Genomic DNA, 57,671 nt, shown 5'->3' with positions numbered 1-57,671 from the left:
GGTACGCATAACTTCCACTGCTGCACCATCAGCTGCATTTTTGTCGCCTCGACCAAGCCATTTGTAACCAGCTAATGCTGCCCCTTCGGTAACTCGAGAAAATGCCATTGCTAAATCGCGTTTCATGATGACTCCAAAATTCAAGGAAAGAGAAAAATAAAAACGGCAGAATTTTAGCATATCAAGAAGGAAACGTTTGCTTTTTTAATTGAACGACCATTGAACTGCATCAATCTAGTGGGTTAAATTGGTCATTGAGATTAACCAGCTCCCTGGATGTAAGGTGACTGTCAATTTACGCTGTTTTTTTGACCGAATGGTGCAAAATATCAAATATAGGGAGTGTTTATCAGCTCTCGGCTGAGTAGAATGGAACAAAATAGGTTTTGGTACATTAGTGACCAAAACCCTTATCCGAATAAATATAGGTAGGCTAAGATGTCTTTTGAAGTACTAGAACAACTAGAAACTAAAATCCAAACTGCAGTAGATACTATTGCTCTTCTACAGATGGAAGTTGAAGAGCTTAAAGAAGAAAAAGAAAAGCTAGCAACTGAAGCGAACGAGCTACGTGCAAACCGTGAAGAGCTTGAGCAGAAAGCTCAGCAGATGCAACAAGAGCACTCAGCGTGGCAAGAGCGCATCCGTAACCTGCTAGGTAAAATGGATGAAGTAGAGTAAATCATACTTTACTCGAACAGATCAAAAAGGCCGAACATCGTGTTCGGCCTTTTTATTTTGAGCGGGGTTTTCTAAGCTAGGGTTAGCCTTGCGGACGGACACCAAGAGTATGGCATAGTGCGTACGTCATCTCGGCACGGTTAAGAGTGTAGAAGTGGAAGTCCTTCACTCCTTCACGGCTAAGGATGCGTACCATATCGATTGCTTGGCTAGCACCAACTAGCTGACGTGTTGTTGGATCGTCATCTAGCCCTTCAAACTGTTGCGCCATCCAGCCAGGTACTTTTACATTATTCATTGCAGCAAAACGTGACGCTTGCTTAAAGTTCGATACAGGAAGGATACCCGGTACGATTTCAACATCGATACCAGCAGCAACACTACGGTCACGGAAGCGTAAGTAGCTTTCAACATCGAAGAAGAACTGAGTGATAGCACGGTTAGCACCAGCGTCTACTTTACGCTTTAGGTTTAACAGGTCGGCTTGAGCACTCTTCGCTTCTGGGTGTACTTCTGGGAAAGCGGCAACGGAAATATCAAAGTTATGACGTTCTTTTAGTAGCGTCACTAGATCGGATGCATACATTTCAGGAGCGCCGCCACCCGGCGGAATATCACCACGCAGAGCAACAATGCTTTGGATACCATTTGACCAGTAATCATCGGCAATCTGGATAAGTTCATCGCGTGAAGCATCAATACAGGTTAGGTGCGGTGCTGCTACGAGACCAGTTTGATCTTTGATTTCTTTGATGATTGAATGAGTTCTGTCGCGCTCACCTGAGTTGGCACCGTAAGTAACAGAAACAAATTTAGGTTTGAGAGTTTTTAAGCGGTGCACTGAATTCCACAGAGTCTCTTCCATTTTTTCACTGCTTGGCGGAAAAAACTCAAATGACACATTGATATTGTCAGACAGCTCAGCAATATTCTGATTTAAAGCGTCAATATGACTAGCGTGTGTGTATCCCATCTTACTCTCCATGTGGCCATCAGTGCCAAAACTCAAAAACTTGAATCGACGTTTAGACGTCTATATGTCTACAGAATGTATTGAATACGATTTAATGTCAACCGTACGATTATGAATTTTTCTCAAGTTAATTATGAAGGGAGTTTAAGTTGAGTTTAAATCGATTGATGATGATTGAGTAAGAGTATTAGGCGCAGTGATGACTGCGCCTATTTTGCTTAAAGTAAGCTAGAAAGAAGATTGAGATCTGATTGAATGGCGCCCGCAGTCACTTCTCTACCTGCACCAGGACCACGGATAACCAGTGGGTTATCTTTGTACCATTTACTTTCAATCGCGAAGATGTTGTCACATGGTAAGAGGTTGGCTAACGCATGCTCTTTATTTAGTGCTTCTACACCTACAGTAGCCGTTCCATTTTTTTCTAAGCGTGCGACATACCTTAAGACCTTATCGTCGCGCTGAGCTTTTTCTAGGCGCTCTGCGAGTAGCTCGCTTAGTCGTTGGCTTTTATCGAAGAACTCATCTAAAGAGATGTCGGCAAGCTCTGCTGGAACTAGGCTTTCAACTTTGACTGATTCTGGCTCTAACGAAAGCCCAGATTCACGAGCGAGGATGACCAGCTTGCGCATTACGTCAGAACCATCGAGGTCACTGCGTGGATCTGGTTCAGTAAGGCCTTGTTGCCAAGCTAAGTCGACAAGTTCTGCAAATGGAATCGTGCCATCATACTGCTGGAATAGCCATGAAAGTGTTCCTGAGAAGATGCCTGAAAGTGCAGTAATGTCATCACCACTTTCGCGCAGGTCACGCACGGTATGGTTAATTGGTAGACCTGCACCAACAGTCGCATTGTATAACCAGTGACGATTAATTTTCGCAAATGCATCTTGTACTTGGTGGTAGTACTCACTTGATGCTGAGCCTGCGACTTTATTGGCCGAGATTAAGTGCATGCCTTGCTCGGCAATTTCAAGATAGCGACTCGCTAGAGTTTGGCTTGCAGTTACATCAAGTACAACGACGTCATCGTAACCTTGTAGAGCACCTAGTTGTTCAATCCAGTTGTTACCTTCGTGGCTGACTGACTCTTCATCAAAATGCGCTGCCACTTTACTTGCATCAATACCGTTTGAATCGAGCCAATAGGTCTGACTATCGACAACCGCGACAAGTTCGAAATTCATGCCGTGGCGCTTGTCTAGTTCATTTTTCTGCTCAGTAAACAGCTCAATCCAACTTGAACCGATATTGCCTTTGCCACACAGCGCGATCGCAACACGCTTTTGCGCTTGGAATAGTTGGCTATGAATTGATTTAACCAGGGGATTGGTGTCTGTAGTACGTATTACCGCGACTAAGCTTAAGCGAGACAATGATTCAGAGATGAATTCAATTGGTGCGTTCTTTAGCTGCTGGTAGAAACCGTAGCAATGATTGGCATTGGTTGTTACACCTGCACCAACTGCAGCCACCATTGAGTAGCCTTCTTTAAGCTTAATTTCGGCTTCAATAGCAGCATCTTGCAAGTACTCTAGTGCTCCGCCAGCGATCTCTGCGGTGTAGGCTAAACGCAGACATTGCTGATCAGGCTGTGACTCGTAAGTGAGCGGCTCTAGCTGGGCACGTTTAAGGCTAGTTAGTACCTCATTTTCGACACGTTGGAAGTCGTGACCAGAAGCAAAGTTAAGTTCAATTAGAAGTACTTCATCAAGTGACGAAATAATTTTGGCTCCGCGGCCTGATGCCAGTACACGTTCAATACGGGTTGAGCCAGACTCTGGCTGGTAGCTGCAACGTAGGTGCAGATCCATAGTGCTTTGCGCGACAGGCTGCAATGTACGGCTGTGTAAAACCGGAGCTGCTAGACGTGCCAACTCACTGGCTTCATCTAAACGTAATAAAGGTAATAGACAGGCATCAGAGACTAAGCGAGGATCTGCGCTGTAAACACCGGCTACATCGCTCCAAATTGTCACTCGGCTTGCTTCGGCTAATGCACCGATTACTGTCGCTGAGTAATCGGAACCATTACGGCCAAGCAATACAGTATGGCCTTGGCTATCTTGAGCCATAAAGCCAGTAATGACGATACGATGGTGGGAATGTTGTGCTAAGACTTCTTTAATCAATGGATAAGACGTACCAAATTCAACCTCCGGCTGAGTGCCTGCTTCTGCGCGAAGAAATGCGCGCGCATCTTGAGCTACAGCAGGTAATTGGTTTTGATTTAGCAAAGCAGACAGTAAGCGTGATGACCACATTTCACCGTGACCAAGAACTGCTGCTTTTTCAGCTTCTGTGAGCGGATAGGTGAGTTCACCAAGGGTGCTAAATTCATCACGTAGGGGTGCTAGAAGTTGCTCGCGCTCTTCACCACTTAGCAGCGCTTCGACCAGTTCAATCTGAAATTGACGTAGGCTTTGAAGCTCTTCATGGGCAAGGCGGCCATCTTTACTCAACGCTTCTAAAAAGGCGATGAGGCGGTTAGTTGTTTTACCGGCCGCGGAGACCACAATTAGGTCATCAGGCTTTGAGTATTCTTTAAGTATTCCCACTACGCGGCGGTAGCACTCAGGGTCTGCTAAGCTGCTGCCACCAAATTTATGTAGCTGACGCTCGATAGACATTAGAATGCCTCCTTAGCTTTAGCAAATGCCTGTTGAAGGTCTTCAATTAAGTCATCTGCATCTTCTAAACCGACTGATAAGCGAAGCAGTTGTTGAGATACTCCTGCTTCGGCAAGTGCTTCTTCACCCATTGCACGGTGAGTCATAGAGGCAGGGTGGCAAATTAGGCTTTCTACACCACCAAGTGACTCGGCGAGTGAGAACAAAGCCAGTTCACCAACAAAGTATTTCAATTGTTCAAAGCTACCGGCGAACTCAAAACTGAGCATAGAACCAAAGCCTGACTGCTGCTTTTTAGCAATCTCGTGACCAGGGTGTTCCGGTAGGCTTGGGTGATAGATGCTACCAACTAACTCTTGAGTTTGTAGATAGCTTAAGATCTTACTTGAGCTTTCCTCGTGCACTTTCATACGCGCGCCTAAAGTGCGAATACCACGTAGCGTCATGTAGCTATCAAACGGTGTGCCCGTTGCGCCGATGCAGTTGCCCCACCAAGCTAGCTCTTCAGCATGCTCTTCAGTTTTAGTGATTACCACGCCACCAATCACATCAGAGTGGCCGTTGATGTATTTCGTTGTTGAGTGGATAACAAAGTCAGCGCCAAGCTCTAAAGGCTTTTGGAACACAGGTGTCAAAAAGGTGTTGTCGACAGCAACCAAAGCACCGACTTGTTTGGCTTGTTCACACACCTTCGCAATATCAACCACTCGTACGAGTGGGTTAGAAGGAGTCTCTAACAGAATTAATTTAGGCTTTTTCGCGATAGCGGCGGCGAAGGCTTGCTGATCGGATTGATCAACAAACTTGACTTTGAAATCACCTTTATTGGCACGGGTGTTAAATAGACGGTAAGTACCGCCGTAACAGTCATGCGGTGCCACGATAAGGTCATCTGGGCCTAAGAAAGCGGATACCCAAAGGTTAAGTGCTGAGGTGCCACAGTTGGTGACGACAGCGCCTTTACCAGACTCTAACTCGAACAGAGCGGTTTCAAGTAAACCACGGTTTGGGTTGCCTGAGCGGGTATAGTCGTATTTTGGTACTTCGCCAAATGCCGGGAAGCCATAGTTGGTCGATAGGTAGATTGGTGGAACCACTGCGTGATGCTGAGTGTCAGACTCGATACCAGTACGTACCGCGATTGTGGCTGGTTTGCGGGTGCTCATAAGTGTTTCCTTTCGAACTTTAGTGACTTCTAGTAGGGAATACGCTATACCTGTTGGTTGTTAGATATATGTTATTCCAATCGATATCTGTCCACTTTACTTGTCATTTTTGTGGCCGTCAACACTTCTAGACGTCTATATGTCTTTGCTTATGGCCATAAATCCCGCTAAAATTGCGTTTTCTAATTTCAAACATAAATATTTACAAAAGGTGCGCAATGGCAGATTGGAATGGCGAATACATAAGCCCATATGCTGAACATGGAAAGAAAAGCGAACAAGTAAAGAAGATTACCGTTTCTATTCCATTGAAAGTATTGAAGGTATTGACTGATGAGCGTACGCGTCGTCAGATTAATAACCTCCGCCACGCAACCAATAGCGAGCTATTGTGTGAAGCATTTCTTCATGCTTACACAGGCCAACCATTGCCGACGGATGAAGATTTACGTAAAGATCGCCCAGACGATATTCCTGCTGAAGTGAAAAAACTGATGACAGAGATGGGTATTGAATTCGAAGCGTTTGACGAAGAATAATAAAAACCACAAGCACCTTAGTTTTTCGCTGTGAGCCAATACTGAATAGATACAAAAAAACCGCTCTCCATTGGAGAGCGGTTTTTTATTGTCCATGATTAAAGCGGATTAGCTTGCCATGTAGTTTTCTGGCATCTCGATACGAGCAACACCTGAATCAACCGCTGCTTGAGCTACCGCTTTCGCTACGCGAGGCAGTAAACGCGAGTCCATTGGTTTTGGAATAATGTAACCAGGGCCGAACGAAAGCGCGTCAACACCTGCTGCTGCCAGTACTTCTGTTGGCACTTCTTCTTTAGCTAGTTGACGAATTGCATCCACCGCTGCCAGTTTCATTTCATCGTTAATTTCACTTGCGCGTACGTCAAGAGCGCCACGGAAGATGAATGGGAAACAAAGTACGTTGTTAACTTGGTTCGGGTAATCGCTGCGACCCGTACCCATGATTAGATCGTCACGCACTTCGTGAGCGAGTTCTGGCTTGATCTCTGGATCTGGGTTCGAACATGCGAATACAACAGGCTTGTCAGCCATTAGCTTAAGCGCTTCTGGTGACAGTAGGTTAGGACCCGATACACCCAAGAACAGATCTGCCCCTTCAATCACGTCTTCTAGCGTGCGCTTATCTGTGTTGTTAGCGAACAGTTGTTTATATTCGTTCAGGTCGTCACGACGAGTGTGAATGACACCCTTACGGTCAAGCATGTAGATTTTTTCGCGCATTGCGCCACATTTGATCAGTAGCTCCATACATGCAACAGCAGCAGCGCCAGCACCCAGACACACAATTGTTGCTTCTTCTAATTTTTTGCCTTGTAACTCAATCGCATTAAGCATACCGGCAGCCGTTACAATCGCCGTACCGTGTTGGTCATCGTGGAATACAGGTACATCACAACGCTCGATAAGCTGCTTTTCAATTTCAAAACAATCAGGTGCTTTGATGTCTTCTAGGTTAATACCACCAAAGGTGTCAGCGATGTTTGCCACAGTATCAACAAACTCTTCGATAGTGCGGTGTTTTACTTCAATATCAATTGAGTCTAAACCTGCAAAACGTTTGAATAGAAGTGATTTACCTTCCATTACTGGTTTTGATGCTAGAGGACCTAAGTTACCTAGACCAAGAATGGCAGTGCCGTTTGAGATAACTGCAACCATATTTCCTTTCGAAGTGTACTTGTAAACGTTATCGGCGTTTTGCGCGATTTCACGTACAGGTTCTGCCACGCCAGGGCTGTATGCTAGTGCGAGATCCTTAGCTGTTTCAGCTGGAGTCGTTAATGCGACAGCGATTTTTCCTGGTGTAGGGTAAGCATGGTAGTCCAGTGCTTGTTGGCGGAATTGTTCTTCTGGGGATAATTCTTGGAGATTGTCGTCTGACATGGGTGTAGGTACTCGTTATTAATTATAAATAATGGGGAAATCCATTTTAGAGTAACTAAGTCAAGCTGCAAAGGTCATAATGCGAGCTAAAGCAATAAAATGCGGTAAATAACTGGAGATAAGACCAGATGAATAGAGATATGGCTAGCGAATCTAAAATTTAGCAATAGATTACTCTGAAAAATAGCAATTTGGTCGGTAGCAGATAACAAAAAAGGACGCCTGAGCGTCCTTTTTTCCAATCAAGTCGAAGAAATTACTTCTTGCTTGAAAGAGCACCGAAACGCTTGTTGAAGCGATCAACACGGCCGCCTGTATCTACGATACGTTGCTTACCAGTGTAGAATGGGTGACATTTGTCACATACGTCTAGGTGGATAGAATCTTTAGCTAGAGTTGAGTTGAACTCGAAAGAGTTACCGCAAGAACAAGTAGCTTTGATTGCTTTGTATTCTGGGTGGATACCAGTTTTCATGGGAGAACCTCTAAATAGGCCGTGTCGCTATCCGAATCTGAGCCGGACACCACACGTAGTTAATAAAAAATTATCTTGGATACCGCTGCCATAAAGCGAGCCATATCCTAAGGCGCGATATAGTAATGAATACGTGCGTTAGGATCAACCGATTTGGAAACAAACTTGCTACTTTTTTAGCCGCTATTGTTTTTGGCAGACTTTTGCGCCTCTCTTTCCACTGCAAGGCTTTTCCCTTAGACTAATTATCGATTCCTTCCAGCGAGCTTTTTTGCCAAACAATGCGACCTTTGATAGCCCGAGTAGCGTTACCAGTGCCACTCGATAAACAGTTTGATTACCAGATTCCAAGCCACCTATTTCCCGTAATAGGTGGGCGAGTGTCGGTGCCTTTTGGTCGTCAGACGTTAGTGGGCGTGGTGACCGCGTTTGCCAATGAGTCTGAGTTTAGTCTTGATAAGCTCAAGCCGATTAAGCAAGTTCTCGATAGCCAACCAGTATGGCCTGAAAAGCTTTATTCGTTGTTGCTATGGTGTAGTCAGTTTTATCAGTACCCATTGGGAGACACTTTACTCAATGCGATGCCAAGTGCACTGCGTAAAGGCAAGCCTGCTGACTTTGCTACGCTGGTGGAGTGGCAACTGACCTCAGCAGGGCGCGATCAGTTAATGCAAGGCTTTGGTCGAGCGATTAAGCAAGCTAAGGTGATGCACATGCTTGAAGCAGGCGCGCTACCACATCAACGCTTTATTGATGAGGAAGTCTCCTCTTCGGTACTGAAATCACTCAGTGAAAAAGGTTGGATTGAGTCGCTTGAAACTAAACCAGTTATTCGGGATTGGCGTCAGAACGTTGAAGCCCATGTTGACAAGCCTAAACTCAACTCGGAACAAGCCATTGCAATTGCCACAGTAAATAGTGGTGAAGGGTTTGGCTGTTACCTGTTAGAAGGGGTGACGGGATCGGGTAAAACCGAGGTCTACTTAAACCTGATTAAACCCGTTTTGGAAAAAGGTCAGCAAGCCTTAGTTCTCGTGCCTGAAATAGGCCTAACCCCACAAACGATTAACCGTTTTAGAAAACGTTTTGAGGTTCCCGTCGAGGTGATCCACTCGGGGCTGAATGATACCGAACGTCTTAATGCTTGGCTTAGTGCCCGTGATAATGCCAGCGGTATCGTGATTGGTACCCGCTCTGCGTTGCTGACTCCTTTTGCTAACCTCGGCATCATTATTGTCGATGAAGAACATGACGCCTCGTATAAGCAGCAAGACAGCTTACGTTACCATGCGCGCGATGTAGCGGTGATGCGGGCTAATAAAGAGCAGATTCCAATTGTATTAGGTTCAGCAACACCGGCGTTAGAAACGCTACATAATGCCTTAGCCGGTAAGTACCATCATTTGGTGCTTTCATCTCGTGCTGGTAATGCGACACCGACCACCAATAAAGTCCTCGATGTGAAAGGCCTTTACCTTGAAAGTGGTCTATCAGCCCCTTTGATTGCCGAAATGCGTAAGCACCTTAAAGCGGGCAATCAAGTGATGCTGTTTCTCAATCGACGTGGTTTCTCACCTGCTTTGATGTGCCATGAGTGTGGTTGGATTGCAGAGTGTAAACGCTGCGATGCCTATTACACCTATCACCAATACAGCAATGAAATTCGCTGCCATCACTGTGGCTCTCAACAGCCGATCATTCACCAGTGCCAAGGTTGTGGTTCGACGCATCTAGTGACGGTAGGCGTAGGTACGGAGCAACTCGAAACCCAGTTGGCAGAGCTGTTCCCTGAATATAGAACCATTCGTATTGATCGCGACAGTACTCGACGCAAAGGCAGTTTAGAGAGTGCGCTCGGTGCGATCCGAAATGGGGAATATCAGATTCTAATTGGTACTCAGATGCTGGCTAAAGGTCACCACTTTCCAGACGTTACCCTAGTGGCACTTCTTGATGTTGATGGTTCGCTCTACAGTAGTGATTTTCGCGCCTCTGAACGTTTAGCCCAATTATTTATTCAGGTTGCAGGTCGAGCGGGGCGTGCGAGTAAGCCGGGTGAAGTGGTATTACAAACGCACCATCCAGAACACAGTTTATTGCAGGCTTTATTGACTAAGAGCTATCGCCATTTTGCCGACACGGCCTTGCAAGAAAGAAAATTAGCGCAACTACCACCGTACAGTTTCTTGACTCTGTTTCGAGCGGAAGCCAACCAGTCAGAAATGGTAGAAGAGTTTTTGCGTCAAGTTCGCCATACCTTGGAAGCTCATCCGTTGTTTGATGACTTTTGTCAGGTGTTGGGCCCAACACCTGCACCGCTAGCGAAAAGGGCAGGTAAGTACCGCTGGCAGCTCCTACTCCAGACTCAAAGTCGTCCAACGATGCAAAAGTTACTTGCAAGCGCTAAGCCTGTGATTCAAATGCTGCCACATGCAAAAAAAGTGCGTTGGACCCTTGATATTGAGCCACAAGATCTAAGTTGATTAAGTCAGTGAGAGCCAAAGTGAGAGTTGCACCAAACAGCTCTCTTTTGGCTTTTAATAAATGTATATGCAGATTTTTTTCATTTATTTGTGATTGAGATCTCTCACTGACTGCCTATTTTGTTAAATCTCCCGTAACTTTACTCTTTGAAATGAATACACTAGGTCATGTGCAAATAGTTTATTTTCAACGACAGTTGGCGAGTGAAACGTTTGCGTTGTGATGAAATACAGAAGATAGGTGTTTTAGCCTACGTCACGTCAAGTCGTTTATTGGACGATTAGATGCAATTCACTAGGTTTAGGTGGCTACTAGGCTGCTAATTTAGGAAATGAAGAGGGTTAAGAAAATATGGCGACAATGAAGGATGTTGCCCAGCTTGCGGGAGTTTCAACAGCGACAGTTTCACGTGCGCTAATGAATCCAGAAAAGGTATCTTCAGCAACACGGAAAAGAGTCGAAGACGCTGTTTTAGAAGCTGGTTATTCACCAAACTCACTGGCGCGTAACTTACGCCGCAATGAGTCCAAAACAATTATCGCAATCATTCCAGATATCTGTGACCCATACTATACCGAGATTATTCGTGGTATCGAAGACGCCGCGATGGAACATGGCTACATTGTTCTACTGGGTGATAGTGGGCAACAAAAGAAACGAGAAAGCTCATTTGTGAACTTAGTCTTTACTAAGCAAGCTGATGGCATGCTACTGCTAGGCACTGACCTTCCTTTTGATGTTAGTAAGCCCGAGCAGAAGAACCTGCCGCCTATGGTGATGGCTTGTGAGTTTGCACCCGAGCTAGAACTGCCAACGGTACACATTGATAACCTCACATCTGCATTTGAAGCGGTTAACTACCTAACCCAGATGGGGCACAAGCGTGTGGCGCAGATCTCGGGCCCTGAATCAGCAACGTTGTGTCAGTTCCGTCACCAAGGTTATCAGCAAGCGCTGCGCCGCGCTGGTATCACTATGACGACCAGTTACTGCACTTATGGTGACTTTACCTTTGAAGCTGGGGCAAAAGCGATTCGTCAATTGCTTGCGCTGCCTGAGCCTCCAACTGCGGTATTCTGTCATAACGATGCGATGGCGATTGGTGCAATCCAAGAAGCGAAGAAACTTGGTTTACGCGTGCCTCAAGATCTTTCTATTGTTGGCTTCGATGATATTCACTTTGCTCAATACTGTGATCCACCGTTGACAACGATCTCACAACCGCGTTATGAGATTGGTCGCCAAGCCATGTTGATGATGCTTGAGCTACTGCGTGGTCATGATGTACGTGCGGGTTCGCGTCTACTTGAGACTAAGTTAGTGGTCAGAGAGAGTGCAGCTCCACCGAGAGTTCTGTAATCTTCGATGTTTTAAAGTGGCGCATTTTTGATGCGCCGCTTCCATATCTACACTGTCATCCAGAGACAATCTGGATTAACATATCGGCAAGTAGTAACCAACTTTATTGATGTTTAGTCGTGGCAAATAGAGATTACGTAAAAAGAGGCCGTGGTGGTAATAGCCGCAAGCCAACAAAAAAGAAGAGTGCTCCTCGCCGTAAGCCTTGGCGTAGTGGTTTGCTTGCTCTACTCCTTGTGAGTGTTTTTGGCTATGGTTTATATCTTCTCAGTACGGATCCTGAGCCACCGGCTCCAGTAGCACAACCGGTCAAACCTAAGCCGAAACCAAAGCCACAAGCGAAATTGCCGCCGCCTCCTGAAGAGAAGTGGGATTACGTTGATAGCTTGCCGAGCCGTGAAGTTAAAGTGAAGGCGAAAGAGCAAGTTGTGTCGGATATTCCATATATCATGCAGTGTGGCGCGTACAAAAATGCCCAGCAAGCTGAAGCACGTAAACTGGATATTGCCTTCCAAGGGCTCAAGAGCCAGGTTCGGAAAAAAGAAGGTAGCAGCTGGTATCGGGTGGTTCTTGGCCCATATAAGTTCAAGCGTGATGCTGTACGAGATCAGCACAAATTACAACGTGCGAAAATAGAGCCTTGTGCAATTTGGAAAGAGACGCAGTAATTAGAGAAAAGCGAGCTATGTAGCTCGCTTTTTTGATCGTGCCGTATCCCATTTCCCCTTGAATTCCCTTATTTCTAACCTCATATAGTTTTTAATATTGAGATTAAAATAACTATGAGGCCCTACTCGTGACTACCATTGTATCTGTACGTCGTAATAACAAAGTCGTCATCGCTGGTGATGGACAAGTATCTTTGGGTAACACAGTAATGAAGGGCAATGCGCGCAAAGTGCGTCGCCTCTACAACAACAAAGTTCTAGCGGGTTTTGCTGGTGGTACAGCTGATGCCTTCACTCTGTTTGAGAAGTTTGAAAGCAAGCTACAAATGCACCAAGGCCACCTAACCAAAGCGGCGGTGGAGCTGGCGAAAGATTGGCGCAGTGACCGTGCTCTGCGCAAACTGGAAGCACTACTGGCTGTTGCTGATGAAACCGCATCTTTGATCATTACCGGTAACGGTGACGTGGTTCAGCCTGAAAATGATCTTATTGCGATCGGTTCAGGTGGAAACTTCGCTCAAGCGGCAGCGACTGCTCTACTTGAAAATACAGAATTAGATGCGCGTGAAATTGCTGAGAAATCACTGACTATTGCAGGTGATATCTGTGTATTCACCAACCATCACCACACTATCGAAGAACTAGAAATCCCGGCTACTCAAGCAGAGTAAGTAACGGCCTAAAAGCAAAGATAGTGCTAACAGAATTTAAGGAAATTGATTATGTCTGAAATGACTCCTCGCGAAATTGTTCATGAGCTTAACCGCCATATCATCGGCCAAGAAAATGCAAAGCGTTCTGTCGCGATCGCGCTACGTAACCGCTGGCGCCGTATGCAGCTTGAAGAGAGCTTGCGCGTTGAAGTAACGCCAAAGAACATCCTAATGATTGGCCCTACGGGTGTGGGTAAAACTGAAATTGCTCGTCGTTTAGCTAAGCTTGCGAATGCACCTTTTATTAAGGTTGAAGCGACTAAATTTACCGAGGTAGGTTACGTTGGTAAGGAAGTAGAAACCATCATCCGTGACTTGACAGATGTCGCGATTAAGATGACGCACCAGCAAGCGATGGAAAAAGTGAAATTCCGCGCGGAAGAGCAAGCAGAAGAGCGCATTCTTGATGCTCTATTGCCGCCAGCACGCGATGCTTGGGGTCAGAATGAACAGCAAGATGAAAGCTCATCAAACACGCGTCAGGTTTTCCGCAAGAAGCTACGAGAAGGCAAGCTAGACGACAAAGAGATTGAAATCGATGTTGCTGCGCCGCAAATGGGTGTGGAAATCATGGCTCCTCCAGGCATGGAAGAGATGACTAACCAGCTACAAGGTATGTTCCAAAACCTAGCAGGCGACACGAAGAAAAAGCGTAAGCTAAAAATCAAAGATGCGTTTAAAGGGTTAACTGAAGAAGAAGCCGCTAAGCTAGTTAACCAAGAAGAGCTCAAAGAGCAGGCGATTTTCAACGTTGAAAACAACGGCATCGTATTTATTGACGAGATTGACAAGATTTGTAAGCGCGGTGAAAGCTCAGGCCCTGACGTATCACGTGAAGGTGTTCAGCGTGACTTGCTGCCTCTGATTGAAGGTAGCACAGTGTCAACGAAGCACGGCATGGTAAAAACGGACCACATTCTATTTGTAGCATCAGGTGCATTCCAAGTGGCAAAACCATCTGACTTGATCCCTGAACTGCAAGGTCGTCTACCCATTCGTGTTGAGCTAGAAGCTTTATCAAGCAATGACTTCAAACGCATTCTGACTGAGCCGAAAGCCTCTCTGACTGAGCAGTACGTTGCGCTAATGAAGACGGAAGAAGTAGATATCGAGTTTACTGAAGAAGGCATCACTCAGATCGCGGAAGCTGCATGGACGGTAAACGAAACCACTGAAAATATCGGTGCTCGTCGTCTGCATACCGTTATGGAGCGCTTAATGGATGAGATCTCATTCGAAGCGACGGATAAAGCTGGTTCTAAACTGACAATTGATGCTGAGTACGTGAGAGCGAAACTTGGTGATACAATTGAAGATGAAGATTTAAGCCGCTTTATTCTTTAGTACTCAATGTAATTTACTAGCCCGCTCAATTGAGCGGGCTTTTTTGTTGTTGTGATATAAGGTACTGTTTTTTTAAATTTTTATTTTGTTCTTCTGCATATTTGGTGAATGGTGTTTTGTTTTGCATCAGAGCTATCTGTATATAAAAACATCGAGAATGTGGTGTGCAATTAGCTTTTTTCTCTGTATGATGGCGCGCTTTTATGATCGTCCTCACATTATTTTGTAATGAGAGGGAAACACGCCTAACCCGAAATATCGGGCCAGCAAAAGCGAGACTCTAATGTCTAGAGCCAGTTTGGCGGCAGGTGACCCCTGCATTTCTGATGTCGATAACTCGACCACTTCACTTCATCTACCTAACAAAGTAAACATACGCTCTCAGCTAGAGCTGTCTAACCCAGTACTGTGGATCAGCGGAAGCTTCCTAACCATCTTTGTGCTGCTGGCACTGTTTGATACCCAGCTATTGACGAATCTCGTCAATCTTGGCTTTGGTTACGCAACACAACTTTTCGGTGGCTATTGGCAGCTGTTAATTCTTACTAACTTCGTGATTGGCCTGTTCTTAACAGTAGGCCAGACCGGTTATGTGCGCTTAGGTGGCTTAGAGCAACCGGAAGTGGGCACATTCAAATGGCTTTCAATCTTGCTATGTACTTTGCTCGCTGGTGGTGGTGTATTTTGGGCTGCGGCAGAGCCTATCGCACACTTTGTCTCGCCGCCGCCATTTTATGGTCAAGCTGAAGCTCGCGACATGGCCATCAATGCACTTTCTCAATCGTTTATGCATTGGGGATTTCTAGCTTGGGCGATCTTAGGCTCATTGTCGTCAATTGTATTGATGTATCTTCACTACGAGAAAGGTTTACCTCTTAAGCCTCGTACTTTGCTTTATCCGCTATTTGGTGAACGTGCACTGCATGGCTGGTTTGGTAATACCGTCGATGCGCTAAGTATTATCGCTGTGGCTGCGGGTACGATTGGGCCGATCGGGTTTCTCGGTTTGCAAATTAGCTATGCGGTTAATGCGCTATTTGGCATTCCGGATGGGTTGATGACCCAGACACTGGTTGTGCTAATGGCGATGGCTGCTTATACCTTGTCGGCACTAAGTGGTCTGAGCAAAGGTATGCAACTTATTAGCCGCTATAACATCATTCTATCGCTGGTGTTGGTGGTGTTTATTTTGATCGCCGGCCCAACAAGCTTCATTGTCGATGGTTACATCCAAGGTATGGGCCAAATGATCGATAATTTTGTGCCGATGGCTTTATATCGTGGTGATACCAACTGGCTTAGCTGGTGGACGGTATTCTTCTGGGGGTGGTTTATCGGCTATGCCCCGATGATGGCAATCTTTATCGCTCGAATTTCGCGAGGAAGAACCATTCGCCAACTTATCTTAGCTATCAGCATCGTGGCTCCGCTTATTACCTGTTTCTGGTTTAGTATTGTTGGTGGTAGTGGCTTAGCATTTGAACTGGCTAATCCAGGCAGTATCAAGGCAGGTTTTGAAGGCTTTAATCTGCCGGGCGTATTATTAGCGATTACCCAACAGCTGCCGTTCTCGACGTTACTGGCGGTACTGTTTTTGATTTTGACCACCACCTTTATCGTCACGACAGGTGACTCGATGACTTACACCATTAGTATGGTGATGACAGGTGATAGCCAACCAAACGCGCTGATTCGTACCTTCTGGGGCATCGTGATGGGGGCAATTGCGATTGTGTTAATCTCAATGGGAGAGGGCGGCATTTCTGCTCTGCAATCTTTCATCGTCATCACTGCCGTTCCCGCCTCATTCATTATTTTGCCTTCATTGTGGGCGGCGCCAAAGTTTGCGCATCAAATGGCGAAACAACAGCGTTTGCTCAAATAAAAAAATCCCTCGCCATGGCGAGGGATTTTTATATCAAGCGGTAGCTTAAATCATGAAGATGAAAATAACAGCTAATGCAGAAATTAAGCCTGCAAACGCGTAACACGCTACTTTGCCAACAACACCAGTATGGAACTTAAGGTCGTGCATACCATGATGGACGCGGTGCATTGCATGCCACATTGGTAGTGCAAGTGTGCCAATGATAAACAGCGCACCAATGATGCTAGTTGCGAACTCAGATACACGCTCGTAGCTAAGTGCTTCTGCGTTAATCACGCCCAGTGGTGCTAGTACGCCAAGCACTAAGATAGTGATTGGTGTGATCATCGCAAACCAAGTGCCGCCAGCGCCAAATAGGCCCCACCAGATTGGCTCATCAGAACGTTTAGGAGCTCTATCTACAGAGTAATTAAGTTTCATTGTTTATGCTCCTTACACCACGACTAAGACGATTAGTGAAATAAATGCCACTGCAGCCCATTGAGTGAGCACAATGATCTTCTTATCCACGGGCTTACCTTTTAGGCGAATTGGCATGACTTGAGGCATCATGCTAAAGAAAGTTTGAGCATGAAGCAGGCTACCAAGCAGGGCAACGATGTTGATCGCTACAACTACCGGGTTTGCCATAAACTCGAGCCAACCTTGCCATGCTTCAGGACCTTTCACTAAGGAACCCAAACCGAAAGTTAGGAAAATAGTAAAAAGAATCAATGGCAGTACAGTTGCTTCACGTAGCATATAGAAGCGGTAAAACGGATGGTTCTTCCACCAAGTTCGCTTTACTTCACGAACGTAAGGTTTACGGTTGCTCATCTTACGCCTCCTCTGCTGTTTTCGTTGGTGTGCCGTCAGGCTTGAACATTGAGATAACGAAGTCCATTGAAGACTCAACTTTACCTTGGTTAACCGCTGCCGCTGGATCAACGTTCTTCGGACAAACGTCAGAACAGTAACCGACGAACGTACAACCCCAAGCGCCGTTTTCACCGTTGATCAGTGACATACGCTCAGCTTTACCATTATCGCGGCTGTCTAGGTTGTAGCGGTGAGCAAGCGTTAGTGCTGCAGGACCGATAAACTCAGGGTTTAAACCAAACTGAGGACATGCCGCGTAGCACAGACCACAGTTGATACAGCCAGCGAACTGTTTGTATTTTGCCATCTGCTCAGGCGTTTGAAGGTTCGTGCCATCTTCAGGCTTACGGTCGTTACCAATGATGTAAGGTTTGATCGCTTCTAGACGCTCGATAAACGGCGTCATATCAACGATTAAGTCTTTCTCAATTGGGAAGTTAGCTAGTGGCTCGATCTTCACGCCATTCGGGTAATCACGTAGGAAGCTCTTACAAGCAAGCTTAGGTACACCGTTAACCATGATGCCGCAAGAACCACAGATCGCCATACGACAAGACCAACGGTAAGAGAGATCTTTGTCTAGGTTGTCTTTGATGTAGCCAAGCGCATCAAGCGTTGACATAGTTTCATCAAACGGCACTTCAAAAGTTTGAAAGTGCGGTTCTGCGTCTTGCTCTGGATCGTAACGCAGAATCTCTACTTTTTGGATGCGATTCGCTGACATTATGCTTGCTCCTCTGTGCTCTTCGCTTCTGCTTCAGCGGCTTTTTCAGCTGCTGCAGCTTTCTCTGCCGCTTCACCGTATAGGCGCGCTTTAGGCTGAGATTTAGTGATCTTCACGTTGCTGTAGTCGATGCTTGGTGCTGCATCTTCTTTGAAGAAAGCAAGCGAGTGTTTCAGGAAGTTCACGTCGTCACGCTCTGTACAACCGTCGTCTAGACGTTGGTGCGCACCACGAGATTCTTTACGTAGGATTGCAGAGTGAACCATCGCTTCTGCGACTTCTAGGCCGTAACCCACTTCGATAGCGTATAGAAGGTCAGTGTTGAACACTTTGCCTTTGTCTTTGATGCTGATTTTCTTGTAACGCTCTTTCAGCTCAGTGATTTTCTCGATGGTTGCTTGCATCAAGTCTTCTTGGCGGTAGATACCACAACCTGCTTCCATGGTGTGACCCATTTCAGTACGGATATCTGCCCAGTTTTCATCACCTTCTTGGTTCATTAGAGCGGCAATGCGGTCTTCAACTGCTTTCACCTGAGTCGCGATAGACTCTTCGTTCCAGCCTTTGAATTCTGCAGCACGTTTCACTGCTTGTTCACCCGCAACGCGACCAAATACCACGAACTCAGCCAGCGAGTTAGAACCTAGACGGTTTGCACCGTGAAGACCAACAGACGCACATTCGCCAACCGCGAATAGACCTTTAATGCGAGTTTCACATTCGCCGTTGGTTTCAATACCACCCATGGTGTAGTGAACCGTTGGACGAATTGGAATTGGCTCTTTTGCTGGGTCAACATTCACGTAAGCTTTCGCTAGCTCACAGATGAACGGTAGACGCTCTTGTAGGTACTCTTCACCTAGGTGGCGAAGGTCTAGATGCACCACATCACCAAGAGGGTGTTTGATGGTGTTGCCTTTCTGTTGTTCGTGCCAGAAAGCTTGAGAAACTTTGTCACGTGGACCCAGTTCCATGTATTTGTTCTTAGGTTGACCCACTGGAGTCTCAGGGCCCATGCCGTAGTCTTGTAGGTAACGGTAGCCGTCTTTATTGACGATGATACCGCCTTCACCACGACAGCCTTCAGTCATCAGGATACCCGTGCCAGGAAGACCTGTTGGGTGGTACTGAACGAATTCCATATCACGTAGAGGAACGCCGTGACGGTAAGCCATCGCCATGCCGTCGCCCGTTACGATACCGCCGTTGGTGTTACAGTGGTAAACGCGACCTGCGCCACCTGTTGCTAGTACGACAGACTTCGCTTTAATCGTAACTAGTTCACCTTCAGACATGTGGATTGCAATCAGACCTTGTACTTCACCTTCATCAACAAGCAAGTCGACAACAAAGTACTCATCAAAGCGCTTGATGTTGTCGTACTTCATCGACGTCTGGAATAGCGTGTGAAGCATGTGGAAGCCAGTTTTATCTGCAGCGAACCAAGTGCGCTCAACTTTCATACCACCAAAGCGGCGTACGTTGACTTCACCGTTCTCTTTACGACTCCATGGGCAACCCCATTGCTCCATTTGGATCATTTCGCGAGTCGCGTTTTCTACAAAGTATTCAACAACGTCCTGTTCACATAGCCAGTCGCCACCGCCAACAGTGTCGTTGAAGTGGTTGTCTAGGCTATCTTCATCCTTGATAACTGCTGCTGAGCCACCTTCCGCAGCGACTGTATGAGAACGCATAGGGTAAACTTTAGAAATCAGTGCTACTTCTAAGTCAGGGTTTGCTTCAGCTGCTGCAATAGCAGTACGAAGACCAGCGCCACCAGCGCCGATGACTGCGATATCTGTGGTGATAATTTGCACAGTTATCCTCCAGTGTGAAATTGCGGAATCTTCCGCTTGTTATAATTAAATGGGGTAACACCCCAAAAGTGGTAGGGTTAGTGTAGAAGAGCTAATTTACAGAAAAATTGATTTATTTAGCTTTTTGCTCCGGTAGTGCATCAAAGGGCATAAAAAATATAGGTTATGTGACTGTAATCACGGCAAGAATAGTTTCAGGCCGTTGTTGGATAGAGCGCTTGTTAAGCCTCTGTTACGTAACATTGCTACTATTGATGGTGGCGTTAATAAAGAATGTTTTTTGTACTGTACTACGTAAATTTCTTGCTTCAATTCTGAACAATGCCTTATGCCTTTGCTTGGCAGTATTAAGCTAGGAAAATATCAATAAACTTGCTATTTTCCTCGTCAGATAGAGAGATGAGATCTTTTAAGATGAACAACCAGTGGCAACCAACTGCGTCGGTTAAGCAACTTCGCCAACGCGCCGATATTATGGCGAAAATCCGCCAGTTCTTTGCACAGCGTGATGTGTTGGAGGTCGACACTCCAGCGATGAGTCATGCTACGGTGACAGACATTCACCTGCATACTTTTCAAACTGAATTTGTTGGTCCTGGCTATGCGGATGGTCGCAAGCTCTACTTTATGACTAGCCCGGAATTTCATATGAAGCGTCTACTCGCTGCGGGGAGTGGCTGCATCTATCAAATCAATAAAGCCTTTCGTAACGAAGAGAGCGGTCGTTACCACAACCCAGAGTTCACCATGCTGGAATGGTATCGAGTGGGGTTTGATCATCATAAGCTAATGAATGAAATGGATTCGTTGCTGCAGTTAGTGCTTGAATGTGGCGAGGCTGAGCGCATGAGCTATCAGCAGGCCTTTATGAATACTCTTGGAGTGTGCCCGCTGGAAGGTTCGATGGCTGAGCTAAAAGCAGTGGCGGCGATACTGGGCTTAAGTGATATCGCAGAGCCGGAGCAAGACCGAGATACCTTACTGCAGTTACTGTTCAGCATTGGCGTTGAAAATCAAATCGGTCAGTGCGTGCCTGCATTTGTCTACGACTTTCCGGCATCACAAGCAGCGTTGGCGAAGATTAATCTGCAAGATTCTCGCGTTGCCGATCGCTTTGAAGTCTACTTCAAGGGGATAGAACTGGCGAACGGCTTCCACGAGTTGGATAACCCACAAGAACAATTGAATCGCTTTGAGTTTGATAACGCAAAACGCCTAGAGATGGGGCTGTCTCCTCAACCGATCGATCATCACCTTATTGCCGCGTTAGAATCAGGACTACCAGAATGTGCAGGGGTAGCATTGGGCATTGATCGATTGATTATGTTAGCGATCGGCTGTGATCATATCGATCAAGTGACCGCATTTCCGTTCCCACGAGCGTAGAGAAATGTGTAATAGATTTCTATTCTGCGTGTAATTGACTCGCTTAGGCATCTTATCCTCGCTATACTTCAGAACTGAATTTTTAGCCTAGAGCCGCAATCCTCTTCATATTTGAAGCGACAGCGTTGTTGGCGGCGTCAATTCACCGGATCGCCGGACTGCCCTAATCACATAGAAGATCTATGCTAGTAGGGCAGAGTTGACTCGTCGTTTAGCTGTAGCTCCAACTATTTTGGGCATTCAACCTTTTATTTGAAGTTGCGGTTCTATCATCAAAGAGCACAGGACATGCAAGAGTACATCGCATTTTTTCAAGAGAACATGATTCTATCTGTAGTTTGGGTAGGTCTTGTTATCGCCTTGATCATGAACATCGTTAAGTCATCAACAGCGGCTTACAAAGAGATCACTGCAGCACAAACAACGCAACTAATGAACCGTGAAAGTGGTGTTGTGGTTGATCTCCGCAGCAAAGATGAGTTCCGTAAAGGCCATATTACGGATGCAGTTCACATTTTACCGTCAGACATTAAAGCGGGTAACTTCGGTAGCCTTGAAAAGCACAAATCTGACCCAATCATTGTGGTATGTAAGACAGGTCAAACTGCGCAAGAGAGTGCGAACCTTCTTACAAAAGCAGGGTTTGAAAACGTGAACCTGCTGAAAAACGGTTTGATCGCTTGGAGTGAAGCAAACATGCCTTTGGTTAAAGGCAAGAAGTAATTCCAACGCCCAATATCGACACGCTGATTGAAAAATCAGCGTTTGTTTTAGAGAGATGTGAAGAGTGCCACGAATTTTATCGCAAACCTAGTCATAGCAACGTCTCTCGGTTAGTCTCCAGTAAGACTATTTAATGCAGGATTAAAGGATTTTTAAAATGGCTGAAGCAGCACCACAACAAGAAGCACAGAACTTCGCAATTCAACGTATTTTTCTAAAAGACGTATCTTTTGAAGCGCCTAACTCTCCTGACATGTTCCAAAAAGAGTGGAACCCAGATGTAAAACTGGACCTAGACACTCAAAGCCGCGAACTAGGTGAAGGTGTTTACGAAGTGGTTCTGCGTCTAACAGTGACGGTTAAGAACGCTGAAGAAAACGCATTCCTATGTGAAGTTCAGCAAGGTGGTATCTTTACTGCTGATAAGATGGAAGCTGGTCAACTTGCACACTGCCTAGGTGCGTTCTGCCCGAACATCCTATTCCCATACGCTCGTGAAACTATCTCAAGCCTAGTGGTTAAAGGTACGTTCCCTCAACTAAACCTAGCACCAGTTAACTTTGATGCTCTGTTTATGAACTACCTACAGCAGCAAGCTCAGCAAGAAGACCAAGCTGAAGCATAATTAATTGCCCTCTGTTAAACAGAGAAGCTGTAAAAAATGCACAGAGTGTCTATTATCGACGCGATGTGCATTTTTTGTTTAGAGGCACCGATAGCCAACTATACTGGGCGCTTAGTGTTAATTTTTAACCTTATGTAGAACTTAACGATAAGATTCTAGTTACCCGAATGACAATCAGGCGGAACAATGAAAGATAAGACCAATAATGCCTACGGTAAAGATATTGCAATGACAGTACTGGGTGCTGGTTCATACGGTACTTCACTGGCAATCTCTTTGGCACGCAATGGTGCAAATGTAGTAATTTGGGGTCATGATCCAGAGCATATGGCTCAACTAGAAGCGGATCGTGCCAACCATGAGTTTTTACCAGGTATTGATTTTCCTGAGTCGCTAATCGTTGAATCCGATTTAGAAAAAGCGGTGCAATCTAGCCGAGACTTGCTGGTGGTTGTTCCTAGCCACGTGTTTGGCATCGTGCTGAATAACGTCAAACCTTTCCTACGTGAAGATACCCGTATTTGTTGGGCGACGAAGGGTCTTGAGCCTGAAACTGGTCGTCTACTAAAAGAAGTGGCTTTTGATGCCATTGGTGAAGGCTACTCATTAGCGGTTTTGTCTGGACCAACATTTGCTAAAGAGCTTGCGGTGGGGATGCCAACGGCGATTTCTGTAGCGTCACCAGATGCAGAATTTGTTGCTGATCTGCAAGAGAAGATCCATTGCAGTAAAACATTCCGTGTTTACGCTAACAGTGATTTCATCGGTATGCAGCTTGGCGGCGCGGTGAAGAACGTGATTGCGATTGGCGCAGGTATGTCTGATGGTATTGGTTTTGGTGCTAACGCACGTACGGCACTTATCACCCGTGGTCTTGCTGAGATGACGCGTCTCGGTGCGGCATTAGGGGCGCAACCAGAGACCTTTATGGGCATGGCGGGCTTAGGCGATCTTGTGCTTACGTGTACCGACAACCAGTCGCGCAACCGTCGCTTTGGTCTTGCTTTAGGTCAGGGTAAAGATGTCGATACTGCCCAACAAGAAATTGGTCAGGTTGTGGAAGGTTACCGCAACACTAAAGAGGTTTATTTATTGGCTGAACGCATGGGTGTAGAGATGCCAATTGTTGACCAAATTTATCAAGTATTGTATCAAGGGAAGGATGCACACTTAGCAGCAAAAGATTTGTTAGCGCGCGATAAGAAAGCAGAGGCTTAATTTGAGCGTTAACGCCGTACTAGAGGCTAGGGAATCGGTACTAGGTATTTAAATGAAACATTGTGAGAAACAGAAAGTTTGGCAAACCATTGTTAAGGAAGCTCGCGAGCTTTCCGAGCAAGAGCCAATGTTAGCCAGCTTCTATCATGCAACGATCATTAAGCATGATAGCCTGAGTGCAGCGCTAAGCTATATTCTAGCTAATAAGCTGAACACTGCATCTATGCCAGCAATGGCAGTCAGGGAAGTCGTTGAAGAAGCGTTGAACGCCGATCTGGGCATCAGTGCAGCGGCTGCATGCGATATCTGTGCAACAGTGAATCGTGACCCGGCGGTTGCAATGTATTCAATGCCATTACTGTATTTAAAAGGCTACCACGCACTGCAAGGCTACCGTGTAGCGAACTGGCTGTGGAAACAAGGCCGAATCGCACTGGCAACCTACTTACAAAATCAAATTTCTGTTGCTTGTCAGGTCGATATTCACCCAGCGGCAAAAATTGGTCGTGGTATCATGCTCGATCATGCGACGGGTATTGTGATTGGTGAAACGGCCATTGTCGAAAATGACGTTTCGATTCTGCAGGATGTAACCCTAGGTGGTACTGGTAAAGAGTGCGGTGATCGTCACCCGAAAATCCGCGAAGGCGTGATGATAGGTGCTGGTGCTAAGATTTTAGGTAATATCGAAGTGGGTGAAGGGGCTAAGATCGGTTCATGCTCTGTGGTTCTTCAGCCTGTTCCTGCCCATACTACGGTTGCTGGGGTTCCGGCTAAGATTGTTGGCCGACCTAAGACAGACAAACCCTCGTTGGATATGGACCAGCAGTTTAACGGTCGTTCTCAAAGTTTTATTGGTGGTGACGGGATTTAATTCCTACGCTTTAAAAACAAAAAGGTTGGCTTTCGCCAACCTTTTTTCGTTTTGATGGTTAGTTATGCCAGTTCTTCTAGCTCAACTAACACCTCTTCTGCCCACGTGATCCAAGCTTGGCGGATCAGTAGGTTTCTACGCAGTGTCAGACGCTCAAGGCGCTGTTGTTTATCTAATGTTGTCGTTGCTGGGTAGTATGCGTTTTCAATTTCTTGGTAGCGCGCGACTAACTTACGAGACTCTTCAATTAGCTCAGAAAGCTGAACTCGGTATGGTGCTGAAGGTTGTACGGCACAAGCCATTAATTTTGCAGAGAACTCGTCGCGAACGGTTGGGTGTGCTGTTGGTTGATCAAACCACTCACCTAGGGCTACTCGGCCTGAATCAGTAATTGAGTAAACCTTACGGTCAGGTTTGCCTTCTTGAGGCTCTAGTACACAAGTCACTAAGTGATTTTGAGCCATTTTGTTCAGCTCGCGATAAACTTGTTGGTGGCTCGCTTTCCAGAAATAGCCGATAGTGGCAGAAAATTCTTTAGTGATGTCGTATCCGGTTGCATCGCGTGTGCTTAGAACGGTTAAGATAACGTGTGGTAATGACATGTCTTCAATCCAAAAGGTAAATAAACTACTAAATACAACTGCTTAATTACTTTCGTGCTTCTTGAGGCACTCTTTATCGTATAAGAAAGCAGCACCAACCAATGTTGGTCATGTCACCTTGAAAAGCCGGTTTATCACCTAGAATCGATAAGTGAATTATCGAGGACTACAGCCTGTAAATATTATATGTATCACTGTAGAGGTTGAGTAGTATATCTAAATAATAAGCATAAAGTAGAATAGAAGGACAAAATAGCCCTAAAAACTGATAAAAATCTCAATAATAATAACTGAGCAGTGTTTTGTGCTGTGTTAGTTGTCGTTTTGTCGCTTTAGTTGGGGCTTGAATCTAGCGTTTTGTTTGATTGCCATATAAAAAGGTTGATGCTTTTACACATCAACCTTTTTGTATCGACACTGGCGGCATTAACCTGTGTTACGCATACCAGCGGCAATACCTGCTATGGTCACCATTAATGCTTCTTCAAGCTCCGGTGCTGACTCTTCATTCTGACGAGTGCGGTACAGCAGTTCTGCTTGCAGCATGTTCAATGGCTCTACGTAGATGTTGCGTAGACGAATTGATTCTAAGCCCCAAGGGTCGCTTTGCATCAAGTTCTCGTTGTTTTCTACGTTTAGTACCGCTTTGATATCTTGCTGTAGTTGATCACGTAAGCGGTCACCCAGTGGTAGCAGCTCGCTGTCGACGAGTCGCTCATCATAGTAGCGAGAAATCTCTAGATTACACTTGGTGTAAACCATTTCTAGCATACCTAGGCGAGTCGAGAAGAATGGCCACTCACGACACATCTCTTCTAGTAGTGCTTGGTGACCTTTGTCGACTGAGTATTGAATCGCTTCACCAGCACCTAACCATGCAGGTAGAACCAGACGGTTTTGGCTCCAAGAGAAGATCCATGGAATCGCACGTAGGCTTTCTACTCCACCTTTAGGATTACGCTTAGCTGGGCGGGAACCTAGAGGTAGTTTACCCAGCTCTAGCTCAGGCGTTGCTTGGCGGAAGTAAGGGACGAAGTCAGGTTCGCCGCGTACAACCTTACGGTAAGCTTCGCAGCTCACTTCAGACAGTACGTCCATTAGGTCGCGCCATTCTTGCTTAGGCTCTGGTGGTGGTAGTAGGTTCGCTTCTAAAATTGCACTCGCGTACAGATTAAAGCTATTTACTGCAACATCCGGTAGACCTAGCTTGAAGCGGATCATCTCGCCTTGCTCTGTCACACGTAGACCGCCTTTAAGACTCTTCGGTGGCTGAGAAAGTAGCGCCGCATGCGCAGGTGCACCACCACGACCGATAGTACCGCCGCGGCCGTGGAATAGCGTTAGTTCTACGCCTTCTTCTTCAGCCACTTTTACCAGTGAATCCATCGCATGGTATTGCGCCCAACCTGCGGACATTACACCCGCATCTTTCGCTGAGTCAGAGTAACCGATCATAACCATTTGATGGTTTTGGATGAAGCCGCGGTATAAGTCGATCCCCATCAGCTGTTTAATCACAGCTTCAGCATTGTTCAAGTCATCTAGTGTTTCGAACAGCGGACATACGTCCATGCGGTAAGGACAACCTGATTCTTGTAGCAGTAGGTGAACCGCTAATACGTCAGACGCAGTACGCGCCATTGAGATAACGTACGCGCCAAAGGCTTCACGAGGCTGCGCTGCAACAATCTTACAGGTATCAAGTACTTCTTTAACAGCTTCTGAAGGTTCCCAGTCACGTGGTAAAAGAGGGCGTTTAGAAGCAAGTTCATTCGTCAAGAAGGCAACTTTATCTTGCTCGCTCCACTGATCGTAATCACCAATACCCAGGTAACGAGTTAGCTCAGACAGTACATCTGAGTGGCGCGTGCTCTCTTGGCGAATATCAAGGCGAACTAGGTGTACACCAAACGCTTTAATGCGGCGCAGTGTATCTAGCAGTGAGCCATCAGCGATGATGCCCATGCCACACTCGTGCAGTGACTGGTAACACGCGTATAGCGGTTCCCACAGTTGTTCAATGCGTTGTAGTGGCGCTTTCACTGCCAGTTTTTGGCCGTGAATCTTAGCGTCTAAGATTTCTTTAGTTTCGTTCAGTAATGCACGAAGCTCTTTAAGAACCGCACGGTATGGTTCGTGCTCACCTTCGCCAGCTAGGGCGCGAACAGCATCATTACACTGGGTCATCGACAGCTCGCTAACCAGCTCGTTAATGTCGCCTAGGTAAAGGTCAGCCGCTTTCCAGCGAGAAAGCAGTAACACTTCACGGGTAATGGTATGAGTAACAAATGGGTTACCGTCGCGGTCGCCACCCATCCAAGAAGAGAAGTGTACTGGACGCGCATCGATTGGTAGGCCTTCACCAAGATAACCTTCTAGACGCTGATCGAGCTCGCGCAAAAAGTCTGGTACCGCTTCCCATAGCGAGTTTTCAACAACGGCAAAGCCCCATTTCGCTTCATCAAGCGGCGTTGGTCGTTGTTGACGAATGGTGTCTGAGTGCCAGCTTTGGGCGATAAGTTGCTCTAGGCGGCGTTCTGTTTTCGCGCGCTCTTTCACTGATAGCTCGCCAAGCTCAAGCTTAGATAAACACTCATTGATTTTGACCAACTTGTTGATCATGGTGCGACGAGTGATTTCAGTTGGGTGAGCGGTCAGTACCAGCTCAATGTTGAGATCACGAACGGCTTGCGCAGTATCTAGCTTGCTGATGTCATTTTGTGCCAGCTTAGAGAAAAGCGAGTTGATCGCATCAGGTTCACAAACGTGAGCATCACAATGGCGAGAGATCGTATGGTACTGCTCTGCCATGTTGGTAAGGTTTAGAAATTGGTTGAATGCATGAGCAACTGGGGTGAGTTGTTCATTTGGCAGGCTTTTAATCTCTTCGATTAAGCTGTCACGATCTTTTTGGTTGCCTGCGAGGGCGGACTTAGAAAGTTTACGAATGGTTTCTACTTTCTCTAGAAGTACGTCACCATGTGCGTCCTTGATGGTGTTGCCGAGCAAGTGTCCTAGCATGCTCACATTGCTTCTGAGAGCAGAGTATTTCTCGTTCATTGTCATCCTGCCTTGTAAAAAAATTACATCCAATGTTCCTTGTTAGGTAAACAATCTAGCGAAAAATGTCGCCTGGAGTCAATTACTGTAGGTTAAGTTTGCAAATATTGTGCAAGTGAATGTAACGCATGGCGAGCTATGTGATTGACTAATTATGTTGAAACTTTATTACAGAATTGGGCAGGGGGTGTGCTACACGAATGGACTTCGTCCTATGAAAAGCGGGATCGAGCTTTGCTCTTTGCTCTGTGGAGAAATTGCCATTCCATAGAGTGACGAAGGAGCGAGTAGGGAATCTCTTCAAACTTTCGACTCACTTCAAGATATCTCCGATTCACCCGCCCCTTATTCTTGACGATGACCAATTAAAAAAGGGTTGGTGTACGGCACCAACCCTTTTCTTAGCTATTCAGAAGCTAAAAACAATACTTATGCATCGCTTTTGACAGAACATCGATGGTTGGGTCGATAAAGTCAAAAGCTAAGAACTCATCAGGTTGGTGGGCTTGGTCAATTGAACCTGGGCCGAGTACCAGTGTTGGGCAGAGCTGTTGTAAGAATGGCGCTTCAGTACAGTAGTTGACTGTTTCAGAGTCGACGCCACAAATCTCTTCTACACCACCAATAAATGGATGGTCATGTTGACACTCATAACCAGGAATCGGTTCGTGCAGTGGGGCAATAGCAATACGCCCCGGCCATTTTGCTTCTACTTCTTTTAGCGCACCACGCAGCATGTTATCGAGACCGTCTAGGCTGATCCCCGGTAGTGGTCGCACATCATAATGCAGCTCACAACAGCCACAAATGCGGTTGGCACTATCACCACCATGAATATGACCAAGGTTAAGAGTAGGGCTTGGGATCGCAAACCCTGGGTGGTGATACTCTTTGATCAGCTTGTCGCGCAGCTGCATCAGAGCAAACAACACTTCATGCATAATCTCAATCGCGTTAACGCCTAAGGCTGGGTCAGAAGAGTGGCCTGATTTACCCGTTACACGCACGGCATTGGCTACATGACCTTTGTGGCCGCGAATGGGTACGAGACTGGTTGGCTCACCAATAATGCAGTAGTCAGGCTTAAATGGGGCACTTTCGGTGAAATGACGAGCGCCAAGCATAGTGGTTTCTTCATCACAGGTCGCAAGTATATAAAGCGGCTTGGTCTGTTTACTCCAGTCTACTTTTTTAACCGCTTCAATAACAAAGGCAAAGAAACCTTTCATATCCGCCGTGCCTAGACCGTAAAAGCGGTTATTCGCTTCAGTGAGTGCATGAGGTTCATAGTTCCAACGCCCTTCATCAAATGGCACGGTATCGCTGTGTCCAGCAAGTAGCAGGCCGCCTTCACCAGAACCTTTTTTAGCGATGAGGTTGAATTTACCTGGTTCCACTTCCGTCAGATTTACTTCAAAACCGATGTCTTTGAGCCAAGTAGCGAGTTTTTCAATCACTTGCGCATTGCCTTCATCCCAACTTGGATCTGTCGAGCTGATCGATGAGGTGGAGATTAGGCCGCTGTAGACCTCTAGAAAACTTGGTAATTGCATATTTAGTTTACTTTCCCTGTTGACAGATTTGGGCTAAGAAGGTAAAACACATATTAAATCACTTTTATTGAATAAAAAACCAATAAAGAGCGAATAATTTAAATTTATAGTCACAACTAGAGTGGCAATTTTAAGTCAAAAATGGATGTAAGAGATGCTTAAAACCACAATCATAGGCGCAAGCGGTTACACAGGAGCAGAACTCGCTCTGATGGTGCACAAACACCCTGAACTTAAGCTATCAGGTTTGTATGTTTCCGCCAATAGTCTAGATGCAGGTAAGAGCATTGCTGAGCTGCACGGTAAGCTCGCGGGCATGATTAGTCATTCGGTAGAGCCGCTAAAAGATCCGGCTCAAGTCGCGAAGCAGAGTGATGTAGTGTTTTTAGCTACTGCTCATGAAGTGAGTCATGACTTAGCGCCAATCTTCTTAGCAGAGGGCTGCCAAGTGTTTGACCTGTCTGGTGCTTTTCGCGTTAAGAAAGATGGCTTTTACGATCAATTCTATGGCTTTGAGCATCAACATGAAGCTTGGCTAGATAATTCGGTATACGGGCTTGCTGAGTGGAATACGGAAGGGATCAAACAGAGTCAGCTGATTGCTGTTCCGGGTTGTTACCCAACCGCTTCTCAGCTAGCAATCAAACCGTTACTCGACGAAGCTTTGCTCGATACCAATCAGTGGCCAGTGATTAATGCCACGAGCGGTGTGTCAGGAGCTGGCAGAAAAGCCTCAATGACCAACAGCTTTTGCGAAGTGAGCTTACAAGCTTACGGTGTGTTTAATCACCGTCATCAGCCAGAGATTGCTTCTCATCTGGGCACTGATGTGATTTTTACTCCCCATCTTGGCAACTTTAAGCGTGGCATTTTAGCCACTATCACGATGAAACTTAAAGCAGGCGTGACACAGGCTCAGATCGCTGAAGCATTTACGTCGGCTTACCAAAACAAACCGGCAGTGAGACTGACTGAGTCAACATTGCCAACACTACAGAATGTAGAGAATACGCCTTTCTGCGATATCGGTTGGAAGGTTCAAGGTGAGCATATCATTGTTGTTTCAGCGATTGATAACTTACTTAAAGGCGCATCAAGTCAAGCGATGCAATGTGTAAACATCCACTACGGATTTCCAGAGCTGACTGCTCTTGTGTAATTGGGCAGGGAAGGAATAAGTGATGACAGATAACAAACAAACTCCATTAGTGATCAAATTAGGCGGTGCTGCACTGTCGTGTACTGAGACGTTAAGCCAGGTATTTGGTGCGATTGCCAACTACCAACAACAAGCTCAGCGACGAATTGTGATCGTCCATGGTGGAGGTTATCTAGTGGACGATCTTATGGCGAATCTACAACTGGAAACCGTTAAGAAAAATGGTTTACGTGTCACGCCTTACGAGCAGATCTCTGTGATTGCAGGTGCTTTGGCTGGTACCGCCAATAAGATGCTGCAAGGACAAGCGATTAAAGATGGCCTTAATGCTGTTGGTTTAAGCCTAGCGGATGGTGGCCTATGTCATATCGAAGAGCTTGATCCAGAGCTAGGTGCGGTTGGTAAAGCGACCCCAGGTGATTCATCAGTGCTTCAAGCGGTATTGGCGGCGGGTGCACTACCAATCATTAGTTCGATTGGTTTGACTGAACAAGGCCAGATGATGAACGTCAACGCAGACCAAGCTGCAGTAGCGGTTGCGGGCAGTCTGGATGCGGAGCTAGTGCTGCTTTCAGATGTGAGTGGTGTATTGGATGGCAAAGGTCATTTGATAAAAAGCCTCGATGAGAAACAAGCGCAAAGCTTGATTGATGGCCACGTTATCACTGACGGCATGATCGTTAAGGTCCAAGCGGCACTTGAAGCGGCCAATGACCTTGGTCGACCAATTGAAGTCGCAACCTGGCGTTACCCAGATAAGCTTACAGACCTATTTGCTGGTCAAAGCATTGGTACCCAGTTTCTACCTCAGTAAAGATGGAATAAACAATTTCGTTTCAATGCACTAGCGTTGAACTAAATAAGAATTAACAGGAAGTAACCCGAAGCACTGACCGCCAAGCGCAGCGCCGGGAATTTGGAGAAGTAAAATGAGCAAAGTTCAAGTAAATAAAGTAGTTGTCGCATACTCTGGCGGTCTGGATACATCAGTGATCATTCCATGGCTAAAAGAAAATTATGACTGTGAAGTGGTTGCGTTTGTCGCCGATGTTGGCCAAGGCGAAGAAGAGCTAGCAGGTATCGAAGAAAAGGCGAAAGCGTCAGGAGCGTCTGAGTGCTACATCGCTGACCTAAAAGAAGAGATGGTTGCTGATTACATCTACCCAACGCTAAAAACCGGTGCTTACTACGAAGGTAAATACCTACTAGGTACTTCAATGGCGCGTCCAATCATTGCTAAGGCTCAAGTTGAAGTTGCACGTAAAGTCGGCGCAGACGCTCTATGTCACGGTTGTACAGGTAAAGGTAACGACCAAGTACGTTTTGAAGGCGCATTCGCAGCGCTAGCTCCGGACCTACATGTTATCGCACCATGGCGTGAATGGGATCTAGTGAGCCGTGAAGAGTGTCTAGATTACCTAGCAGAACGTAACATCCCATGTAGCGCATCATTAACTAAGATTTACTCGCGTGATGCTAACGCGTGGCATATCTCAACAGAAGGTGGCGTACTAGAAGATACTTGGAATGCGCCAAACGATGATTGCTGGGCGTGGACGGTTGACCCTGAACAAGCACCAAACGAAGCGGAATACGTAACGTTAAAAGTTGAAAAAGGTGCAGTCGTTGCAGTAGATGGTGAGACAATGACGCCATACAACGCACTAGTCTACCTAAATGACAAAGGTGTGAAACACGGTGTTGGTCGTATCGATATCGTTGAGAACCGTCTAGTCGGCATGAAGTCTCGTGGTTGTTACGAAACTCCAGGGGGCACCATCATGATGGAAGCACTACGTGCAGTAGAGCAGCTGGTTCTGGATAAAACAGCATTTGAGTTCCGTGAAGAGTTAGGCGTGAAAGCATCGCACCTAGTCTACGATGGTCGTTGGTTCACTCCGCTATGTAAATCTATCCTAGCGGCGTCAGAAGAGCTGGCTCAAGATGTCAACGGTGAAGTGGTTGTTAAGCTATACAAAGGCCACGCAACAGTGACTCAGAAGCGCTCAGATAACAGCTTGTACTGTGAAGAGTTTGCAACCTTTGGTGAGGACGAAGTGTATGACCAAAGTCATGCAGAAGGCTTTATCCGTCTTTACTCGCTATCAAGCCGTATTCGTGCACTGAACAGCTTGAAAAAATAATCACAGCTAGACTGAGATAGTAAAAGCCCGTTTGTGAAAGCAAACGGGCTTTTTTGATTCTCATTGGGTAGGAACTGGAAAATTGTTCGTGAATAAATATGTTAAAAAAGTGAATTAATACTTTCTTTTTGTTTTGATTTGCCGTAACTTTGAACCATCATAAAATACTGAATACGATTCAGAGTCAATCTAAGCAATAACAGCAATTCACTCTTTACAGTGAGCATAGGTAATCAGGAGATACGCGATGGCATTATGGGGCGGAAGATTTACCCAAGCGGCAGATACGAGATTCAAAGATTTTAACGACTCATTGCGTTTCGATTACCGACTAGCTGAACAAGATATCGTAGGTTCGATTGCTTGGTCAAAAGCCTTGCTTTCTGTCGACGTATTAACCGAAGAAGAGCAACAAAAGCTCGAGCTGGCACTGAATGAACTTAAACTTGAAGTGATGGAAGACCCGCATCAGATTTTACGCTCTGATGCTGAGGATATTCACTCTTGGGTTGAGCAGCAACTGATCAGCAAAGTCGGCGATCTAGGTAAAAAGCTTCATACTGGCCGCTCACGTAATGATCAGGTGGCGACAGACCTTAAACTTTGGTGTCGTCAGCAAGGTCAGCAGCTATTAATGGCACTTGATCGCCTGCAAGCTCAAATGGTCTCTGTCGCTAAAGTTCATCAAGATACGGTACTACCGGGCTACACACACCTGCAACGTGCCCAGCCAGTCACTTTTGCTCATTGGTGTTTAGCTTACGTTGAAATGTTTGAGCGTGACTATTCTCGTCTGCATGATTCGATTCATCGTTTAGATACTTGTCCGCTAGGCTCTGGCGCATTGGCAGGTACTGCGTATCCGATTGACCGTGAACAAGTGGCGCACAACCTAGGTTTTCGTCGTGCTACGCGCAACTCTTTAGACTCTGTATCAGACCGTGATCATGTGATGGAGCTAATGTCTGTCGCTTCAATCTCTATGCTGCACCTATCGCGTCTTGCTGAAGATATGATTTTCTACAACTCTGGTGAATCTAACTTTATCGAGTTGGCCGATACCGTGACATCAGGTTCTTCGCTGATGCCACAGAAGAAAAACCCGGATGCGTTAGAGCTTATCCGTGGTAAGACCGGTCGTGTTTATGGTTCATTGGCTGGCATGATGATGACAGTCAAGGCGCTGCCTCTTGCCTACAATAAAGATATGCAGGAAGACAAAGAAGGTCTGTTCGATGCGTTAGATACGTGGAACGACTGTATGGAAATGGCTGCGCTCTGTTTTGATGGCATCAAGGTCAATGGTGAGCGTACTCTAGAAGCGGCTAAGCAAGGTTATGCTAACGCCACTGAGCTAGCCGACTACCTAGTAGCAAAAGGCATTCCGTTCCGTGAAGCGCACCATATTGTCGGTGTCGCGGTTGTCGGTGCGATTGCTAAAGGCTGCGCACTAGAAGAGCTATCGATTGCTGAATTGAAAGAGTTTTCTGAAGTGATTGAAGCAGATGTGTACGACATCTTGACCATTGAATCGTGTCTTGAGAAGCGTAGTGCCTTAGGCGGCGTGTCACCTAAGCAAGTCGCACATGCGGTTGAGCAAGCAGAAGGGCGTCTAATTAAGCGTGATACCTCTGCGGTCAACGTGCGTCCTGCACGACTAACTGATATTGAGTCTCTTGAAGGCATGGTCACCTACTGGGCCAATATGGGTGAGAACCTTCCACGCTCGCGTAGTGAGCTAGTGCGTGATATTGGCTCGTTTGCCGTTGCTGAGCACCATGGTGAAGTGACTGGCTGTGCATCGCTGTACGTTTATGACTCTGGTCTCGCTGAAATTCGTTCGTTAGGTATAGAAGCCGGTTGGCAGGGCCAAGGGCAAGGCAGTGCCATCGTGCAATACTTGGTCGACAAGGCGCGTCAAATGGCGATTAAGAAAGTGTTCGTGCTGACACGCACGCCAGAGTTCTTTATGAAGCAATCCTTCTTGCCAACATCGAAGTCATTACTGCCTGAGAAAGTGCTAAAAGATTGCGACCAGTGTCCACGTCAACATGCTTGTGATGAGGTCGCCTTGGAAGTGAATTTAGTTGAGCAATCAATTGCTCGAGTAAACGTCGCGTAACCAATTGAATTTCAAGGTGCTAAAAAAGATCAAAAAAGATCGAGCAACTTTTGGAACTAATTAGAAAAGGCAGAGTCTATTAAAGTACCACTGCTTTTTCTTAGAAGAATCTAAGAAGGCCCCAAACCATAATTGGTTTTGGGGCTTTTTTCTTTTTTGCTCTGCGTATTTGAGTAAAGGATCTTTATTCTTTTCGGCCGCTGCGTTTTCGCCATGGCAAGACGACAAAGCGCATCCATAAATGCAGAGCCAGCAAACCATTAAACGCAAACCCTGCGATGATCAAAGTAATAGATTCAATGCTCTTCGGGTCGTCTTTGAACAGAAACCACCACACTATCCAGCACAACACCGATAACATAGTGAGCTGATCCATACAGCGCTTACAGCGGCCAATTTTTTTCCAAAACCAGCCATTATTTTTACAGTGAGGGCATGTCATAATGGTACGAATTCGGTAACATAACTTGCTATAGAATATCGCAATCTAATTTGAAAGTGGAAAAATGATCGAACGCCAACATACCAAACAGCGCATGAGCCGCATTGTGAAGCACAATGGTACGATTTACCTATGTGGACAAGTTTGTGCCGATGCTACCAAAGACATCACTGAACAAACTCAGACGATGCTTGATAAGGTTGAACAACTACTGCTTGAAGCAGGCAGTGATAAAGAGCATATGCTATCTGCAACTATCTACTTGAAAGATATGAAAGACTTCCAAGAGATGAATGCGGTATGGGATGCATGGGTACCTGAAGGCCACGCGCCTGCACGCGCTTGTGTCACTGGCGATATGGCTCGTGAAGCGCTGCTGGTGGAAATCTCAGTGATTGCAGCTGAGAAGAATAGCCGCTGTTGCTAATTCTCTGATTGAACGTAAAAAGGAAAGCACAGTGCTTTCCTTTTTTGTTTGGGCTGATTGAGCTTGCTTAGCGAATTAGCCTAAGTAAGTTTCGAGCTCTTCGCTACCACCGATGTGCTTACCACCGATAAATACTTGCGGAACTGTTGTACGGCCAGTAATTGCACGTAGGCTGACTGTTGTTGCATCCTTACCTAGAATGATCTCTTCATACTGAAGGTTGTGGTCAATTAGATTCTGTTTTGCTTTAACACAGAATGGGCAACCTGGTTTAGAAAATACTGTGATTGATTCTTGAGTTCTGAAGTCCGGTGCAATGTGTTTTAGCATAGTATCTGCGTCTGACACTTTGAACGGGTCGCCAGGCTCGTTTGGTTCGATGAACATCTTCTCAACCACGCCATTTTTTACCAGCATGCTGTAGCGCCATGAACGTTTACCAAAACCTAGATCATTCTTTTCAACTAACATCCCCATACCATCAGTAAACTCACCGTTACCATCAGGAATAAAGGTGATGTTTTCTGCTTCTTGGTCATTTTTCCAAGCATTCATAACGAAAGTATCATTGACTGATACACATAGGATCTCATCCACGCCGTGCTCTTTGAATACTGGGAACAGCTCGTTGTAACGAGGTAGGTGGCTAGATGAACACGTTGGTGTAAACGCGCCAGGAAGGCTGAATACGATAACGGTTTTATCTTTAAATAGATCATCACTCGTAACGTTTACCCATGCGTCGCCTTGACGGATAGGGAAAGTGACTTGAGGGACATTTTGACCTTCTTTAGATGCAAACATAATGATTTCCTTTTTGATTTTATTTAATTATTTTTTGAGACTTAGCAGTATTGTCACTGTGCTTTGTTTCGATGAAGTTATTATTAAAGAAATCCTTTGATAGCTCTAATCGTTTGATGCTATGGTTTTGATAGATATTTTCTATCTAGTAAGTAGAGGAACACCAATAATGAACATCCGAGATTTTGAATACTTGGTTTCGCTCGCTGAGCATAAACATTTTCGCAAAGCGGCCGAAGCGTGTTTTGTCAGTCAGCCGACCTTGAGTGGGCAAATTCGCAAACTAGAAGATGAGCTAGGGACAGCATTATTGGAGCGAAGTAGTCGCCGAGTCCTCTTTACCGATGCAGGGTTGCAGTTGGTTGATCAGGCTAAACGTATCTTGACCGAAGTAAAAACTTTTAAAGATATGGCCAGCGGTCAAGCAGGGGAGATGGTTGGCCCAATGCATATTGGCTTTATTCCAACGGTTGGACCGTATCTGTTGCCGAAGATTGTTCCTATGCTCAAAGAGTCTTTTCCTGATTTGGAGCTCTATCTACATGAAGCACAAACTCATCAGCTGGTGCGTCAGTTAGAAGACGGTAAGTTAGATTGTTTGGTATTGGCATCGGTACCTGAAACTGCGGCATTCAAAGAAATTGAAGTCTATAACGAACCAATGAGTGTCGCAGTACCTTGTGACCATGAGTGGGCAGGACTTGATGAAGTCGATATGCTCGATCTGAATGGTAAAACTGTATTGGCGCTGGGTGATGGTCACTGCTTAAGAGATCAAGCATTGGGCTTCTGTTTCGCCGCTGGTGCAAAAGATGATGAACGTTTCAAAGCAACCAGTCTAGAGACACTGCGTAACATGGTTGCAGCAGGAGCGGGTATTACCTTATTACCGGAGCTCTCTTTGCCAAAAGAAAAGCAAAAAGATGGTGTCTGCTATGTGCGCGCAATTAACCCTGTCCCATCGCGTAGTATCGTTTTAGCTTATCGTCCAGGCTCACCACTTCGTACTCGATTTGAGCAGCTTGCACAAGCGATTACTCAGCAGCTTCAAGTTTAAAATTCGCCACTGAAAAGAAAAAAGGGTTGATATCTTAGTATCAACCCTTTTCACATTTATTGCTTGAGCAAGTTAGAACAGGTCTTCACCATCTTCAGAAGTGTAGATGCTGTCGGTAAGCTCGCGTGTCACGTACTCAGTTGGTTCAGTGCCCGCACGGAAGTACTCAAACATTGAGCTTGAATCAAACTTGTTAGTTAATAAGCCAGAGTCACGGTCGATACGAACTCGAACAATGTCCTTAGGGATTACTTTCTCGTGCTGAGGAGTCCCTGCCAGCGCATCACGCATAAAATCAACCCATGCTGGCTGAGCGGTTTTCGCTCCAGCTTCCGCACCGGAAATTTGATCCTTACCTAAATTACTGTTTGGCTTAGTTTTACCTAGATTTCGATTATGCTCATCGAAACCAACCCAAGCGATCGCAACCATTCCAGGTCCGTAGCCATTATACCAAGCATCTTTCGAGTCATTAGTCGTACCGGTTTTACCACCAATATCGCGACGTTCCAGTTTTTGAGCTCGCCAGCCTGTACCGTTCCAGCCAGTGCCTTTACTCCAGTCACCGCCACCCCATACGTTGCTGTACATCATTTCACGGACCAAAAAGGCGGTCTGTTCAGAAATCACCTGCGGTGCATAGTGTGGTGCGCTGTCATCTGCCGCAATGTCGAGATCTTGTTCAGCGAACTCGTTGCTCGCAGTATCAGTCGCTGGCTGCTTTGTACAGTTTTTATGACAAATGATGCTTGGATTCGCTTGGTACTCAAGTTCACCAAATGGCGTTTCTACTTTGCTAATGTAGAACGGCTCAACATAGTAACCGCCATTGGCAAAAACAGAGTAACCTTGAGCCATTTTGATTGGCGTTAAGCTACCGGCACCAAGAGCAATTGTTTCTGAGCGTGGTAATTGGTCAATATTGAAACCAAAGCGAGTTAGGTATTCACGCGTTTCATCTAGACCCACTTCACGTAATACACGAACTGCCATTACGTTCTTCGACTGAGCTAGACCGATACGTAGGCGCGTAGGGCCAGTATAAGTCGGTGGTGAGTTCTTAGGACGCCACGCTGTACCTTGGCTCTTATCCCACTGATTGATTGGTGCATCGTTAACTAGAGTAGCTAACGTCATGCCCTTATCAATAGCAGCCGAATAGATAAAAGGCTTAATGCTCGAGCCAACCTGACGCACTGATTGCGTTGCACGGTTGAACTTATTATGGATAAAGTTAAAGCCACCAACCAGTGATAGTACAGCACCGTTTTCTGGGTTCATCGCGACAAACGCAGTGTTGGCATTAGGCACCTGGCTTAAGTGCCACGCAACTGTGCTTTTTTCACCATCCGTTTTTATTTCTACTGGGCGGACCCAAATTTGTTCGCCGACAGCCAATACATCAGAGGCTCTATTTGGTACAGAGCCTTGGCGATCATCGGTTAGGAATTTACGCGCCCACTTGATGCCGTCCCACTCAAGAGTTTGTTCGCCATTATTCTTAACGAAGACTGTTGCCTGTTTTCCGTCCACTTTGGTTACAACAGCAGGAATCAGTGGTCGGTAGCTTGGAACATTGTCGAGAGTTTTATCGATTTTTTGCTCGTCAAAAGCCGTTTCACCTTTCTTCCACAACACTTTTTCAGCACCGCGGTAGCCATGACGCTCGTCATAAGAAATCAGGTTGTTGATTGCTGAGTTGTTGGCCGCTGCTTGAAGCTTAGAGTCAACAGTTGTGTAGATCTTCATACCTGAGGTGTACGCAGCTTCTTCACCATAGCGGCTCACCATCCAAGCACGGGCTAGCTCTGCTACGTATGGGGCGCTTAGCTCAATGTCAGCACCGTGGTAGCGTGAAACGAGCTCTTCTGCACGAGCTTGGTCATACTCATCTTGAGTGATGTACTTCTCATCTAGCATACGAAGTAGAACCACATTACGACGTTGGGTTGCACGTTCTAGCGAGTAAATCGGGTTCAAGGTTGATGGTGCTTTTGGCATACCTGCCAGCGTCGCGATTTCGCTTAGGGAGAGATCTTTCAGATCTTTACCAAAATAGGTTTGAGCAGCAGCGCCGAAACCGTAAGAACGGTAGCCTAAGAAGATCTTATTGACGTAAAGCTCCATGATTTCTTCTTTGCTTAGCAGCTGTTCAATATGGAGCGCAATAAAGATCTCTTTCACTTTACGCATGATCTTCTTCTCATTGGAAAGGAAGAAATTACGCGCTAGCTGCTGAGTAATAGTACTTGCGCCTTGCTTTGCGGAACCTGATAGGGCAACCACAACAGCAGCACGAGTAATACCGATAGGGTCTATACCAGGATGCTCATAAAAGCGGCTATCTTCGGTTGCGATCAATGCTTCCACTAGGTGACGAGGAATATCATCATAAGCCACTGGGATACGGCGTATCTCACCAAACTGAGCAATCAATTTGCCGTCTTGGCTGTACACCTGCATAGGTGTTTGTAGCTCGACATCTTTTAATGTTGCTACATCTGGTAGCTCTGGTTTGACATAAAGGTAGAAGCCGAAAATGGTACCGACCCCAAGAATTATGCAAATCAATGTGAATATAAACAGTCGCTTTATGAACTTCACCGGATATTCCCTGATTAATAGGATTCACGATATGCAAACCCTTGTACTTTAAGCTAAAAATTTTAGCTCTCTTTTCTATGTGTTTATCTAACCATCAATTTAAACATATGAGCGAAGCAAAAAGGACGGAGCCAAGCTGCATGGGTAAATCATTAGTTACAGGCATTGATATTGGTCACCACAGTATTAAAGCGGTGGTTCTCAAGCCCTACAAAGGCACATTTGTGCTTGTAGATTATCAAGAACTGCCAATCGAGTCGGGCATTTTCTCTGATAACCACATGTTAAATTATCAGAAAATTGTAAAGAAACTCAAAGAACTAAGGAAGTCTTTGCCGCGATTTAGCCACAAAGTTGCTTTATCTGTCCCTGATAGCACTGTAATAAGTAAACAATTACAAATAGATAGAGCTCTAGAGGGGCAAGAAATAGGGGGCGCAATCTTCGAGGGATTTTCTCACCAATCTCCCTTCGCAATTGAGGAGCTGAGCCTTGATTTTGTGTCTTTAGATACTTCATCTGCATTGGAGAGTGCTTGCAGTTATCAAGTTTATGCGACTCGCAAAGAGTTAATCGAGAGTCGTATACAAGCGATGACCAAAGCGGGTTATACGCCGGTGTTGATTGATTTACAAGCTCACGGCTTAGCCCAGCTATGGCAGCAAGCGGCATACAAGTATCAGCAGCAACAATGGATAGTGCTGGATGTAGGGTTTAGCCAATCTTCACTGTGTATCGACTTTGATAATAAACCACCGCTGTACAAGGAGCTTCCTATTGGTACGCAGATGATAGAAGCGTTAACCCGTAGTGAAGGTTTACGCCATCAAAGTACTGGGCAATTTATCTATACCTTGATTGATAAGCTCAAGCGTCAGATACAGCTCATTACTTCCATGCATGACACGGTAATTAAAGGTGTGTGGTTGTGTGGCGGTGGAGCGATGACCCCTCTGTTAGCTGAAGAGATTAGCCGTAGCCTGACTCTACCTTGTGAGCTATTGAACCCGCTGACTGTATTGGACGGCAGTATTCAACAGTCACAAGAGTCGCTGTTGCGTGGTTATTCGTATGCCACTGCGGCTGGCTTAGCAATGAGAGGTATAGAATGGTTGGAGAGCAAGCATGCTGTATAGCATTAACTTGTTGCCGTGGCGTGAGCAGCTAAGAAGGCGTCATAAACAACGATTTTTGGGGTTATTTATTACCGCTCTCAGTATCGGGTTGTTAATCCAGTGGCTTGCTGGTCACTACTTATTAAGCCAAGCGCAGTCGCAGCAATCTCGTCTAACTTATCTCAATCACTATATTTCTCAGCTCGATGAGCGCATCAACCAACTTAAGGGGTTAGAGCAGAACCACAAAGCACTGTTTACTCGACTTCAAATGGTTGAGCGGTTACAACAGCTAAGAAATAAAACCACCGATTTTATGAATGCGCTGCCGAGTTTTATCCCTCAAGGTGTCTACGTCGATAAAATCAATATGAGCGGTCAACAAATACAAATCTCTGGGATCAGCGAGAGCACTTCTCGTCTGGCGAGCATGTTGGATAGTTTAGAAAACTCCCCCCTACTGAGCAATATTGAAATGCACTCCATCGTCCACGGTCAGATGCGTTTTGGTAAAAAGTTTCAAACCTTCAATGTCTCATTCGCTTTTCAATCACCATCACAAGCGGTAGGTGTGCAGTAATGAGGGAGTATGTCGATTTAGATATTGAAGAGATTGCAGAGTGGCCGTTGCAGGCTCAATTTGTCGCGCTGACAGTGTTAGTTATGCTGCTACAAGGTGTTGGTTACTGGTTCTACTTATGGCCTCAAACTGAGCGTATTGAAGAGCTTAAGGCTCAAGAAAAAAACCTGAAATCGACGGCGTTGATAAAAGCTAATCAAGCGGCGGCGATACCTAAATTGCAGATTCAGTTAGCAGAGTTGTCGCAACGATATGACTACCTATCGCAGCAGTTACCTGCTCAAAAGGAGTTGGCTAGCATGCTGGCCGCGGTCAACGAAGTTGGACTTAAGAACTCACTGACGTTTACTCGTATTGATTGGGGACAGAAACAAAATCAACTATTTCTTTATCGATTGCCACTCAACATCGAATTGACCGGGAGCTACCACAATATCGGTGATTTTAGTCAAGCGATTGCTCAGCTACCGCGCATTATTCATTTTGACGATGTTAATTGGCAGCGGGTGAGCCAAGAGAGCAGCGCGCTGCATTTTCGAGTGCAAGCCTACACCTATCAGCTCAAGCCAGAGGTGAGAGATGAACCTTAATTCCTTAGTCATAGTCGTGCTCGCGCTAAGCATGATCGCTTGCAAAGCTAACCAAGGGTCACTTGATGATTATATTGCTGATATTGAACGTGAGGCGGATAGGGATGTGGTTGCTCTGATGCCAAGCGTCTCATTGAATGTTCGTAGTTATAAGTCTCATCAGATGCGTGAGCCCTTTTCTTTACCGCAAGAGGCAATCGTATCGACTCAATCTCAGCACAACAAAGATTGCTGGCAGCCGACTAAGAGCACCAAAACGGGGGAGTTAGAGCGTTATTCGTTAACCAAGTTGCGCCTGAAAGGAGTGATGAGCCGTAATGACAAAGTATCGGCGCTGGTACAAACACCAAACGGTCAGCTGATAAAAGTTAACGCGGGCCAATTTATCGGCGTGAATAGCGGTAGGGTCACTAAGGTCACCGCAGACTATGTGCAGATAAACGAACCCCTTCCCGATGGCCTAGGGTGCTGGAATCAGCGCAGCGTTAAGTTAGCACTCAAGTAGATATCAGAGGTTTGAAACGAACATGATACAGGGATTCATTCGTCGATATTCTCGCTATATAAGCGTGACGCTATTGATATTCAACAGCATTTTTTCTGTTGTGATTATGGCCAAGCAAGAGACGCAGAACGTATTGCAAGGGATTGATTTTCGAGTCGGCAGTGAGCAGCAGGCAACGATCATTATTCATTTGCAACATCCACAAGTCGTGGTGGATGTACGCAAAACATCACAGGGCTTGCAGATTGAGTTACTCAATACTCAGGTACCAGACGAGCAACTCTACCTTGTCGATGTTAAAGATTTTTCGACCAAGGTTGGCGTCATTGAAGTGTTTCGCAATCAATCTAATGCGCGTTTGGTTGCCTCGATTGATGGTCAATACAGTTATGACTACAAAATCGATGGCAATGACTTACATGTTGAGGTGATGGCGCGCACTGATGAGCCATCACTATCAAAACAAGCTCGTGAGCTAGAGCGAGAAGGCAAAAAAATGTCAATTAACTTCCAAGATATTCCGGTGCGACATGTCCTTCAGCTGATTGCTGACTATAACGACTTTAACCTTGTGGTCTCTGACTCCGTCAGTGGTAATTTAACCTTGCGTTTAGATGGGGTGTCTTGGCAGCAGGTGCTCGATATTATGTTGCAGGTGAAAGGATTGGATAAGCGCACGACTGGCAACGTGGTTTTGATTGCGCCTAAAGCAGAGTTAGATGCACGCCAACGAGAGAGGCTAGAGAAGGCTCGTCTTGAAGAAGAGTTAGGTGAACTACGTTCTGAGATCGTCAAAGTAAAGTTCGCAAAGGCATCGGACATTGCTGAGATGATAGGTGGAGAAGGGGCGATAAGTATGCTCTCTTCACGCGGGTCGTTAAGTGTTGATGAACGAACCAATGCGTTACTTATTCGCGATTTACAACCCAACATTGATGTTATTCGAACCATTATTGATGAACTGGATATTCCGGTTAAACAGGTGCAGATAGAGGCGCGAATCGTCACCGTTAATGAAGGCAATTTAGATGAGCTCGGTGTGCGTTGGGGCTATCACAACAGCAATGGTAGTGCCACGCTTGGCGCTAGCATCGAAGATAACGTATTTGGAACGGGAACGATTGATGACATGTTGAATGTGAACTTGGCTGCCACCTCTGTCAATGCATCGAGTATCGCTTTTCAAGTCGCTAAATTGGGCTCAGACATGTTATTGGACCTAGAGCTTTCGGCATTACAGCGTGAGTCCAAGGCTGAAGTAATTTCGAGCCCGCGCCTTATTACCACCAATAAAAAACCCGCCTACATTGAACAAGGCAGCGAGATTCCCTACTTAGAATCCTCGTCTAGTGGGGCAACCAGTGTGGCGTTTAAAAAAGCGGTATTAAGTTTGAAGGTGATACCTCAAATCACCCCTGACAACCGATTAGTGCTCGATCTCAGTGTTACTCAAGATAGGCCCGGAGATATCGTCAAAACAGGTACCGGTGAAGCGGTGGTGATTAATACTCAGCGGATCGGTACTCAAGTGTTGGTGGAAAACGGCGAGACTGTGGTTTTAGGTGGGATCTTTCAGCACAGTGTGACTGACGCGGTAGAGAAAGTGCCGATGCTCGGTGACCTGCCGCTACTTGGTGCACTTTTTCGTCGAACCTATCAACAAATGGGTAAAAGCGAACTGCTGATTTTTGTTACCCCAAAAGTTGTAATTGAGTAAGAATTACCGTACTTGGAAAAATAAATTTGCATTAAGGGCACCTTATCTAGATAATTTCGGGTCTTATCACGAATTATCTGTGAGGAATCGGTGCCACAAGCATTTCTACTGCTAGTTGTAAACTGGCTTTTCTTGTGGCGATGTCATTGAATTAACGTTGTAAATTACTGCTAAACATGGCTGAGAAACGCAATATTTTCCTTGTAGGCCCAATGGGTGCCGGCAAGAGCACAATCGGTAGACACCTAGCTCAACAACTTCATATGGAGTTTGTTGATTCTGATACCGTTATTGAAGAACGCACTGGCGCAGATATCGCTTGGGTATTTGATGTTGAAGGTGAAGATGGTTTCCGCAAACGCGAAGAATCTGTAATTAATGATCTAACTGATGAGCAAGGTATCGTACTTGCAACAGGCGGTGGTTCAATTAAGAGCAAAGAAAACCGTAACCGTCTTTCTGCGCGCGGTATTGTTGTTTATCTAGAGACAACAATTGAAAAGCAACTTGCTCGCACTAACCGCGACAAGAAGCGCCCATTATTACAAACTGATGATCCACGTGAAGTGCTAGAGTCTCTAGCTGGAGAACGCAACCCACTTTACGAAGAAATTGCGGATTACACAGTACGTACAGACGATCAAAGTGCAAAAGTGGTAGCCAACCAGATCGTAAAAATGCTAGAAGAACGTTAAGACTTTTTTAGCAACTGGAGAATACCCATGGAACGGATTACGGTCAGCTTAGGCGAACGTAGCTATCCAATCTCAATTGGTGCCGGATTATTTAATGATCCGGCCCACCTTTCTTTCTTATCGAGCAAGCAAAAAGTAGTGGTGATTTCTAACGTCACTGTTGCCCCTCTTTATGCCGATAAAATCTTCTCTCTCTTAAATCAATTAGGCTGTGACGCATCGTTATTGGAACTGCCTGATGGTGAGCAATACAAATCATTAGAGACATTCAATTCCGTCATGAGCTACCTACTTGAAGGTAACTTTGCCCGTGATGTAGTTGTGATAGCCCTTGGTGGTGGTGTGATTGGTGATTTAGTTGGTTTCTCCGCTGCGTGTTATCAGCGTGGTGTCGACTTCATTCAAATTCCGACCACATTGTTGTCTCAAGTAGACTCATCTGTTGGTGGTAAAACAGCGGTTAACCATCCATTGGGTAAGAATATGATCGGGGCTTTTTACCAACCTAAAGCGGTGGTAATTGATACTGATTGTCTAAAGACGCTGCCAGAGCGTGAGTTTGCCGCTGGTATTGCGGAAGTGATCAAATACGGCATTATTTACGATCAGGCGTTTTTTGTTTGGTTAGAAGAGAACCTTGATAAGCTTTACGCTCTCGATGAGCAAGCACTGACTTATGCCATCGCTCGTTGCTGTGAAATCAAAGCTGAAGTGGTCGCGAAAGATGAAAAAGAGTCCGGTATTCGCGCTTTACTGAACCTAGGTCATACATTTGGTCATGCGATCGAAGCAGAGTTGGGTTATGGTAAGTGGCTACATGGCGAAGCGGTTTCTTCTGGCACGGTAATGGCCGCAAAAACTGCGCAGCTTCAAGGGCTTATCAGCGAAGAGCAAGTTGAGCGAATTCTCTCTATACTGAAGAGAGCAAAACTGCCGGTACATACACCTGAGCAAATGTCTTTTGCTGATTTTATGAAGCATATGATGCGCGATAAGAAGGTGTTGGCTGGTGAGCTTCGCTTAGTCTTACCTACCAGTATAGGTACAGCTGACGTAGTGAAAGGTGTGCCAGAGTCGATTATTGAACAAGCCATCGACTTCGCTCGCACTGTTTAAGTCTTCTTGTTTGCAGTATCAATTTACGCTTAGCTGTGATTGATACTGCTTAATTGATCATTAGGATTTTGTGAAATGAGCTTAGCGCGTGATCCACGTGTGTTGGAGTTAGACTCGCAGGTTGAACTGCTAGAGCGATTGCAACTACTGACCAATTTTGGTTCCAACCTCGTCACCATTGGTGGTGACAAAGGGGCGGGGAAAACGTGGTTAGCGCAGTATTACCTTGAAGCTTGGGCGCAAGACAAAAACCAATCTTTGTTGATGTGTTACCCCAATCAAGATGATCAACAGCGCCGTTCTACCATTCTGACTCAACTTCTTTCAGAACCGTTATTCGATCCTGCGGACTCCATAGCGGAGTCTTTTTCGCGTTTAATGGAAGGCGAAAGCTGCGATGTGGTGATCGCGGTTGATGATGCTCACCTGCTGAGTGAGTCTTTCATTTCAGAATTGTGGATGCTAGTGCTGGAAGCGCAGATTCATCCACGCTGGACGATCAATGTGTTACTGTTTGCTCAACCAAGCAGTTTAGATGCCTTACTAACTCGCCTGAGTTACGGTCAAGAACATAAGCCGATTGATCTGGAAATTGAAGCATTTAGCCAACAAGAAGCGGACCGTTTTTTTGAACATTTGGTGATTCGTTTTGTCGAAGACGATATGGAAAAACGGGTTCGCAACGCATATCGAACTGTGGCGCGCCGCCCTGGCGAAATCATGGCATTAGGGGAACAAAAAGTGGAAAAAAGGATTATTATCCGCTCGATCGTAGGCTCGCCTACCAATATCGCTATGTTGGTAGTGATTCTACTGATGGTTATTGGTGGCGGATATTGGTGGATGATGTCTCTGCCATCACCTGATGATAAGGCTCAGCAAATTACAGAGACGTTGGAACAAACCGTGATTCCAACGTTACCTGAAGTTTCTTCCGCGGATGCGACCTCGCAAGTGGTTGAACCGGAGGCGATCCTTGACCCGACTTTAGCTGGGGCTGAAGATGACTCTAGTGCTTTACCGCCAAATGTTACCGAGCAGGTATCGAGTGTCGGTAGTGCTGACGATGACTATCAACGAGTGGTCATTACATCTGATGTGGTTGATGCTCTATTAGAAGACAAACCGGAAACGGTTGATACCAGTGAGATTAAAGCGGTCGTTGAGCAGTCAAGCGTGAATGAGCCACTGGCTGAACCTGAAACGACTAGCGAGCCGGTAACTCAAGAGCAGCCCGCTGAAACCGTTATTAAATTCTCATTTACTAAAGATGAACTTAAGAGCTTTTCTCCGCGCAGTTACACCTTACAGCTTGCAGCGGCGCAATCGCTGGAAGAAGTGCAGAAGTTCATTGACCAATATCAGTTGAGCAACCAAGTTTTTATTTACCCAACCGTTCGTAATGGTGTGGATTGGTACATCGTAACTTACAGTAATTACCCAACCATTCAGGTCGCGCGTGACGCGGTGCAGGGGCTCTCTAGCGAGCTGCAAAACCTAGAACCTTGGGCGAAATCTCTGAACCAAGTTCAGCGTGAAATTGAGCGTAGTAACTAAGATGGCTGGATTCTGCCTTTGAGCCAGAAAATAGTCTGAGATTAATTACAAAATATGTTACATTCCGCAGCCTTAATTTGTGGTTGATAGATAGAGCAGTAGATGAAGAAGCAGCGTGCCTTCCTGAAATGGGCAGGTGGAAAATACGGACTTGTCGAAGATATCCAGCGTCACTTGCCTGAAGCACGTAAGCTGGTGGAGCCGTTCGTAGGTGCTGGTTCTGTTTTTCTCAATACTGACTATGAGCAGTACTTACTGGCTGATATCAACCCAGACCTGATTAACCTCTACAACTTGCTTAAAGAGAACCCGCAAGAATACATTTCTGAAGCTAAGCGTTGGTTCTGCCCAGAGAACAACCGCAAAGAAGCATATCTCGATGTTCGTGAGCAATTTAATGCTACCGATGATGTAATGTATCGCTCTTTGGCATTCCTTTACATGAACCGCTTTGGTTTTAATGGCCTATGTCGTTACAACAAAAAAGGCGGCTTCAATGTGCCATTTGGCTCGTACAAGAAACCATATTTCCCTGAAGCAGAATTAGAATTCTTTGCCGAAAAAGCTAAGAAGGCGACGTTTGTCTGCGAAGGTTACCACGAGACATTTAAGCGCGCGCGTAAGGGTAGTGTGGTCTACTGTGATCCTCCGTATGCGCCACTGTCTTCAACGGCGAACTTTACCTCTTATGCGGGCAATGGTTTTAGTTTGGATGACCAAGCTGCCTTAGCCGATGTCGCCGAGAAAGCGGCGACAGAGCGTGGTATTCCAGTGTTGATCTCAAACCACGACACCACTTTGACGCGTCGTTTGTACCATGGTGCTGAACTTAACGTGGTTAAGGTGAAGCGAACCATCAGCCGCAATGGTGCTGGTCGCAACAAAGTTGATGAACTTCTCGCGCTGTTTAAGCCTGTTGAAGGCAAATAATCACATTTCATCACACTTCTCTATCTTCTGATCTCTAGCTTAGGTAGAATTGCGCGCAAAGTTTCTTCAGTGTGCAATGATGCCCAATTTAACCTAGAGGTCAGGTATGAAAGATTTCCTTATCGCTCCATCGATTCTGTCTGCAGATATGGCTCGCTTAGGCGAAGACGTAGAAAAAGTACTCGCAGCTGGCGCTGATGTGGTTCATTTCGACGTAATGGACAACCACTACGTACCAAATCTGACCTTCGGTGCGCCAATCTGTCAGGCGCTACGTGACTACGGCATTACGGCACCAATCGATGTTCATCTAATGGTTAAGCCAGTTGATCGCATTGTTCCTGACTTTGCTAAAGCAGGCGCGTCGATGATCACTTTCCACATTGAAGCGTCAGAGCATGTTGACCGTACTCTACAACTGATCAAAGAGCACGGCTGTAAAGCGGGTGTGGTACTAAACCCTGCTACGCCACTGTCGCACCTAGAGTTCATCATGGACAAAGTCGATATGATTCTGCTGATGTCGGTTAACCCGGGCTTTGGTGGTCAGTCGTTCATTCCTAAGACGCTCGATAAGCTGCGTGCAGTACGTAAGATGATCGACGAGTCAGGTCGCGATATCCGCCTAGAAATCGACGGTGGTGTTAAGGTTGAGAATATCAAAGAGATCGCAGAAGCGGGCGCGGACATGTTCGTAGCGGGCTCAGCCATCTTTAATCAGCCGGATTACAAACAAGTGATCGACCAAATGCGCGCTGAGCTAGTAAAGGTAAAGTAATTCGATGAGCAGTATTAAACTTATCGCTTTTGATTTAGATGGTACGCTGCTTGATAGCGTGCCAGACTTGGCAGTTGCAGCGGACCAAGCAGTACAAGCTCTGGGTTATCCAGCGGTAACAGAAGAGCAGGTTCGTGATTACGTGGGTAATGGCGCAGATATCTTAATCGGTCGCGCATTAAGCCGCAGCTTGACGGTATCACCTGAGCTTGATCCTGGCCTGCATGCCAAAGCACGTGTGATGTTTGATGATTACTACGAAAAGAGTGGCCATAAGCTTAGCCATCTGTACCCAGCGGTAAAAGAGACCCTAGCTGAGCTCGATAAAGCGGGCTTTACTATGGCACTTGTGACCAACAAGCCATCAAAGTTTGTCCCTGAAGTTTTAGCCAAGCACGGTATCGATAAGTATTTTGTTGATGTAATTGGCGGCGATACCTTCCCTGAGAAGAAGCCAAATCCGATGGCGCTGAACTGGCTGTTAGAGAAACACGGCTGTCAGCCACAAGAGATGATGATGGTCGGTGACTCAAGCAACGACATCAAAGCGGCGAAAAACGCAGGTTGTCACTCGTTTGGTTTGACTTACGGCTACAACCACGGTGAACCAATTTCGATGTCGCAACCTGATTATGTCGCGGACACCATCGCAGATTTAGTGGAAGCTGTCGCTGTTTGCACTGAAGCCGAATAAAAGGTCTTCCAAAATACTCGTTAATGAGTACACTGAGTAAACCGTGTTTCTAGGTGATTAATCCCTAAGTCGACACGGTTTTTTCATTTATTTAGATTAAGAAGTCAAAGGAACTATTCCCATGAGCAAACCCATTGTATTGAGTGGTGTTCAACCATCAGGTGAACTAAGTATCGGTAACTACTTGGGTGCTCTACGTCAATGGCAGCAGATGCAAGACGATTATGATTGCCAATACTGTGTCGTAGACCTTCACGCGGTTACGGTTCGCCAAGATCCGAAAGCACTGCATGAAGCGACTCTAGACGCATTAGCAATCTGTCTGGCTGTTGGTGTTGATCCGCAAAAGAGCACGCTATTTGTTCAGTCACACGTACCAGAGCATGCTCAACTTGGTTGGCTTCTTAACTGTTACACCCAGATGGGTGAACTGGGCCGTATGACTCAGTTTAAAGATAAATCAGCACGTTACTCGAAAGACACTTCTAGCCAGTTTGGTGATGTAAACGTAGGTCTGTTCGATTACCCTGTGTTGATGGCAGCTGACATCCTGCTATACGGCGCGCATCAAGTGCCAGTAGGTAGTGACCAGAAGCAACACCTTGAACTTGCGCGTGATATCGCTAACCGCTTCAACAACATCTACTCGCCAGAGCAGCCAATTTTCCAAGTACCAGAGCCGTACATCCCGACAGTGAATGCACGTGTAATGAGTTTGCAAGATGCAACAAAGAAGATGTCTAAGTCTGACGACAACCGTAAGAATGTGATTACTCTGCTAGAAGAGCCGAAATCAATCATCAAGAAGATTAACAAAGCTCAAACTGATGCAGAGACTCCTCCGCGTATTGCTCACGACTGGGAGAACAAAGCAGGTATCTCTAACCTTATGGGTCTTTACTCTGCGGCGACGGGTATGAGCTTTGAAGAGATTGAAGCGAAGTACCAAGGCGTTGAAATGTACGGTCCATTTAAGAAAGATGTTGGTGAAGCACTGGTTGCTATGCTTGAGCCAATTCAATCTGAGTACCACCGTATTCGTGCTGACCGTGCTTACATGGACCAAGTGATGAAGCAAGGTGCAGAGAAAGCATCCGCTCGCGCAGCAGAAACGTTGAAGAAAGCATACGAGGCAGTTGGTTTTGTGGCTCGACCATAGATCTAGCGGTTTTCAATAAACATAAAAAACGGACTCTAATGAGTCCGTTTTTTTTTGAGTATTTTGTCATTCCATTGAGTGATACAGGAGCGAGTAGGGAATCTTTTAAGGTATGTGACTACTTGAAGAGATCCCCAATTCGTTCGTTCCTCACTCTTGAGGATGGCAGTAGAAAAAAGGGCTGGCAAAAACGCCAGCCCTTTCGTCTTCAGATACTTCTTACTGAGCGCCTTCAAAGCCCATTTGGCGCCATGCCTCAAAAGCAATAATCGCTACCGCATTTGACAGGTTCAAGCTACGTGCATCCGGCATCATTGGAATACGAATGCGCTGCTCCATCGGCATGTTTTCGATCAGTTCAGCAGGTAAGCCGCGTGTTTCTGGGCCAAACAGCAGTACATCGCCTTTTTGGAAATTGGCATCTACATGGTGACCTGTTGTTTTAGTGGTACAAGCAAAGATACGGTAGTCACCACGCTCTTTCTCTAGGTACTCAACAAAGGCTTGGTAGTTTTTATGGCGAGTCACTCGTGCAAGATCGTGGTAATCCAATCCAGCTCGGCGCACTTTTTTCTCTTCTAAATCAAAACCTAAAGGTTCGATTAGGTGAAGATTCGCCCCACAATTGGCACATAGGCGGATAATGTTACCGGTGTTCGGTGCAATTTCAGGTTCGTATAGCGCAATATCAAACATATTGATTTCTTTTTAGCTGATTGGAGAAGGGCTAGAAAGTATAAGGCGGCTTAGATAAACCGCCAAGTCTGACGTTGTGAGTTTTTATGTATGGTTGGCACTATTTGCCTTGGGCGAGCGCGATAGCGTAGTTTTCACTGACCGCTTCCCAGTTGACCACGTTCCACCAAGCGTCAATATACTCAGGGCGGCGATTTTGATAGCTGATGTAGTAGGCGTGTTCCCAGACATCAAGCGCTAAAATTGGTTCACCTTGAACCTCTGCCACATCCATTAACGGGTTGTCTTGATTCGTCGTAGAGGTGATTTTCAGAGCGCCATCTTTGACGATCAGCCACGCAAAGCCAGAGCCAAATGTGTTAATCGCGGCTTGAGCAAATAGCTCTTGGAACTGCTTATAGCTGCCAAAGGTAGAGACGATAGCTTCAGCGAGCTCTCCGCTAGGTGTGCCGCCGCCGTTAGGTGTCATGCAGTTCCAGTAGAGAATATGGTTGTAGTAACCACCACCATTATTGCGCACCGCAGGGGATAGCAGGGAGATCTGAGCGAAGATGTCATTGAGGCTGGTGGACTCTAGCTGGCTGCCTTTTACTGCGGAAATGAACTTATCAAAGTAAGTTCGGTGATGCTTGCTGTAGTGGACTTCCATTGTTTTAGCATCAATATACGGCTCTAGCGCATCGTATGAGTAGGGAAGTTGTGGGAAAACATGAGACATAGTAAATCCTCCATTATTGAAGGATTTACTTTAAATGATAATGAGATCTATTATCAACGGTCTGTTTGTAAGGTTATTCAGGGCCATCCAGTGGCAGAGCAATTTCGACTCGAAGACCACCAAGCTCACTGCGCTTAGCGATGATGGTACCACTGTGCTGACGAATGGCACTTTCTGTAATCGTGAGTCCTAGACCAGTACCACCACTGTGTCGGTCACGTGCGGTGGATACGCGATAGAATGGACGGAATATTGCATCCAGCTCCTGTTCTGGGACTCCTTCACCATTGTCATCAACAGCAATGACAATGTGACCTTCAGAGGTAGACATCTCTACTTCAATACGATCTTTGCCGTAATAGATCGCATTACGCACGATGTTGTCCAATGCGCTCATCAACAGTTTAGGATTGCCCGAGATGACCTGCTCTGGTATGGCATTAAAGGTTAAGGTCTTATTCATCTGCTCTGCTTCAAATTGAGCATCGGACAAGATCGCTTCCCACAGGCTGACCATAGGCTGCTCTTCACGGGTGAGGTGACTGTCGACTTGCATTCTTGATAGTTCAAGCAACTCGGCGATCATTTGTTCCAAACGCTGCGCTTCAGTGTCGATGCGGGTTAGCTCTGGGCTCTCACCTTGTTTACGAGTGGCTAGGGCATTGGCCATTCGTAAGCGAGTCAGTGGCGAACGTAGTTCGTGAGAAATATCAGAAAGTAAACGCTGCTGACCTGAAATCATCTGATTGACCGCTTCAACCATCTGGTTAAAACTCGCGCCCGCTTGACGGAACTCACTGGTGCCTTTTTCTAGCGCAGGATCGACGACAAATTCGCCTTTTGCCACTCGCTTTGCCGCGCGTTCTAATTTACGCGCTGGTTGACTGAGTGCCCATGCTAGCCAGAGCAATAATGGTGTACTGACCAGCATCACTGCAAAGAGTAGCTGGAACGGCTTATCAAACATACGCAGTAAAAATGGCGGTGGTTGAGTCCACTTAACGCCGATATACAGGAGTAGATCTTCTTTGGCCAAAGTGACCGGCAGCGGGCCAGCCACCATATAGTGACCGTAGAGTTTTTGCTGAGGTTGCCCTGGTACTTCTACGCTGGTGATAAAGTTTTGCAGTGCACGATACTTATAATTTTTCCGATCTTGAGTAGTGAGAATATTGCCATCAAGATCGGTGACAAAAAAGCGTGGTCGAGGGTCTTTTGGCGAACGCCTTGGCCCTTCAAGCTTGTAGAGCACTCGCGCTAGATTGTCTTCGTTAGCAAATTTTTTTTCAATACTGGTCTTAATGTCGATTAAGCGATCATAGTGATCGGTAGGTATATCACGCGCTTTTCTTGGATCGAGGTGAGGCAGTGACAATACAGCCACCAAGACTAAAAACATAGTGAACCAAAAAATGGCAAAGATACGGCCATATAAGCTGGTGATCTTAGGTAGGCGCATCAATCTTCCTCGACTAGTAGGTAGCCACGGCCACGAATGGTTTTAATGCGAGATTTCCCATCGCTACGTTCAGGAAGCTTTTTACGTAGATTGGAGACGTGCATATCAATGGCTCGATCGAAAGCCGCTAGACGCTTGCCGAGTACATCCAAACTGAGTGCTTCTTTGGTTAAGGTGTCGCCCGGATGCTGAATAAAGTGCGCTAATAGAGCAAATTCAGTGGTGGTTAAGTCCATCACTTCACCTTGGCAATAGGCTTCTTGTTTGCCCGGGAAAACCTGAATATCTTGGTATTCAATGCAGTCAGAGTTTTTTGCCGCTTTGCCATTTGATGATTGGGTTCGGCGTAAAATAGCACGGATACGCGCCATCAATTCTCGGTCGCTAAAAGGTTTTGGTAGATAGTCATCAGCGCCCAACTCTAGGCCGATCACTCGATCAATCTCTTCCCCTTTGGCGGTTAACATTAATACTGGGGTTTCCCATGTTTCGCGTAGTCGCTTTAGCGTTTCCATGCCGTTGAGCCTCGGCATCATTACGTCGAGTAAGATGAGATCAATTTGGTCGCTTAATAGCGCGAGACCTTCTTCGCCATTATTTGCCTCAGAGACTTCAAAGCCTTCAAATGACAACACTTCCTTAAGTAGGCTAGTCAGTTCGGTATCATCATCGATCAGTAAAATGTGTGGCATAGCAAAGTCTCTAGGTAATTCTAATACGGTTATATTACTGCGAAATGTGCAATAGATTTAGGGGCAATGTAGCTCTTTACGAATCTTTACGCTTCCTAAACGTTTCTTTACGTCCCAGGTCGTATTCTACACTCAAGCGCTGCAGAGAACCGCAGCACAATCCAATAGATTAAGTGAAAGGTACGATTATGAAATTAGCAAAAAAATTAGTATTAGCAGCCGTTGTTGTTCCATTAACTCTAGGTACTGCAAGTGCCTTCGCATTCGGTGGTAAAGATCATAAGAAAGGTGGTCACGGCGAATGTGGTGGCGGTTTTGACCGTAGCATCATGCGCAAGCTTGACCTAACTGACGCACAAAAAGAGCAGCTTAAAGAGATGCGTGAAGCGGGCAAGAAAGAGAAGAAGGCCAACTTCAAAGAGAACTTTGAAACACGTCATGCTGAAATGCAAGCGCACAAAGCGAAAATTCAAGAGCTAGTACTGGCTGACAACTTTGACCAAGCACAAGCAAACGAACTCGCTAAAGCGATGGTTGAGAAACAGAGCGAGCGTAAAGTGAAGATGCTAGAGAAGCAGCACCAAATGCTAAGCATTCTAACGCCAGAGCAGAAAGCTAAGTTTGTCGAGTTATCTCAAGGGCGCGCAGAGAAGTGTGCTGAGAAAATGCAAGAGCGCTTTGCAAACAACTAATCTGTAGCAAACGACAAAGGCGGCCAATTGGCCTAATGCCGATCAGTTAAGAAAAATTTTTGAGATCATTTGACCGATCCTCAAAAGGCTTCAAAATCCGATATTAGGAAACTAATATCGGATTTTTCATGTCTTTAGAAAGCCAACTTGCGAATACTTTTCGCTCATGCAATACCTTCCATCACTTTGACAAATACTCTGAGATCCTTAGTCCAGAGCTTATCCAGCAAGGTTTTGAAAAAGCTGGTGTAGCAACAGTGAGAAGAAGACGCTTACCCTTGGAAGCAGTACTTTGGTCCGTTGTAGGAATGAGTCTTTTTCGGCAACAATCTGTTTGGGATATCGCTAACCAACTTGATATTGTCCTACCAGACAAACAGCGCTTTGTTGCGCCAAGTGCTGTTGTCCAAGCGAGGCAGAGATTAGGCGAAGAAGGTGTTAAACAAGTCTTTAAGACGATGGCGGCTCAGAGTTATCAATCTTCTAAGTTTGAAACTTGGTGTGGACTCAATCTTCTATCTGTCGATGGTGTCGTTTGGAGAACGGCAGATACACCTGAAAATCATCAAGAGTTTAAAGCACAGCGTAATCAGTCATCTGAAAATATTTACCCTAAGATACGCATGGTTTGCTTGATGGAGCTTACAAGTCATCAGCTCATCGATAGTGCATTCTCTGACTATCGAACCAACGAAATGCGGCTTGCAGAAGAACTCATAGAACAAACGCCAGACCATTCTCTGACTATTTTTGACAAAGGATATTACTCTCTGGGACTGCTTAACCGATGGAACAAAGTCGGCCAAGAGAGGCATTGGATGCTCCCTGTGAGAAAAGACTTCCAGTATGAAGTCGTTCATAGGTACAGCAAGAGTGATGCAATCGTTGCGATTAAAACAACACCTCAGGCAAGAAAGAAGTTTAGTGAACTTCCTGATGTAGTTGAAGCAAGGTTAGTCTCAAAAATCATTAAAGGTAAGGAGTATCAGGTGCTTACATCAATGCGTGATGGGTTACGTTTTCCTGGCGAAGAAATCGTAGAGCTCTATCGTTATCGCTGGGAAATCGAATTAGGCTATCGGGAAATGAAGCAGACCTTACTTGACAGTGAGTATACATTGCGAAGCAAGCGTCCAGATATGGTTAAGCAGGAGCTCTGGGGTATTTTACTCGCCTATAACCTTATCAGGCAGGTTATGACAAAAGCGGCAAGTAGGTTAGATAGCGTCTGGCCAAATCAACTGAGCTTTACGAGTAGCGCTATGGCTGTGACGCAATACTTTGCAGCGTTGCCTTTAACAAGCCCAGGAAAGCTCCCTAAACACTATGAGGTATTACTAGAGCATGTATCCATGTTTATCTTACCGCCTCGAAGAGAAGATAGAAGTTATCCTCGATGGGTGAAGTTGAAACCCAAGAAGTACGCAACAAATAGAAAAAATGCCAGTCAGCTTAACTGACTGGCATTAC

The 57,671-nt window shown here is 45.8% G+C and carries 53 protein-coding genes (1 of these 53 running past the window's edge); 33 read left to right on the top strand and 20 right to left on the bottom strand.

What is annotated here, in order from left to right; translation table 11 throughout:
• A protein-coding gene (gene glpX / locus ACU01J_RS18805) for a class II fructose-bisphosphatase (RefSeq protein WP_481087077.1) crosses the window boundary here: on the bottom strand, window positions 1-126 show its 5' portion. It extends 882 nt beyond the left edge of the window; the window shows 126 of its 1,008 coding nt (coding positions 1-126); it begins with the start codon at window positions 124-126; its stop codon lies beyond the left edge, outside the window.
• Window positions 127-438: 312 nt separating this feature from the next.
• On the opposite strand from glpX, the gene zapB reads away from it, so the two are divergent.
• Window positions 439-681: a cell division protein ZapB gene (gene zapB / locus ACU01J_RS18800; RefSeq protein ID WP_053441449.1), complete on the top strand. Its 243-nt coding sequence runs from the start codon at window positions 439-441 to the stop codon at window positions 679-681.
• An 82-nt stretch (window positions 682-763) separates the two neighbouring features.
• Here the strand turns inward: zapB and metF are convergent, their stop codons facing one another.
• From metF to ACU01J_RS18785, 3 genes are all read right to left on the bottom strand, one after another.
• A complete protein-coding gene (gene metF / locus ACU01J_RS18795; RefSeq protein ID WP_481087076.1) occupies window positions 764-1,654 on the bottom strand; it encodes a methylenetetrahydrofolate reductase in 891 nt (296 codons plus the stop codon).
• A 218-nt stretch (window positions 1,655-1,872) separates the two neighbouring features.
• Window positions 1,873-4,284, bottom strand: coding sequence for a bifunctional aspartate kinase/homoserine dehydrogenase II (locus tag ACU01J_RS18790; protein ID WP_481087075.1), 2,412 nt, complete (start codon window positions 4,282-4,284; stop codon window positions 1,873-1,875).
• On the bottom strand, window positions 4,284-5,450 hold the full coding sequence (locus ACU01J_RS18785) for an O-succinylhomoserine (thiol)-lyase (RefSeq protein ID WP_481087074.1): 1,167 nt from the start codon (window positions 5,448-5,450) through the stop codon (window positions 4,284-4,286). Before ACU01J_RS18785 ends, ACU01J_RS18790 begins: the two co-directional genes overlap by 1 nt.
• Window positions 5,451-5,668: 218 nt before the next feature.
• Between ACU01J_RS18785 and metJ the strand changes: the two genes are divergently transcribed.
• The gene (gene metJ, locus ACU01J_RS18780) at window positions 5,669-5,989 is read left to right on the top strand and encodes a met regulon transcriptional regulator MetJ (protein ID WP_004415993.1); all 321 of its coding nucleotides are present in this window, start codon (window positions 5,669-5,671) and stop codon (window positions 5,987-5,989) included.
• Window positions 5,990-6,097: 108 nt separating this feature from the next.
• On the opposite strand, the gene ACU01J_RS18775 is transcribed toward metJ, so the two are convergent.
• Together ACU01J_RS18775 and rpmE are read right to left on the bottom strand one after the other, a co-directional pair.
• Window positions 6,098-7,375 (bottom strand): malic enzyme-like NAD(P)-binding protein, encoded by a 1,278-nt coding sequence (locus ACU01J_RS18775; RefSeq protein ID WP_481087073.1) that lies wholly within the window; start codon window positions 7,373-7,375, stop codon window positions 6,098-6,100.
• Window positions 7,376-7,631: 256 nt separating this feature from the next.
• On the bottom strand, window positions 7,632-7,850 hold the full coding sequence (gene rpmE / locus ACU01J_RS18770) for a 50S ribosomal protein L31 (RefSeq protein WP_053410189.1): 219 nt from the start codon (window positions 7,848-7,850) through the stop codon (window positions 7,632-7,634).
• Between the two features lie 281 nt (window positions 7,851-8,131).
• Between rpmE and priA the strand changes: the two genes are divergently transcribed.
• The 6 genes from priA to ACU01J_RS18740 all read left to right on the top strand — a co-directional run bounded on the left by priA (window position 8,132) and on the right by ACU01J_RS18740 (window position 16,303).
• Window positions 8,132-10,333, top strand: a complete 2,202-nt coding sequence (gene priA / locus ACU01J_RS18765) for a primosomal protein N' (RefSeq protein ID WP_481087072.1) — start codon at window positions 8,132-8,134, stop codon at window positions 10,331-10,333.
• Window positions 10,334-10,685: 352 nt separating this feature from the next.
• Window positions 10,686-11,693 (top strand): DNA-binding transcriptional regulator CytR, encoded by a 1,008-nt coding sequence (gene cytR / locus ACU01J_RS18760; protein ID WP_053441444.1) that lies wholly within the window; start codon window positions 10,686-10,688, stop codon window positions 11,691-11,693.
• A 119-nt stretch (window positions 11,694-11,812) separates the two neighbouring features.
• Window positions 11,813-12,361: an SPOR domain-containing protein gene (locus ACU01J_RS18755; protein WP_481087071.1), complete on the top strand. Its 549-nt coding sequence runs from the start codon at window positions 11,813-11,815 to the stop codon at window positions 12,359-12,361.
• 128 nt (window positions 12,362-12,489) lie between these two features.
• On the top strand, window positions 12,490-13,032 hold the full coding sequence (hslV, locus tag ACU01J_RS18750; protein WP_481087070.1) for an ATP-dependent protease subunit HslV: 543 nt from the start codon (window positions 12,490-12,492) through the stop codon (window positions 13,030-13,032).
• 51 nt (window positions 13,033-13,083) lie between these two features.
• Window positions 13,084-14,418: an HslU--HslV peptidase ATPase subunit gene (hslU, locus tag ACU01J_RS18745; RefSeq protein ID WP_481087069.1), complete on the top strand. Its 1,335-nt coding sequence runs from the start codon at window positions 13,084-13,086 to the stop codon at window positions 14,416-14,418.
• A 283-nt stretch (window positions 14,419-14,701) separates the two neighbouring features.
• Entirely contained in the window at window positions 14,702-16,303 is a 1,602-nt protein-coding gene (locus ACU01J_RS18740; RefSeq protein ID WP_481087068.1) for a BCCT family transporter, read from the top strand.
• A gap of 45 nt (window positions 16,304-16,348) precedes the next feature.
• Here ACU01J_RS18740 and frdD read toward each other — a convergent pair whose 3' ends face one another.
• From frdD to frdA, 4 genes are read right to left on the bottom strand one after another with little or no spacing between them, the layout of a single operon-like run.
• Window positions 16,349-16,726 (bottom strand): fumarate reductase subunit FrdD, encoded by a 378-nt coding sequence (gene frdD, locus ACU01J_RS18735; RefSeq protein ID WP_481087067.1) that lies wholly within the window; start codon window positions 16,724-16,726, stop codon window positions 16,349-16,351.
• Window positions 16,727-16,738: 12 nt separating this feature from the next.
• A complete protein-coding gene (gene frdC / locus ACU01J_RS18730) occupies window positions 16,739-17,122 on the bottom strand; it encodes a fumarate reductase subunit FrdC (RefSeq protein WP_408690827.1) in 384 nt (127 codons plus the stop codon).
• A 1-nt stretch (window position 17,123) separates the two neighbouring features.
• Window positions 17,124-17,888, bottom strand: coding sequence for a succinate dehydrogenase/fumarate reductase iron-sulfur subunit (locus tag ACU01J_RS18725; RefSeq protein WP_481087066.1), 765 nt, complete (start codon window positions 17,886-17,888; stop codon window positions 17,124-17,126).
• Window positions 17,888-19,708 (bottom strand): fumarate reductase (quinol) flavoprotein subunit, encoded by a 1,821-nt coding sequence (frdA, locus tag ACU01J_RS18720; RefSeq protein WP_481087065.1) that lies wholly within the window; start codon window positions 19,706-19,708, stop codon window positions 17,888-17,890. The genes ACU01J_RS18725 and frdA overlap by 1 nt, the downstream gene beginning before the upstream one ends.
• Before the next feature lie 414 nt (window positions 19,709-20,122).
• On the opposite strand from frdA, the gene epmA reads away from it, so the two are divergent.
• From epmA to cysE, 5 genes are all read left to right on the top strand, one after another.
• Complete coding sequence (epmA, locus tag ACU01J_RS18715) at window positions 20,123-21,094, top strand: elongation factor P--(R)-beta-lysine ligase (RefSeq protein ID WP_481087078.1); 972 nt, start codon at window positions 20,123-20,125, stop codon at window positions 21,092-21,094.
• 288 nt (window positions 21,095-21,382) lie between these two features.
• Complete coding sequence (locus tag ACU01J_RS18710) at window positions 21,383-21,817, top strand: rhodanese-like domain-containing protein (protein WP_481087064.1); 435 nt, start codon at window positions 21,383-21,385, stop codon at window positions 21,815-21,817.
• Window positions 21,818-21,974: 157 nt separating this feature from the next.
• A complete protein-coding gene (gene secB, locus ACU01J_RS18705; protein ID WP_481087063.1) occupies window positions 21,975-22,442 on the top strand; it encodes a protein-export chaperone SecB in 468 nt (155 codons plus the stop codon).
• Window positions 22,443-22,628: 186 nt separating this feature from the next.
• Window positions 22,629-23,660 (top strand): NAD(P)H-dependent glycerol-3-phosphate dehydrogenase, encoded by a 1,032-nt coding sequence (gene gpsA, locus ACU01J_RS18700; RefSeq protein ID WP_481087062.1) that lies wholly within the window; start codon window positions 22,629-22,631, stop codon window positions 23,658-23,660.
• A 52-nt stretch (window positions 23,661-23,712) separates the two neighbouring features.
• Complete coding sequence (gene cysE / locus ACU01J_RS18695) at window positions 23,713-24,534, top strand: serine O-acetyltransferase (protein ID WP_481087061.1); 822 nt, start codon at window positions 23,713-23,715, stop codon at window positions 24,532-24,534.
• Window positions 24,535-24,596: 62 nt separating this feature from the next.
• Here the strand turns inward: cysE and ACU01J_RS18690 are convergent, their stop codons facing one another.
• From ACU01J_RS18690 to argE, 3 genes are all read right to left on the bottom strand, one after another.
• Window positions 24,597-25,136 (bottom strand): PadR family transcriptional regulator, encoded by a 540-nt coding sequence (locus ACU01J_RS18690; RefSeq protein WP_481087060.1) that lies wholly within the window; start codon window positions 25,134-25,136, stop codon window positions 24,597-24,599.
• 426 nt (window positions 25,137-25,562) lie between these two features.
• Window positions 25,563-28,196 carry a phosphoenolpyruvate carboxylase gene (ppc, locus tag ACU01J_RS18685; RefSeq protein WP_481087059.1) on the bottom strand — a complete coding sequence of 878 codons (2,634 nt, stop codon included), beginning with the start codon at window positions 28,194-28,196 and terminating at the stop codon, window positions 25,563-25,565.
• A 416-nt stretch (window positions 28,197-28,612) separates the two neighbouring features.
• Window positions 28,613-29,749 carry an acetylornithine deacetylase gene (gene argE, locus ACU01J_RS18680; RefSeq protein WP_481087058.1) on the bottom strand — a complete coding sequence of 379 codons (1,137 nt, stop codon included), beginning with the start codon at window positions 29,747-29,749 and terminating at the stop codon, window positions 28,613-28,615.
• Between the two features lie 154 nt (window positions 29,750-29,903).
• On the opposite strand from argE, the gene argC reads away from it, so the two are divergent.
• The 4 genes from argC (at window position 29,904) to argH (ending at window position 35,174) form a co-directional block, all read left to right on the top strand.
• Window positions 29,904-30,908: an N-acetyl-gamma-glutamyl-phosphate reductase gene (argC, locus tag ACU01J_RS18675; protein ID WP_481087057.1), complete on the top strand. Its 1,005-nt coding sequence runs from the start codon at window positions 29,904-29,906 to the stop codon at window positions 30,906-30,908.
• A 22-nt stretch (window positions 30,909-30,930) separates the two neighbouring features.
• Window positions 30,931-31,722 (top strand): acetylglutamate kinase, encoded by a 792-nt coding sequence (gene argB, locus ACU01J_RS18670; RefSeq protein WP_481087056.1) that lies wholly within the window; start codon window positions 30,931-30,933, stop codon window positions 31,720-31,722.
• Window positions 31,723-31,837: 115 nt separating this feature from the next.
• The gene (locus ACU01J_RS18665) at window positions 31,838-33,052 is read left to right on the top strand and encodes an argininosuccinate synthase (protein WP_004415953.1); all 1,215 of its coding nucleotides are present in this window, start codon (window positions 31,838-31,840) and stop codon (window positions 33,050-33,052) included.
• Between the two features lie 247 nt (window positions 33,053-33,299).
• Window positions 33,300-35,174: an argininosuccinate lyase gene (argH, locus tag ACU01J_RS18660; RefSeq protein ID WP_481087055.1), complete on the top strand. Its 1,875-nt coding sequence runs from the start codon at window positions 33,300-33,302 to the stop codon at window positions 35,172-35,174.
• A 184-nt stretch (window positions 35,175-35,358) separates the two neighbouring features.
• Here the strand turns inward: argH and ACU01J_RS18655 are convergent, their stop codons facing one another.
• A complete protein-coding gene (locus tag ACU01J_RS18655) occupies window positions 35,359-35,616 on the bottom strand; it encodes a DUF3624 domain-containing protein (protein WP_481087054.1) in 258 nt (85 codons plus the stop codon).
• A 64-nt stretch (window positions 35,617-35,680) separates the two neighbouring features.
• Between ACU01J_RS18655 and ACU01J_RS18650 the strand changes: the two genes are divergently transcribed.
• Window positions 35,681-36,043: a RidA family protein gene (locus ACU01J_RS18650; RefSeq protein ID WP_481087053.1), complete on the top strand. Its 363-nt coding sequence runs from the start codon at window positions 35,681-35,683 to the stop codon at window positions 36,041-36,043.
• 75 nt (window positions 36,044-36,118) lie between these two features.
• Here ACU01J_RS18650 and ACU01J_RS18645 read toward each other — a convergent pair whose 3' ends face one another.
• Entirely contained in the window at window positions 36,119-36,847 is a 729-nt protein-coding gene (locus tag ACU01J_RS18645) for a glutathione peroxidase (RefSeq protein ID WP_481087052.1), read from the bottom strand.
• 169 nt (window positions 36,848-37,016) lie between these two features.
• Between ACU01J_RS18645 and oxyR the strand changes: the two genes are divergently transcribed.
• Window positions 37,017-37,904, top strand: a complete 888-nt coding sequence (oxyR, locus tag ACU01J_RS18640; protein WP_481087051.1) for a DNA-binding transcriptional regulator OxyR — start codon at window positions 37,017-37,019, stop codon at window positions 37,902-37,904.
• 72 nt (window positions 37,905-37,976) lie between these two features.
• Here oxyR and ACU01J_RS18635 read toward each other — a convergent pair whose 3' ends face one another.
• The gene (locus tag ACU01J_RS18635; protein WP_481087050.1) at window positions 37,977-40,508 is read right to left on the bottom strand and encodes a penicillin-binding protein 1A; all 2,532 of its coding nucleotides are present in this window, start codon (window positions 40,506-40,508) and stop codon (window positions 37,977-37,979) included.
• A gap of 140 nt (window positions 40,509-40,648) precedes the next feature.
• Between ACU01J_RS18635 and pilM the strand changes: the two genes are divergently transcribed.
• From pilM to trpS, 12 genes are all read left to right on the top strand, one after another.
• Window positions 40,649-41,644 carry a type IV pilus assembly protein PilM gene (gene pilM / locus ACU01J_RS18630; protein WP_481087049.1) on the top strand — a complete coding sequence of 332 codons (996 nt, stop codon included), beginning with the start codon at window positions 40,649-40,651 and terminating at the stop codon, window positions 41,642-41,644.
• A complete protein-coding gene (locus ACU01J_RS18625; RefSeq protein ID WP_481087048.1) occupies window positions 41,634-42,203 on the top strand; it encodes a PilN domain-containing protein in 570 nt (189 codons plus the stop codon). Before pilM ends, ACU01J_RS18625 begins: the two co-directional genes overlap by 11 nt.
• The gene (locus ACU01J_RS18620; RefSeq protein ID WP_481087047.1) at window positions 42,203-42,793 is read left to right on the top strand and encodes a type IV pilus inner membrane component PilO; all 591 of its coding nucleotides are present in this window, start codon (window positions 42,203-42,205) and stop codon (window positions 42,791-42,793) included. Before ACU01J_RS18625 ends, ACU01J_RS18620 begins: the two co-directional genes overlap by 1 nt.
• A complete protein-coding gene (locus tag ACU01J_RS18615) occupies window positions 42,783-43,298 on the top strand; it encodes a pilus assembly protein PilP (RefSeq protein WP_481087046.1) in 516 nt (171 codons plus the stop codon). The genes ACU01J_RS18620 and ACU01J_RS18615 overlap by 11 nt, the downstream gene beginning before the upstream one ends.
• 22 nt (window positions 43,299-43,320) lie before the next feature.
• Window positions 43,321-45,015: a type IV pilus secretin PilQ gene (locus ACU01J_RS18610; protein WP_481087045.1), complete on the top strand. Its 1,695-nt coding sequence runs from the start codon at window positions 43,321-43,323 to the stop codon at window positions 45,013-45,015.
• 176 nt (window positions 45,016-45,191) lie between these two features.
• A complete protein-coding gene (gene aroK / locus ACU01J_RS18605; protein WP_004415935.1) occupies window positions 45,192-45,710 on the top strand; it encodes a shikimate kinase AroK in 519 nt (172 codons plus the stop codon).
• Between the two features lie 27 nt (window positions 45,711-45,737).
• Entirely contained in the window at window positions 45,738-46,826 is a 1,089-nt protein-coding gene (aroB, locus tag ACU01J_RS18600) for a 3-dehydroquinate synthase (protein WP_481087044.1), read from the top strand.
• A gap of 75 nt (window positions 46,827-46,901) precedes the next feature.
• A complete protein-coding gene (locus tag ACU01J_RS18595; RefSeq protein ID WP_481087043.1) occupies window positions 46,902-48,383 on the top strand; it encodes an AAA family ATPase in 1,482 nt (493 codons plus the stop codon).
• Between the two features lie 102 nt (window positions 48,384-48,485).
• The gene (locus ACU01J_RS18590; protein WP_481087042.1) at window positions 48,486-49,313 is read left to right on the top strand and encodes a Dam family site-specific DNA-(adenine-N6)-methyltransferase; all 828 of its coding nucleotides are present in this window, start codon (window positions 48,486-48,488) and stop codon (window positions 49,311-49,313) included.
• 106 nt (window positions 49,314-49,419) lie between these two features.
• Complete coding sequence (gene rpe / locus ACU01J_RS18585) at window positions 49,420-50,091, top strand: ribulose-phosphate 3-epimerase (RefSeq protein ID WP_481087041.1); 672 nt, start codon at window positions 49,420-49,422, stop codon at window positions 50,089-50,091.
• Window positions 50,092-50,095: 4 nt separating this feature from the next.
• On the top strand, window positions 50,096-50,785 hold the full coding sequence (locus tag ACU01J_RS18580; RefSeq protein ID WP_481087040.1) for a phosphoglycolate phosphatase: 690 nt from the start codon (window positions 50,096-50,098) through the stop codon (window positions 50,783-50,785).
• 121 nt (window positions 50,786-50,906) lie between these two features.
• Complete coding sequence (trpS, locus tag ACU01J_RS18575; RefSeq protein WP_481087039.1) at window positions 50,907-51,944, top strand: tryptophan--tRNA ligase; 1,038 nt, start codon at window positions 50,907-50,909, stop codon at window positions 51,942-51,944.
• Between the two features lie 219 nt (window positions 51,945-52,163).
• On the opposite strand, the gene trmL is transcribed toward trpS, so the two are convergent.
• The 4 genes from trmL to ACU01J_RS18555 form a co-directional block, all read right to left on the bottom strand.
• Window positions 52,164-52,640, bottom strand: a complete 477-nt coding sequence (gene trmL, locus ACU01J_RS18570; protein ID WP_481087038.1) for a tRNA (uridine(34)/cytosine(34)/5-carboxymethylaminomethyluridine(34)-2'-O)-methyltransferase TrmL — start codon at window positions 52,638-52,640, stop codon at window positions 52,164-52,166.
• A 100-nt stretch (window positions 52,641-52,740) separates the two neighbouring features.
• On the bottom strand, window positions 52,741-53,358 hold the full coding sequence (locus ACU01J_RS18565; protein WP_481087037.1) for a superoxide dismutase: 618 nt from the start codon (window positions 53,356-53,358) through the stop codon (window positions 52,741-52,743).
• Window positions 53,359-53,431: 73 nt separating this feature from the next.
• The gene (cpxA, locus tag ACU01J_RS18560) at window positions 53,432-54,817 is read right to left on the bottom strand and encodes an envelope stress sensor histidine kinase CpxA (protein WP_481087036.1); all 1,386 of its coding nucleotides are present in this window, start codon (window positions 54,815-54,817) and stop codon (window positions 53,432-53,434) included.
• On the bottom strand, window positions 54,817-55,509 hold the full coding sequence (locus ACU01J_RS18555) for a response regulator (RefSeq protein WP_481087035.1): 693 nt from the start codon (window positions 55,507-55,509) through the stop codon (window positions 54,817-54,819). Before ACU01J_RS18555 ends, cpxA begins: the two co-directional genes overlap by 1 nt.
• A gap of 188 nt (window positions 55,510-55,697) precedes the next feature.
• Between ACU01J_RS18555 and ACU01J_RS18550 the strand changes: the two genes are divergently transcribed.
• Together ACU01J_RS18550 and ACU01J_RS18545 are read left to right on the top strand one after the other, a co-directional pair.
• Window positions 55,698-56,201 carry a CpxP family protein gene (locus ACU01J_RS18550; protein WP_481087034.1) on the top strand — a complete coding sequence of 168 codons (504 nt, stop codon included), beginning with the start codon at window positions 55,698-55,700 and terminating at the stop codon, window positions 56,199-56,201.
• A gap of 128 nt (window positions 56,202-56,329) precedes the next feature.
• Window positions 56,330-57,661: an IS4 family transposase gene (locus tag ACU01J_RS18545; RefSeq protein WP_481084253.1), complete on the top strand. Its 1,332-nt coding sequence runs from the start codon at window positions 56,330-56,332 to the stop codon at window positions 57,659-57,661.
• Window positions 57,662-57,671: the final 10 nt, after the last annotated feature.

Source organism: Vibrio sp. 2433-A1 (assembly GCF_056726085.1).
Note: the sequence above shows the minus strand (reverse complement) of the source record. Positions and strands in the feature narration are given on the sequence as shown.

Coding starts and splice junctions, on each gene's coding strand:
- zapB (WP_053441449.1), top strand. CDS start 439: ATGTCTTTTGAAGTACTAGAACAACTAGAAACTAAAATCCAAACTGCA.
- metF (WP_481087076.1), bottom strand. CDS start 1,654: ATGGGATACACACACGCTAGTCATATTGACGCTTTAAATCAGAATATT.
- ACU01J_RS18790 (WP_481087075.1), bottom strand. CDS start 4,284: ATGTCTATCGAGCGTCAGCTACATAAATTTGGTGGCAGCAGCTTAGCA.
- ACU01J_RS18785 (WP_481087074.1), bottom strand. CDS start 5,450: ATGAGCACCCGCAAACCAGCCACAATCGCGGTACGTACTGGTATCGAG.
- metJ (WP_004415993.1), top strand. CDS start 5,669: ATGGCAGATTGGAATGGCGAATACATAAGCCCATATGCTGAACATGGA.
- ACU01J_RS18775 (WP_481087073.1), bottom strand. CDS start 7,375: ATGTCAGACGACAATCTCCAAGAATTATCCCCAGAAGAACAATTCCGC.
- rpmE (WP_053410189.1), bottom strand. CDS start 7,850: ATGAAAACTGGTATCCACCCAGAATACAAAGCAATCAAAGCTACTTGT.
- priA (WP_481087072.1), top strand. CDS start 8,132: ATGCGACCTTTGATAGCCCGAGTAGCGTTACCAGTGCCACTCGATAAA.
- cytR (WP_053441444.1), top strand. CDS start 10,686: ATGGCGACAATGAAGGATGTTGCCCAGCTTGCGGGAGTTTCAACAGCG.
- hslU (WP_481087069.1), top strand. CDS start 13,084: ATGTCTGAAATGACTCCTCGCGAAATTGTTCATGAGCTTAACCGCCAT.
- ACU01J_RS18740 (WP_481087068.1), top strand. CDS start 14,702: ATGTCTAGAGCCAGTTTGGCGGCAGGTGACCCCTGCATTTCTGATGTC.
- frdD (WP_481087067.1), bottom strand. CDS start 16,726: ATGAAACTTAATTACTCTGTAGATAGAGCTCCTAAACGTTCTGATGAG.
- frdC (WP_408690827.1), bottom strand. CDS start 17,122: ATGAGCAACCGTAAACCTTACGTTCGTGAAGTAAAGCGAACTTGGTGG.
- ACU01J_RS18725 (WP_481087066.1), bottom strand. CDS start 17,888: ATGTCAGCGAATCGCATCCAAAAAGTAGAGATTCTGCGTTACGATCCA.
- epmA (WP_481087078.1), top strand. CDS start 20,123: ATGAACAACCAGTGGCAACCAACTGCGTCGGTTAAGCAACTTCGCCAA.
- ACU01J_RS18710 (WP_481087064.1), top strand. CDS start 21,383: ATGCAAGAGTACATCGCATTTTTTCAAGAGAACATGATTCTATCTGTA.
- secB (WP_481087063.1), top strand. CDS start 21,975: ATGGCTGAAGCAGCACCACAACAAGAAGCACAGAACTTCGCAATTCAA.
- gpsA (WP_481087062.1), top strand. CDS start 22,629: ATGAAAGATAAGACCAATAATGCCTACGGTAAAGATATTGCAATGACA.
- cysE (WP_481087061.1), top strand. CDS start 23,713: ATGAAACATTGTGAGAAACAGAAAGTTTGGCAAACCATTGTTAAGGAA.
- ACU01J_RS18690 (WP_481087060.1), bottom strand. CDS start 25,136: ATGTCATTACCACACGTTATCTTAACCGTTCTAAGCACACGCGATGCA.
- ppc (WP_481087059.1), bottom strand. CDS start 28,196: ATGAACGAGAAATACTCTGCTCTCAGAAGCAATGTGAGCATGCTAGGA.
- argE (WP_481087058.1), bottom strand. CDS start 29,749: ATGCAATTACCAAGTTTTCTAGAGGTCTACAGCGGCCTAATCTCCACC.
- argC (WP_481087057.1), top strand. CDS start 29,904: ATGCTTAAAACCACAATCATAGGCGCAAGCGGTTACACAGGAGCAGAA.
- argB (WP_481087056.1), top strand. CDS start 30,931: ATGACAGATAACAAACAAACTCCATTAGTGATCAAATTAGGCGGTGCT.
- ACU01J_RS18665 (WP_004415953.1), top strand. CDS start 31,838: ATGAGCAAAGTTCAAGTAAATAAAGTAGTTGTCGCATACTCTGGCGGT.
- argH (WP_481087055.1), top strand. CDS start 33,300: ATGGCATTATGGGGCGGAAGATTTACCCAAGCGGCAGATACGAGATTC.
- ACU01J_RS18655 (WP_481087054.1), bottom strand. CDS start 35,616: ATGACATGCCCTCACTGTAAAAATAATGGCTGGTTTTGGAAAAAAATT.
- ACU01J_RS18650 (WP_481087053.1), top strand. CDS start 35,681: ATGATCGAACGCCAACATACCAAACAGCGCATGAGCCGCATTGTGAAG.
- ACU01J_RS18645 (WP_481087052.1), bottom strand. CDS start 36,847: ATGTTTGCATCTAAAGAAGGTCAAAATGTCCCTCAAGTCACTTTCCCT.
- oxyR (WP_481087051.1), top strand. CDS start 37,017: ATGAACATCCGAGATTTTGAATACTTGGTTTCGCTCGCTGAGCATAAA.
- pilM (WP_481087049.1), top strand. CDS start 40,649: ATGGGTAAATCATTAGTTACAGGCATTGATATTGGTCACCACAGTATT.
- ACU01J_RS18625 (WP_481087048.1), top strand. CDS start 41,634: ATGCTGTATAGCATTAACTTGTTGCCGTGGCGTGAGCAGCTAAGAAGG.
- ACU01J_RS18620 (WP_481087047.1), top strand. CDS start 42,203: ATGAGGGAGTATGTCGATTTAGATATTGAAGAGATTGCAGAGTGGCCG.
- ACU01J_RS18615 (WP_481087046.1), top strand. CDS start 42,783: ATGAACCTTAATTCCTTAGTCATAGTCGTGCTCGCGCTAAGCATGATC.
- ACU01J_RS18610 (WP_481087045.1), top strand. CDS start 43,321: ATGATACAGGGATTCATTCGTCGATATTCTCGCTATATAAGCGTGACG.
- aroK (WP_004415935.1), top strand. CDS start 45,192: ATGGCTGAGAAACGCAATATTTTCCTTGTAGGCCCAATGGGTGCCGGC.
- aroB (WP_481087044.1), top strand. CDS start 45,738: ATGGAACGGATTACGGTCAGCTTAGGCGAACGTAGCTATCCAATCTCA.
- ACU01J_RS18595 (WP_481087043.1), top strand. CDS start 46,902: ATGAGCTTAGCGCGTGATCCACGTGTGTTGGAGTTAGACTCGCAGGTT.
- ACU01J_RS18590 (WP_481087042.1), top strand. CDS start 48,486: ATGAAGAAGCAGCGTGCCTTCCTGAAATGGGCAGGTGGAAAATACGGA.
- rpe (WP_481087041.1), top strand. CDS start 49,420: ATGAAAGATTTCCTTATCGCTCCATCGATTCTGTCTGCAGATATGGCT.
- ACU01J_RS18580 (WP_481087040.1), top strand. CDS start 50,096: ATGAGCAGTATTAAACTTATCGCTTTTGATTTAGATGGTACGCTGCTT.
- trpS (WP_481087039.1), top strand. CDS start 50,907: ATGAGCAAACCCATTGTATTGAGTGGTGTTCAACCATCAGGTGAACTA.
- trmL (WP_481087038.1), bottom strand. CDS start 52,640: ATGTTTGATATTGCGCTATACGAACCTGAAATTGCACCGAACACCGGT.
- ACU01J_RS18565 (WP_481087037.1), bottom strand. CDS start 53,358: ATGTCTCATGTTTTCCCACAACTTCCCTACTCATACGATGCGCTAGAG.
- cpxA (WP_481087036.1), bottom strand. CDS start 54,817: ATGCGCCTACCTAAGATCACCAGCTTATATGGCCGTATCTTTGCCATT.
- ACU01J_RS18555 (WP_481087035.1), bottom strand. CDS start 55,509: ATGCCACACATTTTACTGATCGATGATGATACCGAACTGACTAGCCTA.
- ACU01J_RS18550 (WP_481087034.1), top strand. CDS start 55,698: ATGAAATTAGCAAAAAAATTAGTATTAGCAGCCGTTGTTGTTCCATTA.
- ACU01J_RS18545 (WP_481084253.1), top strand. CDS start 56,330: ATGTCTTTAGAAAGCCAACTTGCGAATACTTTTCGCTCATGCAATACC.